At 61.0% G+C, this 48,714-nt stretch carries 50 protein-coding genes and 1 pseudogene; 25 read left to right on the top strand and 26 right to left on the bottom strand.

The window, feature by feature from the left end; all coding sequences use genetic code 11:
- Nucleotides 1-60: 60 nt before the first annotated feature.
- Nucleotides 61-882: pseudogene (locus tag WH299_RS29770) on the top strand (cache domain-containing protein); the annotation flags it as partial.
- Nucleotides 883-918: 36 nt separating this feature from the next.
- Entirely contained in the window at nt 919-1,740 is an 822-nt protein-coding gene (locus WH299_RS29765) for a methyl-accepting chemotaxis protein (RefSeq protein WP_371923955.1), read from the top strand.
- 120 nt (nt 1,741-1,860) lie between these two features.
- Here WH299_RS29765 and trhP read toward each other — a convergent pair whose 3' ends face one another.
- Complete coding sequence (gene trhP / locus WH299_RS24860; RefSeq protein ID WP_339551571.1) at nt 1,861-3,174, bottom strand: prephenate-dependent tRNA uridine(34) hydroxylase TrhP; 1,314 nt, start codon at nt 3,172-3,174, stop codon at nt 1,861-1,863.
- 224 nt (nt 3,175-3,398) lie between these two features.
- Here trhP and WH299_RS24855 point away from each other — a divergent pair, with 224 nt between their 5' ends.
- The 4 genes from WH299_RS24855 (at nt 3,399) to WH299_RS24840 (ending at nt 6,328) form a co-directional block, all read left to right on the top strand.
- A complete protein-coding gene (locus WH299_RS24855) occupies nt 3,399-3,662 on the top strand; it encodes a DUF2790 domain-containing protein (RefSeq protein ID WP_028619575.1) in 264 nt (87 codons plus the stop codon).
- 42 nt (nt 3,663-3,704) lie between these two features.
- Nucleotides 3,705-3,917 (top strand): hypothetical protein, encoded by a 213-nt coding sequence (locus WH299_RS24850; RefSeq protein ID WP_122724194.1) that lies wholly within the window; start codon nt 3,705-3,707, stop codon nt 3,915-3,917.
- A 31-nt stretch (nt 3,918-3,948) separates the two neighbouring features.
- Nucleotides 3,949-5,157 carry a cytochrome c biogenesis protein DipZ gene (locus tag WH299_RS24845; RefSeq protein ID WP_339551569.1) on the top strand — a complete coding sequence of 403 codons (1,209 nt, stop codon included), beginning with the start codon at nt 3,949-3,951 and terminating at the stop codon, nt 5,155-5,157.
- A 103-nt stretch (nt 5,158-5,260) separates the two neighbouring features.
- Nucleotides 5,261-6,328, top strand: coding sequence for an AI-2E family transporter (locus WH299_RS24840; RefSeq protein WP_010211353.1), 1,068 nt, complete (start codon nt 5,261-5,263; stop codon nt 6,326-6,328).
- Here the strand turns inward: WH299_RS24840 and WH299_RS24835 are convergent.
- From WH299_RS24835 to WH299_RS24825, 3 genes are all read right to left on the bottom strand, one after another.
- Nucleotides 6,325-6,495, bottom strand: coding sequence for a hypothetical protein (locus tag WH299_RS24835; protein ID WP_164393616.1), 171 nt, complete (start codon nt 6,493-6,495; stop codon nt 6,325-6,327). The genes WH299_RS24840 and WH299_RS24835 overlap by 4 nt on opposite strands.
- 91 nt (nt 6,496-6,586) lie before the next feature.
- Nucleotides 6,587-6,781: a hypothetical protein gene (locus WH299_RS24830; RefSeq protein ID WP_010211349.1), complete on the bottom strand. Its 195-nt coding sequence runs from the start codon at nt 6,779-6,781 to the stop codon at nt 6,587-6,589.
- 225 nt (nt 6,782-7,006) lie between these two features.
- The gene (locus WH299_RS24825) at nt 7,007-7,381 is read right to left on the bottom strand and encodes a hypothetical protein (protein WP_016980060.1); all 375 of its coding nucleotides are present in this window, start codon (nt 7,379-7,381) and stop codon (nt 7,007-7,009) included.
- Nucleotides 7,382-7,537: 156 nt separating this feature from the next.
- Between WH299_RS24825 and WH299_RS24820 the strand changes: the two genes are divergently transcribed.
- Nucleotides 7,538-8,356, top strand: a complete 819-nt coding sequence (locus WH299_RS24820) for a shikimate 5-dehydrogenase (protein ID WP_122724225.1) — start codon at nt 7,538-7,540, stop codon at nt 8,354-8,356.
- Nucleotides 8,357-8,472: 116 nt separating this feature from the next.
- On the opposite strand, the gene WH299_RS24815 is transcribed toward WH299_RS24820, so the two are convergent.
- Nucleotides 8,473-9,117, bottom strand: a complete 645-nt coding sequence (locus WH299_RS24815; RefSeq protein ID WP_122724228.1) for a YceH family protein — start codon at nt 9,115-9,117, stop codon at nt 8,473-8,475.
- A 116-nt stretch (nt 9,118-9,233) separates the two neighbouring features.
- Between WH299_RS24815 and WH299_RS24810 the strand changes: the two genes are divergently transcribed.
- The gene (locus WH299_RS24810) at nt 9,234-9,743 is read left to right on the top strand and encodes a DUF1993 domain-containing protein (RefSeq protein ID WP_028619583.1); all 510 of its coding nucleotides are present in this window, start codon (nt 9,234-9,236) and stop codon (nt 9,741-9,743) included.
- Nucleotides 9,744-9,812: 69 nt separating this feature from the next.
- On the opposite strand, the gene sstT is transcribed toward WH299_RS24810, so the two are convergent.
- Entirely contained in the window at nt 9,813-11,033 is a 1,221-nt protein-coding gene (sstT, locus tag WH299_RS24805; protein ID WP_033902034.1) for a serine/threonine transporter SstT, read from the bottom strand.
- A gap of 228 nt (nt 11,034-11,261) precedes the next feature.
- Here sstT and WH299_RS24800 point away from each other — a divergent pair, with 228 nt between their 5' ends.
- Nucleotides 11,262-12,419, top strand: coding sequence for an MFS transporter (locus tag WH299_RS24800; protein WP_122724233.1), 1,158 nt, complete (start codon nt 11,262-11,264; stop codon nt 12,417-12,419).
- 4 nt (nt 12,420-12,423) lie between these two features.
- Here the strand turns inward: WH299_RS24800 and nhaR are convergent, their stop codons facing one another.
- Complete coding sequence (gene nhaR, locus WH299_RS24795) at nt 12,424-13,326, bottom strand: transcriptional activator NhaR (RefSeq protein WP_122724235.1); 903 nt, start codon at nt 13,324-13,326, stop codon at nt 12,424-12,426.
- 134 nt (nt 13,327-13,460) lie between these two features.
- Between nhaR and WH299_RS24790 the strand changes: the two genes are divergently transcribed.
- The 4 genes from WH299_RS24790 to mnmH all read left to right on the top strand — a co-directional run bounded on the left by WH299_RS24790 (nt 13,461) and on the right by mnmH (nt 16,739).
- A complete protein-coding gene (locus WH299_RS24790; protein ID WP_123474227.1) occupies nt 13,461-13,712 on the top strand; it encodes a hypothetical protein in 252 nt (83 codons plus the stop codon).
- 42 nt (nt 13,713-13,754) lie between these two features.
- Entirely contained in the window at nt 13,755-14,507 is a 753-nt protein-coding gene (locus WH299_RS24785) for a TerC family protein (protein ID WP_010211333.1), read from the top strand.
- A 94-nt stretch (nt 14,508-14,601) separates the two neighbouring features.
- Nucleotides 14,602-15,636 (top strand): selenide, water dikinase SelD, encoded by a 1,035-nt coding sequence (gene selD, locus WH299_RS24780; protein ID WP_339551566.1) that lies wholly within the window; start codon nt 14,602-14,604, stop codon nt 15,634-15,636.
- Nucleotides 15,636-16,739, top strand: coding sequence for a tRNA 2-selenouridine(34) synthase MnmH (mnmH, locus tag WH299_RS24775; RefSeq protein ID WP_339551564.1), 1,104 nt, complete (start codon nt 15,636-15,638; stop codon nt 16,737-16,739). Before selD ends, mnmH begins: the two co-directional genes overlap by 1 nt.
- Here mnmH and WH299_RS24770 read toward each other — a convergent pair.
- The gene (locus tag WH299_RS24770; RefSeq protein ID WP_122724245.1) at nt 16,729-17,784 is read right to left on the bottom strand and encodes a permease; all 1,056 of its coding nucleotides are present in this window, start codon (nt 17,782-17,784) and stop codon (nt 16,729-16,731) included. The genes mnmH and WH299_RS24770 overlap by 11 nt on opposite strands.
- A 44-nt stretch (nt 17,785-17,828) precedes the next feature.
- Nucleotides 17,829-18,530, bottom strand: coding sequence for a histidine phosphatase family protein (locus WH299_RS24765; RefSeq protein WP_122724247.1), 702 nt, complete (start codon nt 18,528-18,530; stop codon nt 17,829-17,831).
- Nucleotides 18,531-18,779: 249 nt separating this feature from the next.
- On the opposite strand from WH299_RS24765, the gene WH299_RS24760 reads away from it, so the two are divergent.
- From WH299_RS24760 to hemB, 3 genes are all read left to right on the top strand, one after another.
- Nucleotides 18,780-19,478, top strand: coding sequence for a glutathione S-transferase N-terminal domain-containing protein (locus WH299_RS24760; protein ID WP_028619592.1), 699 nt, complete (start codon nt 18,780-18,782; stop codon nt 19,476-19,478).
- A gap of 3 nt (nt 19,479-19,481) precedes the next feature.
- Entirely contained in the window at nt 19,482-20,324 is an 843-nt protein-coding gene (locus tag WH299_RS24755; RefSeq protein WP_339551562.1) for a PhzF family phenazine biosynthesis protein, read from the top strand.
- A gap of 138 nt (nt 20,325-20,462) precedes the next feature.
- Nucleotides 20,463-21,437: a porphobilinogen synthase gene (gene hemB / locus WH299_RS24750; protein ID WP_016977356.1), complete on the top strand. Its 975-nt coding sequence runs from the start codon at nt 20,463-20,465 to the stop codon at nt 21,435-21,437.
- Between the two features lie 53 nt (nt 21,438-21,490).
- On the opposite strand, the gene WH299_RS24745 is transcribed toward hemB, so the two are convergent.
- Complete coding sequence (locus tag WH299_RS24745) at nt 21,491-22,105, bottom strand: LysE family translocator (RefSeq protein WP_126571250.1); 615 nt, start codon at nt 22,103-22,105, stop codon at nt 21,491-21,493.
- Nucleotides 22,106-22,253: 148 nt separating this feature from the next.
- Here WH299_RS24745 and WH299_RS24740 point away from each other — a divergent pair, with 148 nt between their 5' ends.
- On the top strand, nt 22,254-23,339 hold the full coding sequence (locus WH299_RS24740) for a DUF1615 domain-containing protein (RefSeq protein WP_126571249.1): 1,086 nt from the start codon (nt 22,254-22,256) through the stop codon (nt 23,337-23,339).
- On the opposite strand, the gene WH299_RS24735 is transcribed toward WH299_RS24740, so the two are convergent.
- Nucleotides 23,340-24,134: a DUF4349 domain-containing protein gene (locus WH299_RS24735; protein WP_126571248.1), complete on the bottom strand. Its 795-nt coding sequence runs from the start codon at nt 24,132-24,134 to the stop codon at nt 23,340-23,342.
- A 149-nt stretch (nt 24,135-24,283) separates the two neighbouring features.
- Here WH299_RS24735 and WH299_RS24730 point away from each other — a divergent pair, with 149 nt between their 5' ends.
- Entirely contained in the window at nt 24,284-24,706 is a 423-nt protein-coding gene (locus WH299_RS24730) for a PaaI family thioesterase (RefSeq protein ID WP_126571247.1), read from the top strand.
- A gap of 181 nt (nt 24,707-24,887) precedes the next feature.
- On the opposite strand, the gene WH299_RS24725 is transcribed toward WH299_RS24730, so the two are convergent.
- The 3 genes from WH299_RS24725 to WH299_RS24715 are packed head-to-tail and all read right to left on the bottom strand — an operon-like array spanning nt 24,888 to nt 27,474.
- The gene (locus WH299_RS24725; RefSeq protein WP_122724261.1) at nt 24,888-26,069 is read right to left on the bottom strand and encodes an acetyl-CoA C-acetyltransferase; all 1,182 of its coding nucleotides are present in this window, start codon (nt 26,067-26,069) and stop codon (nt 24,888-24,890) included.
- Between the two features lie 11 nt (nt 26,070-26,080).
- Nucleotides 26,081-26,740: a CoA transferase subunit B gene (locus WH299_RS24720; RefSeq protein WP_003211625.1), complete on the bottom strand. Its 660-nt coding sequence runs from the start codon at nt 26,738-26,740 to the stop codon at nt 26,081-26,083.
- Nucleotides 26,741-26,775: 35 nt separating this feature from the next.
- A complete protein-coding gene (locus WH299_RS24715; RefSeq protein ID WP_010211319.1) occupies nt 26,776-27,474 on the bottom strand; it encodes a CoA transferase subunit A in 699 nt (232 codons plus the stop codon).
- Nucleotides 27,475-27,607: 133 nt separating this feature from the next.
- On the opposite strand from WH299_RS24715, the gene WH299_RS24710 reads away from it, so the two are divergent.
- Nucleotides 27,608-28,513 (top strand): LysR family transcriptional regulator, encoded by a 906-nt coding sequence (locus WH299_RS24710; protein ID WP_078047820.1) that lies wholly within the window; start codon nt 27,608-27,610, stop codon nt 28,511-28,513.
- A gap of 61 nt (nt 28,514-28,574) precedes the next feature.
- On the opposite strand, the gene WH299_RS24705 is transcribed toward WH299_RS24710, so the two are convergent.
- The 6 genes from WH299_RS24705 to WH299_RS24680 form a co-directional block, all read right to left on the bottom strand.
- The gene (locus WH299_RS24705) at nt 28,575-28,904 is read right to left on the bottom strand and encodes a hypothetical protein (RefSeq protein ID WP_339551555.1); all 330 of its coding nucleotides are present in this window, start codon (nt 28,902-28,904) and stop codon (nt 28,575-28,577) included.
- Between the two features lie 546 nt (nt 28,905-29,450).
- Nucleotides 29,451-30,296, bottom strand: a complete 846-nt coding sequence (locus WH299_RS24700) for an NAD-dependent protein deacetylase (protein ID WP_122724272.1) — start codon at nt 30,294-30,296, stop codon at nt 29,451-29,453.
- Nucleotides 30,297-30,304: 8 nt separating this feature from the next.
- On the bottom strand, nt 30,305-30,745 hold the full coding sequence (locus WH299_RS24695) for a CBS domain-containing protein (RefSeq protein ID WP_028619602.1): 441 nt from the start codon (nt 30,743-30,745) through the stop codon (nt 30,305-30,307).
- A gap of 129 nt (nt 30,746-30,874) precedes the next feature.
- Complete coding sequence (locus tag WH299_RS24690; RefSeq protein ID WP_339551554.1) at nt 30,875-32,824, bottom strand: DNA topoisomerase III; 1,950 nt, start codon at nt 32,822-32,824, stop codon at nt 30,875-30,877.
- 133 nt (nt 32,825-32,957) lie between these two features.
- Complete coding sequence (locus WH299_RS24685; RefSeq protein WP_028619603.1) at nt 32,958-34,583, bottom strand: MFS transporter; 1,626 nt, start codon at nt 34,581-34,583, stop codon at nt 32,958-32,960.
- A gap of 65 nt (nt 34,584-34,648) precedes the next feature.
- Nucleotides 34,649-36,295, bottom strand: coding sequence for a GMC family oxidoreductase (locus WH299_RS24680; RefSeq protein ID WP_339551553.1), 1,647 nt, complete (start codon nt 36,293-36,295; stop codon nt 34,649-34,651).
- Nucleotides 36,296-36,609: 314 nt separating this feature from the next.
- On the opposite strand from WH299_RS24680, the gene WH299_RS24675 reads away from it, so the two are divergent.
- Entirely contained in the window at nt 36,610-37,500 is an 891-nt protein-coding gene (locus WH299_RS24675; protein WP_123474216.1) for a LysR family transcriptional regulator, read from the top strand.
- Between the two features lie 24 nt (nt 37,501-37,524).
- Here WH299_RS24675 and WH299_RS24670 read toward each other — a convergent pair whose 3' ends face one another.
- From WH299_RS24670 to WH299_RS24655, 4 genes are all read right to left on the bottom strand, one after another.
- Nucleotides 37,525-39,384, bottom strand: coding sequence for a DUF3857 domain-containing transglutaminase family protein (locus WH299_RS24670; RefSeq protein ID WP_339551552.1), 1,860 nt, complete (start codon nt 39,382-39,384; stop codon nt 37,525-37,527).
- A 147-nt stretch (nt 39,385-39,531) separates the two neighbouring features.
- On the bottom strand, nt 39,532-40,632 hold the full coding sequence (locus WH299_RS24665) for a DNA alkylation repair protein (protein ID WP_339551550.1): 1,101 nt from the start codon (nt 40,630-40,632) through the stop codon (nt 39,532-39,534).
- A 34-nt stretch (nt 40,633-40,666) separates the two neighbouring features.
- Nucleotides 40,667-42,013, bottom strand: a complete 1,347-nt coding sequence (locus tag WH299_RS24660; protein ID WP_323625217.1) for a glutamine synthetase family protein — start codon at nt 42,011-42,013, stop codon at nt 40,667-40,669.
- 11 nt (nt 42,014-42,024) lie between these two features.
- Nucleotides 42,025-42,582, bottom strand: coding sequence for a helix-turn-helix domain-containing protein (locus WH299_RS24655; protein WP_339551547.1), 558 nt, complete (start codon nt 42,580-42,582; stop codon nt 42,025-42,027).
- Here WH299_RS24655 and WH299_RS24650 point away from each other — a divergent pair.
- The 3 genes from WH299_RS24650 (at nt 42,581) to WH299_RS24640 (ending at nt 44,716) form a co-directional block, all read left to right on the top strand.
- On the top strand, nt 42,581-42,997 hold the full coding sequence (locus WH299_RS24650; RefSeq protein WP_323625216.1) for a nuclear transport factor 2 family protein: 417 nt from the start codon (nt 42,581-42,583) through the stop codon (nt 42,995-42,997). The two genes, WH299_RS24655 and WH299_RS24650, sit on opposite strands and share 2 nt — an antisense overlap.
- Before the next feature lie 140 nt (nt 42,998-43,137).
- Nucleotides 43,138-43,446 carry an RcnB family protein gene (locus WH299_RS24645; protein ID WP_323625215.1) on the top strand — a complete coding sequence of 103 codons (309 nt, stop codon included), beginning with the start codon at nt 43,138-43,140 and terminating at the stop codon, nt 43,444-43,446.
- A gap of 76 nt (nt 43,447-43,522) precedes the next feature.
- Nucleotides 43,523-44,716 (top strand): MFS transporter, encoded by a 1,194-nt coding sequence (locus tag WH299_RS24640; protein ID WP_339551545.1) that lies wholly within the window; start codon nt 43,523-43,525, stop codon nt 44,714-44,716.
- On the opposite strand, the gene WH299_RS24635 is transcribed toward WH299_RS24640, so the two are convergent.
- Together WH299_RS24635 and WH299_RS24630 are read right to left on the bottom strand one after the other, a co-directional pair.
- Nucleotides 44,679-44,951, bottom strand: coding sequence for a DUF1652 domain-containing protein (locus WH299_RS24635; protein ID WP_028619612.1), 273 nt, complete (start codon nt 44,949-44,951; stop codon nt 44,679-44,681). The two genes, WH299_RS24640 and WH299_RS24635, sit on opposite strands and share 38 nt — an antisense overlap.
- Nucleotides 44,952-45,051: 100 nt before the next feature.
- A complete protein-coding gene (locus WH299_RS24630; RefSeq protein WP_339551543.1) occupies nt 45,052-46,548 on the bottom strand; it encodes a helix-turn-helix transcriptional regulator in 1,497 nt (498 codons plus the stop codon).
- A gap of 173 nt (nt 46,549-46,721) precedes the next feature.
- Here WH299_RS24630 and WH299_RS24625 point away from each other — a divergent pair, with 173 nt between their 5' ends.
- Nucleotides 46,722-47,690: a hypothetical protein gene (locus WH299_RS24625; RefSeq protein ID WP_126571238.1), complete on the top strand. Its 969-nt coding sequence runs from the start codon at nt 46,722-46,724 to the stop codon at nt 47,688-47,690.
- Between the two features lie 85 nt (nt 47,691-47,775).
- Nucleotides 47,776-48,579 carry an AraC family transcriptional regulator gene (locus WH299_RS24620; RefSeq protein WP_122724295.1) on the top strand — a complete coding sequence of 268 codons (804 nt, stop codon included), beginning with the start codon at nt 47,776-47,778 and terminating at the stop codon, nt 48,577-48,579.
- Nucleotides 48,580-48,714: the final 135 nt, after the last annotated feature.

Raw genomic sequence — 48,714 nt, 5'->3', positions numbered from 1 at the left:
AGGTATTTCGCAACTGGTCGATAACCTCTCAAGTTGCCACTAATAAGAGAGAGAAACGCCATGCGTCTGAGCCTCAAGGCCAAAGTCCTGTCCCTCGCCGTAGTGCCGGTGTTGCTGTTTGCCGTGGTCATCAGCCTGACCACCGTGTGGATCCTGCAGGGGCAGGCGCGCAACGAGGTGGATGAAACCCGCCAGCGCCTGCTCAACGACGCCAAGGCCACGCTGCAAAGTTATGTAGAAGTGGCCATGACCACCATCAAACCGCTCTACGACGCGGCGGCCCCCGGCGATACCGCCGCCCGTGCCCAAGTGGTCAAGCTCCTGTCGAACACCAGCTACGGCAAGGACGGTTACTTCTTCGGCTACGACTCCGAGACCATCCGCCTGTTCAAGGGCAACAGCCCCGACGGCGTGGGCAAGAGCTTCAAGGACAACCGCGACCCCAATGGCGTGTACGTCAACCGTGACCTGGTCAAGGTTGGCAAGGACGGCACCCACTACCTGCAATACAGCTCGACCCAGCCGGGCCAGACCGAACTGGTGCCCAAGCTCGGCTACACCGAATACCTGCCGAAATGGGACATGGTCATCGGTACGTCGGTGAACCTGGACGGCATTGAGGCCCAGGTCGCGGTGGTCGAAGCCAAGGTGCACAAGCGCATGGAGGGCGTGCTGCTGAGCATTCTCGGCGTGGCTGTGGTGGTGTTGTTGGTGATCGCTGCCGTGGGCATGCTGCTGGCCAATACCATCCTGCGCCCGCTGAACCTGATGAAAGCCAACCTCGACGACATCGCGGCCGGCGAAGGCGACTTGACCCGCCGCCTGGCCATCACCAGCCAGGACGAACTGGGCGACCTGGCGGGCGCGTTCAACCGGTTTGTCGACAAGATCCACGGCCTGGTGCGCCAGATCACTGAGATGACCAGCCAACTCACTGGCCTGGTCAGCCAAGTCTCTGATCAGGCCCAGCGCTCCGAACAGGCCATGGAACGCCAGCGCCACGAGACCGATCAGGTCGCCACTGCGATCAACCAGATGTCTTCGGCTGCGCAAGAAGTGGCGCGCAGTGCCCAGGGCGCCTCGGTCGCGGCCCAGCAGACCGATGCCGAAGGCCAGGCCGCCAAGCGTGTGGTGGACGGCAGCATTGCGCAGATCCACGCGTTGGTGAGCGATATACGCACCAGCGGCGTGTCCCTCGACAGCCTGCAGCAGGACGTGTCCTCCATCGTCAGCGTGCTCAGCGTGATCCGCTCCATCGCCGAACAAACCAACCTGCTGGCGCTCAACGCCGCCATCGAAGCGGCGCGGGCAGGGGAGGCCGGACGTGGTTTTGCGGTAGTCGCCGACGAAGTACGCGCCCTGGCCAGCCGCACCCAGACCAGCACCCAGGAAATCCAGGGCATGATCGACCGCCTGCAAAAAGGCACCGAGGCCGCGGTGGAGGCCATGCGCCGCTCCAGCGATGCCGGCGACGGCACCTCGGCACAGGCCAACGAGGCCGGGGCGTCTTTGGACACCATGGCCCAGTTGATCGGCACCATCAATTCGATGAACGCCCAGATTGCCAGCGCCGCCGAAGAGCAGACCGCCGTGGCCGAAGAGATCAACCGCAGCGTGCATCAGATTGCCGTGGCGGTGGACAGCGTCGCCGATGAGACCCAACTGGGCGCCCAGACGTCCCGCAGCCTGGCGGAGCTGGGTCAGCGGTTGGGGCAGTTGGTCGGTCAGTTCAGGATCTGAGGCCTGTGGCGAGGGCGCTTGTCGAACCGTCCCGTTCGACAGCGCAGATGGCGCCGGCTTTTAGGGCCGCTTCGCGCCCCAGCGGGAGCGAGCGCCCTCGCCACAAAGGTTGGGCAACATTTAAACATCACGCATCAGCAAGCCGAAGCGCACATCCATCTCCGCCGGGACCGGCACATACACCGTGTGCCCATCCCCCGGCGCGACCTCGACAGCCTCGCCCTGGCTGTTGTGCATCCTCTCCAGGTCAAAGTGGAAGTTGCCGGCGGGGGTCATCAATTCCAGGTGATTGCCCACAGCGAAGTGGTTCTTCACCTTGACCTCGGCCAGCTCGCCCCGGCGTTCGCCGGTCAGCTCGCCGACGAACTGCTGGCGTTCCGACACGGAGCTACCGTTCTGGTAATTCTGGTATTCATCGTGCACATGGCGACGCAGGAAACCTTCGGTGTAGCCGCGCTGTGCCAGGGATTCGAGGTCGGTCATCAGGGTGCGGTCGAAGGCGCGACCGGCCACCGCATCATCGATGGCCTGGCGATACACCTGAGTGGTGCGCGCGCAGTAGAAGTGCGACTTGGTGCGGCCTTCGATCTTCAGTGAGTGCACGCCCATCCGGGTCAGGCGCTCCACGTGCTGCACGGCGCGCAGGTCCTTGGCGTTCATGATGTAGGTGCCGTGCTCGTCTTCGAAGGCGGGCATCTGTTCATCGGGGCGATTGGCTTCCTGGAGCAGGAACACCTGGTCGGTGGGCGCGCCGATGCCCAGGGTGGGCTGATATTGCTGGACGATATCCCCCGTGGCGTTTTCCACCGCGGGGGTGGCCTGGTATTTCCAGCGACAAGCATTGGTGCAGGTGCCCTGGTTGGCGTCGCGCTTGTTCATGTAACCCGAGAGCAGGCAGCGCCCGGAATAGGCCATGCACAAGGCACCGTGCACAAACACTTCCAGCTCCATGGCCGGTACCTGCTGGCGGATCTCATCGATCTCTTCCAGCGACAATTCCCGCGACAGGATGACCCGGCCGATTCCTTGCTGCTGCCAGAACTCCACGCTGGCCCAGTTCACCGTGTTGGCTTGCACCGACAAGTGGATCGGAATCTGTGGAAAGTGCCGGCGCACCAGCATGATCAGCCCAGGGTCGGACATGATCAGCGCGTCCGGGCCCATGGCGATCACCGGGGCCAGGTCCTTGAGGAAGGTCTTCAACTTGGCGTTGTGCGGCGCGATGTTCACCACCACGTAGAAACGCTTGCCCAGGGTGTGCGCTTCCTGGATGCCGAGGGCCAGGTTGGCGTGGTCGAACTCGTTGTTGCGCACCCGCAGGCTGTAGCGCGGCTGGCCGGCGTAGACCGCATCGGCGCCGTAGGCAAAGGCGTAGCGCATGTTTTTCAGGGTGCCGGCGGGGGCGAGCAGTTCGGGAGCGAGGATGGGAGGCATGGGCACGGGTCGCAAAAGGTCGCGAAGGTAGCCGAGCGGCGAGGGCGGTTTATTGATCCAGGTCGTCCTTTGGGCTTTTTGTATCGCTGTGTATCGGCAGGGGCTGTGGATACGTATCGATTTATCCGCGCGGTTTTCCGACACAGGCGCGATACCTCAGGGGCTTTTAATTGATTCCAACGAGGCACACCGCCTCCAACCCTGAGAACCTGGAGTCAACCACCATGAACACCAAAGCCATCTACGCCGCCTGCCTGTTTGCCGCCCTGAACATCTGCACCTTGTCGGCCCGCGCCGAAGCCGCCGTTACCGCTCAGACCTACAACTACGGCACGCACCTGGACATCAAGCAAGTGGTATCGATGAGCCAGGACTCCAAGCCCACCTGCGGCGTGGTGAATGCGCGCATGACCTACCTGGACTCCCACGACAAGACCCAGGTGCTGGATTACCTCAAGTTCGGCGACGGTTGCGTCGGCGATAACTGAGTCCCGCTGTCCTCTCCCATTGTTTGCCACAGGAAGACCGCCATGAACCCGCTGACCCGCTTTTTGACCGCCACCGCCTTTGCCCTTGCCGGCACTGCCGTGCACGCCAACGCCGCCGTGGAGAAAAGCAGCTGCGCCGCCAGCACCTGCTTCCAACTGACCCCGGTGCAACACGCCGCCGGCCATAACCTGCTGGTAGAGGACGGCAGCCGCCGCACACCGCTCGGCCAGGCGCTGGACCACCAGACAGCGTGACGCCGTCTCCCCACTCGATAAGGTGAACACCATGCTACTCATCGCATTCCTGGGCGGCATCCTGACCGTCCTCAGCCCCTGTATCCTGCCGGTGGTGCCGTTTCTGTTCGCCGGCGTCGACCGCACCCGCCGTTCAATCCTGTTGACCCTCGGCGGCATGGTCCTGACCTTCGCGCTGGTGTCCAGCCTGGCGGTGGTCAGCACGGAGTGGGTGATACAGGCCAATAACACCGGCCGCCATGTGGCACTGATCGTGATGGGGCTGTTTGCGCTGTCGCTGATCTCGGCGCGGGTCGGTGGCTGGCTGGCGCGCCCCTTCGTGTTGTTGGGCAACCGTATCGATCCTGACAGCCGCACGCTGTCCGGTCCGCTGAAGTCGGTGATGATCGGCGTCGCCACAGGCCTGCTGTGGGCGCCCTGCGCCGGGCCGATCCTGGGTGTGATCCTGACCAGCGCAATGCTGCAAGGCGCCAATGCGCAGACCAGCCTGTTGCTGGTGGCCTACGGCCTGGGCAGCGCGTTGTCCCTGGGTGCGCTGATTTTTGCCGGGCGTGGCCTGGTCAATCGACTCAAGGCGTCCATTCCGGTGACCGGTTGGCTGCGCCGTGGGGCAGGGGTGGCGGTACTGGCGGCGGCGGTGGTGATTTCCACCGGAGCGGACAAGACCCTGCTCGCCGGCACATCGTCCGAAGGGGTCAGCAGCCTGGAAAAAGGCGTGCTGGAAAACGTGCCCAAAGTGGTGGATTACGTGGTGAGCAAGGTCAAGGCCGACCCGGCCCAGGACAATACCAAGGGCGCCATGCCATCGCTGGCCGGTGCGGTCGAGTGGCTCAACTCACCCGAACTCACCCGCGAATCCTTGAAAGGTAAAGTGGTGCTGGTGGATTTTTGGACCTACGACTGCATCAACTGTCAGCACACCCTGCCGTATGTGAAGCAATGGGCGAAGAAATACGAGAAGGAAGGTTTGGTGGTGATCGGCGTCCACACCCCGGAATACGGTTATGAGCGCATCATCGGCAACGTCAAGGACCAGGTGCGCAAGCTGGGTATCACCTACCCGGTGGCCATCGACAACAACTATGCGATCTGGCGCAATTTCGACAACCAGTACTGGCCCGCCCATTACCTGATCGACGCCAAGGGGCAGGTGCGTTACACCCATTTTGGCGAGGGTCGTTATGACGCGCAGGAGCAGATGATCCAGACGCTGTTGAAGGAGGCGAAGGGGATTCAGTGAGGCGGTCTATGCTTGTTCAATAACCGAGGGCACTCCCAGGTTTCGCTGCGGACTAAGCAACAGGGCCTACATGGGCCCGTTGCTTTTCTGACATGGACCGGACATGAATCAAACCAACCTGCAATTCAAGACCCTGCTGTTATTGCTCGGCCTGGTGACCATCGCGTTTATCTGGATACTGCTGCCGTTCTACGGCGCGGTGTTCTGGGCGGTGATCCTCGGCATCATCTTTGCCCCGATGCAGCGGCGCTTGCAACAGCGTTTTGGCTGGAACCGCAACCTCACTTCCCTGGCCACCTTGAGTGCTTGCCTGATCATCGCGATCCTGCCGGTGATCATTACCAGTGCCCTGTTGGTGCAGGAAGGCGCGACGCTTTACAAGAACATCGAAAGCGGCAAGCTGGACGTGGCGGGGTATATCGAGCAGTTCAAGAATGTGTTGCCGCCTTACTTCCAGCACCTGCTGGACCGTTTCGGCATGGGTAACCTGGAAGGCTTGCGCGAGAAAATCGTCAAGAGCGCGATGCAGGGCAGCCAGTTCTTTGCCACCCAGGCGTTCAGCTTCGGCCAGGGCACGTTTGATTTTCTGGTGAGCTTTTTCATCATGCTGTACCTGCTGTATTTCCTGCTGCGTGACGGCCCGGAACTGGTGCGCAAGGTGCGCACGGCGGTGCCGTTGGCCGAGCCGCAGAAACGCCGGTTGCAGCTCAAGTTCAATCGTGTGGTGCGGGCCACGGTCAAGGGCAATGTGCTGGTGGCTGTGACACAGGGTGCGCTCGGCGGGCTTATCTTCTGGTTCCTGGATATTCCCAGTGCATTGCTCTGGGCGGTACTGATGGCGTTTCTGTCGCTGTTGCCGGCGGTGGGGGCGGGGATTGTGTGGGGGCCGGTGGCTGCCTACTTCCTGTTGAGCGGCGCCATCTGGCAAGGCGTGGTGCTGGCGCTGTTTGGCGTATTCGTGATCGGCCTGGTAGACAACGTGCTGCGTCCGATCCTGGTGGGCAAAGATACCAAGATGCCGGATTACCTGATCCTGATCTCGACCCTGGGCGGTTTGTCGGTGTTTGGCTTGAACGGCTTTGTGATCGGGCCGCTGGTGGCGGCGTTGTTCATGTCCAGCTGGGCGTTGTTTGTGGAAAGCAAGCCGCGAGTCAAGCTGCCGTTGCCCTAAAAAGCAGCTTCAAGCTTCAAGCTTGCAGCTGCTTCAAGGCTGCTTTTAAAAGGACCGCTGATGGCTTCGCCGTCGCGTACCAGGTACCAGCAGGCGAGCAAACCCAGCTTGCGAAGCGGGGCAGGGACGGCGCTGCCGATGACGGACATGATCTGAATAGTGGGCATAAGGACCTCCAATCGCTATGGGGGTCACTTTACGGGGCAGGCTGGCGTAGCAAAAATCACCCGTCTCGATAGTCGACATCGACGTGAGGCGTCAGTCCACCACTTGATCAAGCATGTTCACCACTTCCTGCTCGCTGAGCAAACCCTTGCGCACCAGGTTTTCTGCCAGCAGCGCGAGGAATTTGGCGCTGCGGTGGCCTTCCAGGTGCTTGAGTTCGGTGAGGGCGCTGTAGACCTTGCTGGACGTACACAGGCCAGCGGTGCGGTGCGGGTTTTGCGTGGGCATGGTCAGTCGTCCTTGTTGTTATTGGGTGGACAGGATCGATAGTGGAAGTAAGTTGTGACATAAACATGACAGTGCGAGGCCCGATTGGGCAAGTAGACATTGGCTTCGATGATGTGCGATTTCGCGCCGGGCATTGTCCTCAGAGCGACCTTGACGCCCTGAATCCGGACTTTTCAGACAAAAAAAGGCCCCGCAATCCTGCGAGGCCTGTTTCAGACGATTCGGTTACCAGCCGCGGCCGTAGTAGCCGTGAGGAGGGCCGTAGTAGCCGCGCGGTGGACCGTAATAGCCACGCGGTGGGCCGTAGTAGACCGGTGCCGGGCGGTAATACACCTGTTGCTGCACATACACCGGTGGTGGCGGTGCGTAGTAGACCGGTGGCGGCGCGGCATATACCGGCTGCGGTTGCACATACACCGGCTGCTGCACGTAGACCTCACGCGGCTGGCTGGCAACCACGGAGCCCACGACGGCTGCACCGACTAAAGCACCCAATACGGCCGGGCCACCCCAACCACCACCGTGGGCGGAGGCTTGGCCTGCCATCGCGAGTGCGCCAACCAGCAAGGCGATCTTGGGGATTGTACGAATCATGGTCATTCCTCGGTTAGCCCCAGCGCTTGTGGTCTGCAATCAATAGACTCAAGTAATGTCGCGGGGATACTTTTAAGACAACGTATTTCTGAAAAACAGCACAGCCGCTAGGTAAAGGTTGTGTAAGGTCTGTACCCAATTGCTTACTCAAAGGAGTTACCCATGCAGATGCACCCCAACAAGGACACCCAACTGTGCATGTCTCTGTCGGCGCGCCCCGGGAATTTCGGCCTGCGGTTTCATAATCACCTGTACGAACAGCTGGGGCTGAACTTCTACTATAAAGCCTTCAGCAGCCAGGACTTGCCCGGTGCGATCGGTGGTATCCGCGCGCTGGGCGTGCGGGGTTGCGGGGTTTCCATGCCGTTCAAGGAAGCTGCCATTGCCTTAGTGGACGAACTCGACGATTCGGTTCAAGCCATCGACTCCCTCAACACCATCGTCAACACAGATGGGCACCTCAAGGCCTATAACACCGACTACATCGCCATCGAACAGTTGCTGAAAAAGCACGCGGTGCCCAAGGAGTCGACCTTCGCCCTGCGTGGCAGCGGCGGCATGGCCAAGGCGGTGGCCAGTGCCTTGCGTGACGGTGGTTACGCCAATGGCGTGATCGTCGCCCGCAATGAAGTAGCAGGCCGGGCGCTGGCGCAGAACCTGGGGTATGACTGGTTGGCCGAGTTGGGTGACCTGCGCCCGCAGATGCTGATCAACGTGACACCCATCGGCATGACCGGCGGGGCTGAGGCAGACGCGTTGGCGTTTGACGTCGAGGCGGTGGACGCCGCAGACACTGTGTTCGATGTGGTGGCGATCCCCGCCGAAACGCCGTTGATTGTGCGTGGAAGGGCTCAAGGCAAGCGAGTGATTACCGGACTGGAAGTGATCGCGATCCAGGCGTTGGAGCAGTTTGTGCTTTATACCGGGGTGCGACCGACGCACGAACAGTTTGAAAAAGCCGTGGCATTCGCCCGAACCTGACTCAAAAACGCCGCTCCTCCTGTAGGAGCTGGCTTGCCAGCGAAAAACGCCCAGACGCCGCATGCATCCACAATGCCCGCGTCATCGTTAACGACCATCGCCGGCAAGCCGGGCTCCTACAGGTTAGCCAGCCGTTCTTCCAGCGCCGCAATCCGCGCTTCCAACTCCTCGATGCGCTCGACCGATACGCCGCTGACAGCTCCGCGTTCTACCGGGTTTCCCCGCGCGGCCATAATCACTTCGATATCCGCCGGATCACCCAGTGCATGGGTATACCGGTCTTCGCGCTGCCCCGCCTGGCGCGGCACGAGCAACGCCAGACCTCGGGCAATCAGGCGTTCTAGCTGATGGACCACCTGCTCGGCATCTTCGAAATCATGCATACGCCCGCTGCGGGTCAGCAGCTCATTGACGGTCTGCGGCCCGCGCAAAAACAGCAGCCCGATCAGGATCACCTGGGCCGGCACCAACTCCAGCGCCTTGTCCACGCGGTGTTCCCAACGGTCGGCACGGCTGCCCATCACCAGGCGGGTGAAGCCCTGGCCTTCCAGCGTGCGCAGGCTCTGGCCGACCTGGCCCTGGCTGAGGTTCATGACCGGTTCGCGGCTGGTCTTCTGGTTACAGGCGAGTACCAGGGCATTGAGGGTCAGGGGATAGGTTTCCGGGTTGGTCGCCTGTTTTTCGATCAGGCAGCCCAGGAGCCGGATTTCCGTGCTGTTCAGGCGCGGCTCAGGGGTCTCGGTGTCGTGCTCGGCGGTCATCGCGCTTTCCCTATGCAGTGAAGGCCCTTAGCCTAATCCTGAAAAAATAAAAGACAAGCGATAGGCATGGCTATAATCGCCGCTGGTTCAAACCGTGACATTACTCAGAGACTGCCATGACTATTTCCCTGTACGCCGCTTCCATTCCTGTCTTCAAGCAAATGCTCACCGCCCTGAGCGGCGTGTTGACCAAGGCCGAAGCCCACGCCACCGCCAAGAACATCGAGCCGAACGCCTTGCTGCAAGCGCGTCTGTTCCCGGACATGTTCCAACTGGTGCGCCAGGTGCAGATCGCCGTCGACTTCGCCAAGGGCGTTTCCGCACGCCTGGCCGAGATCGAAGTGCCGAAATACGAAGATACCGAAGTCACCTTCGCCGACCTGCAAGCGCTGATCGCCAAGGTGTTGGCCTTTGTCGACACCATCAAGCCCGAGCAGATCGACGGCAAGGAAGGCATCGAGATCGTCACTCGCCCAGGCACGCCGAAAGAGAAGCGCTTCAGCGGCCAATCCTACCTGCTGACCTACGGCCTGCCGCAGTTCTTCTTCCACGTCACTACCGCTTACGCTTTGCTGCGCCACAACGGCGTAGAAGTGGGCAAGCGTGATTACATGGGCGCTTTCTAAGCATCCAGTCACAAAAAAGCCCGGGGTCGTTCACTGAAGAACGACCCCGGGCTTTTTTGTGGCCGGCGGTCAAGCCGGCTGTTCTTCCTTGCCCAGGCAGGCGGCGGCGGTGAACAGTACGTCGGTGGACGAATTCAGCGCGGTTTCCGCCGAATCCTGCAGCACGCCGATGATGAACCCCACAGCAACGACTTGCATGGCAATCTCGCTGGGAATGCCAAACAGGCTGCACGCCAGCGGGATCAGCAGCAGCGAACCGCCCGCCACGCCGGAAGCACCGCAGGCGCAGACGGCCGCGACCACACTGAGCAGCACGGCGGTGGGCAGGTCGACGGCGATGCCCAGGGTGTGCACGGCGGCCAGGGTCAGCACGGTGATGGTGATCGCGGCGCCGGCCATGTTGATGGTGGCACCGAGCGGGATCGACACCGAGTACGTGTCTTCATGCAGGCCCAGGCGTTTGCTCAACGCCAGGTTGACCGGGATGTTCGCCGCCGAACTGCGGGTGAAGAACGCGGTGATCCCGCTTTCCCGCAGGCACATCAGCACCAACGGGTAAGGATTGCGACGCAGTTTCCAGAAGACGATGGCCGGGTTGACCACCAGCGCCACGAACAGCATGCAGCCGATCAGCACCACCAGCAGGTGGGCGTAGCCGAGCAGGGCGCCGAAGCCGGAAGTGGCCAGGGTCGAGGCCACCAGGCCGAAAATGCCCAGCGGCGCAAAGCGGATTACCACCCGCACGATCAGTGTGACGCCATTGGACAGGTCGTCGAGCACGGTGCGGGTGGTCTCGCCGGCATGGCGAATGGCTACGCCCATGCCGATAGCCCAGGCCAGGATGCCGATGAAGTTGGCATTCATCAGTGCGCTGACCGGGTTGTCCACCACGCTCAACAACAGGCTTTGCAGCACTTCACCGATGCCGCCGGGTGCGGTCACCGTTGCGTCGTGGGTTGCCAGCACCAGCGAGGAGGGGAACCACATGCTCGCAATCACCGCGACCACGGCGGCGGCAAAGGTGCCCAGCAGGTACAGGAACAGGATCGGTTTGATATGGGTTTCCTGGCCGTGCTTATGGTTGGCGATCGACGCCATCACCAGCACAAACACCAGGATCGGTGCCACGGCCTTGAGCGCCGCGACGAACACCTTGCCGATAAACCCGGTGGCCTTGGCCGCCTCGGGCAACAGTAAGGCCAGCAGGATGCCGGCGATCAGGCCGATGACGATTTGCGTGACCAGGCTGACGCGGGCCAGTCGTTGCAGGAGGGAAGGGGCAGCAGTCATAAACACTTGTCTCTAGTTTTTGGAGGCACGGCGGCACAGGCAGAAAGGGCTGTAGGACGCGGATCGCGAAGTCTAGCATGCTGTAGGAAATGTCCCCGTCGGTGCGGCATTGCGTCACCCGCCCGCCCCAGCCTTTGCAAAACCCTGTTAAGATTCCGTCCTCTCATCTTTCCTATCCTTCAGCGCGCCCTTCGGGCTGTCGTTGATGTCGTCGTTTCTGGAGTTTTCATGTTGTTTCCCATCCTGCTGCTGTCGGCCGCCGGCTTTACCGTGCTGACCACGGAATTCGTCATCGTCGGCCTGCTGCCCTCCATCGCCCGGGACCTGAATGTGAGTGTGTCCCAGGCCGGGCTGCTGGTGACCTTGTTTGCGTTTACCGTGGCGGCCTTTGGGCCGTTTCTGACGGCCTACTGCGCGCGTTTCCCACGCAAGCGGCTGTTTATCAGCATTTTGATCCTGTTCGGCGTGGCCAATACCGTGGCGGCGCTGGCACCGAATATCTGGGTGATGGCGGTGGCGCGGCTGATCCCGGCACTGGGTTTGCCGGTGTTCTGGGCGTTGGCCAGCGAAACGGCGGTGGACATCGTCGGCCCCGAATTCGCCGGGCGCGCTATTGAGAAGATCGGCTTCGGCATCGTCTGCGCCACGGTGTTCGGCATTCCGGTGGGCACGCTGATTTCCGATATGTTCGGCTGGCGCAGCGCGTTTGCCATCCTTGCGGTGGTGGCATTGGCCAAGGCCTTGTTGCTGTTTATCTACCTGCCGGTGACCCAGCCGAAGAACGATGAAGTGACGCTGCGCTCGCAATTCAAGATCCTGCGTAACCCGCTGATGCAGGGCCATATCCTGCTGTCGATCCTGGTGTTCAGCGGCATGTTCACGGCGTACACCTATTTGGCGGATATTCTCGAGCGACTGGCCGGTTTCGACGGTACGTTGGTGGGCTGGTGCCTGATGGGCTTCGGTGCGGTCGGGCTGATTGGCAATTCGTTGGGCGGGCGTGCGGTGGATCGCCACCCGTTGATCGCGTCGATGGTGTTCTGCGGCTTCATGATTGCGGGCATGGTGGCGTTGGTACCGGCGATCCATTCCACCATTGGTCTGGCGGCGGCGATGGCTGTGTGGGGCGTGACCCAGGCGGCGATGTTTCTGGTCAGCCATGTGCGCTTGATGAAAGCCGCGCCCCATGCGCCGGCATTTGCCGCGTCGCTGAACATCGCCGGGGCCAACCTGGGCATCGGCCTGGGCGCCCTGGTAGGTGGCCATGTGATCGACACCCTCGGCCTGGGCAGCCTGGGCTTTGCTGCTTCCGGGTTTATCCTGGTGTCGATCCTGCTGGCGTTGTGGTTGATGACTGCCAAGCAACCGGTCGCCTCCCAGGCTTGAACCATCAGGGCAGGGTGGTAAACAACTCCCGTCGAGCGCCTTCGGTAATCGCCACGATGCCGGGGTGCTTGACCTTGCGTTCCACCGAGATCGCGTAGAACGACTCGGTCACCGCCACAGTCTGGCCAATCAGCGCCACGCCGTACTGGCGCACCACCTCATCGGCAATCACGCTGGGGGCGATAAAAATCCCGCTGCCGGATTGGCCGAAGGCCTGCATCAAGGCGCTGTCATCAAACTCACCGATGATCTTCGGCTGGATCTGCTGTTCGGCAAACCAGCGCTGCAAACGGCTGCGGACCACGGTTTCCGCCCCTGGGATCAGTAGCGGCGCGCCGTGCAGGCACTGCGGGAAATCCCCGCCGTATGCGTCGGCCAGCGCTTGGGTGGCGAAAAAGCTGATACCGCATTCTCCCAACTTCTGGCTGTAGCCCCTGATGTCCAGGTGCGTGGGCATGGGGCTGTCAGAAATCACCAGGTCCAGGCGCTGGATGGCCAGGTCGGCCAGCAGGCGTTCGAGCTTATCTTCGCGGCACGTGATGCGGATCGGCTCGCTCAACTCCATGGTCGGTGCGATCAGTCGGTAAACGATGGATTTGGGCACCACATCCGCCACGCCGACACGGAACAGAATCTGCTGTTCATCGGGCTGCGCGCGCAGCATGGCCTCCAATTCATTGCCGGTCTGGAACATCTGCTCGGCGAAGGGCAGGGCCTGGCGCCCGGCTTCAGTCAACTCCAACTGACGGCCTACGCGCTGAAACAGCGCTATGCCAAAGGTTTGCTCCAACAGGCTGATCTGCCCGCTGATGGTCTGGGGCGTGAGATTAAGCTGCTCACACGCACGCACGATGCTGCCAGTCTTGGCCACCACCCAGAAGTAGTGCAGTTGTCGGTAATTGAGCATGACGACCATCACTTCGTAAAAACCGAAGTATACTCGAGAAAAATACGAATTTTCCTGAACTGTTCACCTGCATAGAATGCCTCGCTATCGCGGGGCCACTATTTGGACCCAATGGTTCTAACGAGGAAGACATCATGAAACTCAATTCCCTGGGCGCGGCATCGTTGCTTGCGCTTACATTGGTAGTGATCAGCGGCTGCGATCAGGTCGAGAAAAGCGCGCAGCAGGTGCTGGGCAAGGCCACCGAATCGGCCAAGCAAGCCATCGATGACACCCACAAGGCGGCCGAGCAGGCATTGAGTGAAGCGACAAACGGCCTGATCAACCCGCAGAAGAAGGATGATCAGGAAGACAAAGAAAGCGAATCGAACAGCAAAGAAGCCTAATCTCCCGCACTTTATATCTACGAAGAACGTCAGGACTGACCTATGGATTACCTTTTACAACTGGCCGCCAGCCCCACCGCCTGGGTTGCCCTGGCGACCTTGATCGTCATGGAGATCGTGCTGGGCATCGATAACCTGATCTTCATTTCGATCCTCACCAATAAGCTGCCGGAGCAGCATCGGGCCAAGGCACGACGCATCGGTATCAGCATGGCGTTGGTGTTGCGTCTGGGCCTGCTGAGCACCATCGCGTTCATCGTGCAGTTGACCGCACCGGTATTCGAAGTGTTTGGCCAGGCGTTTTCGTGGAAGGACATGATCCTGATCGCCGGTGGTCTGTTCCTGGTGTGGAAGGCAACCACCGAGATCCATCACAGCATGGACCCGGAGCCGGAAGAGAAGGAAACCAGCGCCGGCAACGTCGTGGCCATCGGTTTTGCCGCGGCCATCGGCCAGATCCTGTTGCTTGACCTGGTGTTCTCCATCGACAGCATCATCACCGCTGTGGGCATGACTGAGCACTTGCCGATCATGATCATTGCCGTAGTGACTTCGGTGATCGTGATGCTGGTGGCGGCCGAACCGCTGGCCAAGTTCATCAACGACAACCCGACCGTGGTGATGTTGGCCCTGGGCTTCCTGATCATGATCGGCATGACGTTGATCGCCGAAGGCTTCGGCGCCCATGTGCCTAAAGGCTACGTATATGCGGCCATGGCGTTCTCGGCGGCGATCGAATGTTTGAACATTGCCCGTCGTAACCGTCACAAGCGTTTGCTTGCTGCCCGGCAATAACGGCTGAAACCAAAAGGCCGGCTGTGCTCACAAGAGTCCAGCCGGCCTTTTGCTGTCTGTTAGAATTCGCGCACTTGATAGCGTGAGGTCCTACATGAACGAGCCGATTCGTCTTACCCAGTACAGTCACGGCGCGGGGTGTGGCTGCAAGATATCGCCCCAGGTATTGGAGGTGATCCTTGCCGGAAGCGGCGCACAGCACCTCGACCCCAAGCTGTGGGTGGGCAATGCTTCACGCGATGATGCGGCGGTGTACGCCATTGACGATGAGCGCGGCGTGGTCTCCACCACCGACTTTTTCATGCCGATTGTCGATGACCCCTTCGATTTCGGCCGGATTGCCGCCACCAACGCCATCAGTGACATCTACGCCATGGGCGGCGATCCGTTGATGGCCATCGCCATTCTGGGTTGGCCGGTGAATGTGCTGGCGCCGGAGATTGCCCGCGAGGTGATCCGTGGCGGCCGTTCCGTGTGCGACGAAGCCGGTATTCCCCTGGCGGGCGGCCACTCGATCGATGCACCGGAGCCCATCTTCGGGCTGGCAGTGACCGGCCTCGTGCAAAAGCGCCATATGAAGCGCAACGACACGGCGAGCGCCGGCTGCCGGCTGTACCTGACCAAACCTCTGGGCATCGGCATCCTCACCACCGCCGAGAAGAAGGGCAAATTGCGCGAAGCAGATATCGGCCTGGCCCGGGATTGGATGTGCACTCTGAACAAGCCCGGCAGTCGTTTCGGCAAGTTGGCGGGGGTGACGGCGATGACCGATGTCACCGGTTTCGGGCTGTTGGGCCACTTGGTGGAAATGGCCGATGGCAGCGGCCTGACGGCGCGCATCGAGTACAACAATGTCCCTCGCTTAGCCGGCATCGAAGATTATCTGGATCAGGGCTGCATGCCCGGCGGTACGTTGCGCAACTTCGACAGCTATTCAAGCAAACTCGGACGTCTTCAGGAGCTGCACAAGCGTGTGCTGTGCGACCCGCAGACCAGCGGCGGCCTGTTGATCGCCGTCACGCCCGAGGGCGACGCCGAATTCCACACTGTGGTGGCTGAACTGGGCCTGGTCCTGAAACCTATCGGCGAACTGGTCGAGCGACAGACCCACGCGGTTGAGGTGATTTGATGGCGACTGATATCACTGACTACCGCGACATCTTTCTCAACGACCGGCCGATGATGGATACCCGCGCGCCGGTCGAGTTCGTCAAAGGCGCCTTTCCAGGTGTAGTCAATCTACCGCTGATGACCGATGACGAGCGCCAGCGGGTCGGCACCTGCTACAAACAGCAAGGCCAGCAGGCGGCCATCGTGCTCGGACATGAACTGGTGTCCGGCGCAATCAAGGCCGAGCGCATCGAACACTGGGCGCGTTTCGCCCAGGCCAACCCCGATGGCTACCTCTACTGTTTCCGAGGAGGGCTGCGTTCGCAGATCGTGCAGCAGTGGCTGAAGACCGAGGCGGGTATCGAGTACCCGCGTGTGGGCGGCGGCTATAAGGCCATGCGCAGCTTTTTGCTGGAGACCGTTGAGCAGGCTGCGGTCCAGTGTGATTTTGTGTTGCTGGGCGGCATGACCGGCACCGGCAAGACCGAGGTGCTCGGTCAATTGCGCAATGCCCTGGACCTGGAAGGCCACGCCAACCATCGTGGTTCCAGCTTCGGCAAGCGCGCCACGGCGCAGCCGTCCAACATCGATTTCGAAAACCGCCTGGCGGTGGACCTGCTGAAGAAACGCGCCGCCGGTATCGAGCAGTTTGTGGTCGAGGATGAAAGCCGCATGATCGGCAGTTGCGCGTTGCCACTGCCGTTGCACAAGGGTATGCAGTCGTTCCCGATGGTGTGGTTGGAAGACAGCGTGGCAGGCCGGGTCGAGCGGATCCTGCAAGCTTACGTCGTGGACTTGTGTGCGGAATTCGTCGAGGTGTTTGGCGAGCGCGGCCAGGCGTTGTTCGCCGAGCGCCTGACCCAGAGCCTGGCCAATATCCACAAGCGCCTGGGCGGTGAGCGTTACCAGCGGTTGCAGGCGATCCTGCAGGACGCCCTGGTAGAACAGGCCCGCAGCGGTGCCGTAGACCTGCACCGGGCCTGGATTGAAGGGCTTTTGCGGGAATATTACGACCCGATGTACGCCTTCCAACGTGAAAGCAAAGGCGCACGTATCGAGTTTGCCGGCGAGCAGGGCGCCGTGGTGGCGTATCTGCGCGAGCGCGCCCAGGCTAAAGGATAGCGGCGCCGATCAAGCCGCAGGCCACCCCCACCAGGATTGTCAGCCCGGCCACCGTCACCAGCACCCGCGTATCGAAATCCTTGCGCAGCATCAGCAGTGACGGCAGGCTTACGCTGGGTAAGGTCATCAGCAGCGCCACCGCTGGGCCAGTGCCCATGCCCAGGGCCATCATGGTTTGTACGATAGGGATCTCTGCGGCGGTGGGAATCACGAACAACGTGCCGACAATCGCCAGCGGCACCAGCCACACCAGGCTGTTGGTCATGGCGCCGTCCACATGGGGAAACAGCCAGACCCGCGCCGCACCCAGTATCAATACCGCCAGGATGTAGATCGGAATCGTGCTCCAGAACAGCTGCCACAAAGTGCGCAGCCAACGACTCAAGAACGGCTGCGACTCGCCAACGCTGGCTTCGGCCACCGCATCCAGCGCCGCTTCCGGTACCTGCTCCGGACCGGCAATACGCTGTGCCACCAGCGACACTCCGACGACAAGCACAATGCCCGCCACCAGCCTGAGTGCGGTGAAACCCCAGCCCAGCACAAAGCCCATGAACACCAGGGTCGCCGGATTCAGTACCGGGTTGGCGATCCAGAACGCCAACGCCGCGCCCACCGATACCCGCTGGCGGCGCATGCCCGCCGCGACCGGTGCCGCGCAGCAGCTGCACATCATGCCCGGCAACGCGAACAGCCCGCCGCGCAACGTCGAGGCAAGCCCGGCACGTCCAAACAGGCGCAGCAGCCAATCCCGCGGAATCAGCACTTGCAGGAGCGAGCCGAGGATCACCGCCAGCACGGCGGCTTTCCAGATCGCCAGGAAATACACCTGGGCGTAGGCCAGTGCCGCTGCCAAAGGCGCGCTTTGTTGATCGTTGAGGATAGAGGTGCCGATGCTGTGGTTGTCGGCGGCAACGAAAGCCTTGAGGTAGTAGGGCGACCACTTCACATAGTAAAGGCCGACGCAGGCAACCAGCAGGAACAGCGCAGGTTTCCACCAGAAGGACCAGCCCCGATTGGGTTGGGAGGACGTGAGGTCAGGCATGGTGATGATCCGCAGGTGAGTCGATAGCGGTGCATCATACGCTGTCAGCTATCGGCACTCACCTGCGTCGGTTCGGGGCAGCTTTTGTCGCCGTCGTTCAAGCCTTGCTTGTAGTTGCGGCTCAGCAGCGAGGCCTTGCCGTTATGCCAGGTCAGGGTCAGCACGTAGAGCGTGTCGTAGTCGCTGCCGGACCAGTCATCGGTGATGGTGTGCTTTTCGCCCGACGCTTCGCTCGCCACCCTGTTGATCAGCTCCGGCAGATAGCCGTGGGACCAGGCGGTGTAGATGATGGAGTTGTGGTACTTGTCCTCCACCAACTCGTCAGCGAGGTCGTGGGTATCGTTCGCCGAAAATTTGATGTTCACCGGCAGGCCCAATTTGATGGCGCTGGGGGTGATGGTCATCAATGGGCGAATGTAGCTGTAGGAATTGTCCAGTTCGCCTTCCTCCACATTCCGTGTCGGGTTGGCGGCGAACACGAAGTTGGCCTTGCCGAATTTTTCCGGGAGCAGGGTGGCCAGGTTCATCGCTCGGTTGAGGCCCTGGCAGTTGAGCTGGCCCAAGCCGCCGGCGGGTTTTTCGCCATGGCGCAGGAACACCAGGGTTTGTACGCCGTCCACCGGCTCGGCGCTGCTGATGCGCGACTCCAGGGTCAGGCCGATAGCACCGCCTACGAGCAGCAGCGGCAACATGATGTATGAATATCGTTTCAGGCGTAGCGCAAGGCACAGAGGCTTGATGATCATTAGTGTCGAGTCTTCAGTGCATCGGATTAAGGCGGACAAGCCCGGCCCAGTGACGCATCCAGCGTCCTGCGGTGTTCCCTGTCAATAAAACGTGTTGCCTCCATTCACCGTTTGAGTGCACTTAAGAGTGCCCTCGGGCCTATTGGTTCGCCCATGCGGGATAATAGCCAGCGGTTGTTGCGTATTGATGACCCATGCAGGGCCCCGTAGTGATAGCTATGATGGGGACTTTCTGAACAGGGACTTACGATGAACCCACTCGCCGCTTTCCCGATCAACAGCAAATGGCCCGCGCAGCACCCCGAGCGCTTGCAGCTCTACTCGCTGCCGACGCCCAATGGGGTAAAAGTCTCGATCATGCTCGAAGAGCTGGGGCTGCCCTATGAAGCCCACAAAGTCAGCTTCGAGACACAGGACCAGTTGTCGCCCGAGTTCCTGTCCCTGAATCCCAACAACAAGATCCCCGCGATCATCGACCCCAATGGCCCTGGCGGTTCGCCACTGGCGCTGTTCGAGTCCGGCGCGATCCTGATCTATCTGGCGGAGAAAACCAGCCAGTTGCTCTCCGAAGATCCGGCCACCCGCTATGAAACGATCCAATGGCTGATGTTCCAGATGGGCGGCATCGGGCCGATGTTTGGCCAGTTGGGGTTCTTCAATAAATTCGCCGGCAAGGCCTACGAAGACAAGCGTCCCCGCGACCGTTACGCCGCCGAATCCCGGCGCTTGCTCGACGTGCTGGAGAAACGCCTGCTGGGCCGCACGTGGATCATGGGCGACGAGTACAGCATCGCCGACATCGCGACCTTCCCGTGGATCCGCAACCTGATCGGCTTCTACGAGTCCGGTGACCTGGTGGGCATCGCCGACTTCCCTAATGTGCTGCGCGCGCTGGACGGTTTCGTCGCCCGGCCGGCAGTGATCCGTGGCCTTAATATTCCGAGTTGAAGCATGCCGACTTTTGATTTCAAGCAACTGGACGTCTTCAGCAGCGTGCCGCTTAAAGGCAACCCGCTGGCGGTGGTGTTCGGTGCTGACAGCCTGACGGACCAGCAGATGGCGGACTTCGCCAACTGGACCAACCTCAGCGAAACCACGTTTTTGCTGACGCCGCGTGATCCCAGGGCCGACTACCGGGTGCGAATCTTTACCACCTTGACGGAGCTGCCGTTCGCCGGGCACCCGACGCTGGGCAGTTGCCACGCGTGGCTGCAGGCCGGCGGGATTGCGCAAGGCGAGGAGATCATCCAGGAGTGCGAAATCGGCCTGGTGCGTATCCGTCGCCAGGGCGATGAGCTGGCATTTATCGCGCCGCCGTTATTGCGCTCCGGGCCGGTGGAGGCCTTGTTGATCGAGCGCGTGCGTCTGGCGCTGAGTTTGGCGCCTGAAGCCATTGTGCGCAGCCAATGGGTCGACAACGGCGCGGGCTGGCTGGCGGTGATGCTGTCGGATCGCAATCAAGTGCTGGCTCTACAACCGGACTATTCGCAACTGCTGGGTTTGGCGGTGGGCGTGATCGCCCCTTGCGATCCCACGCAGGATGATGTGGACGCACAGTTTGAAGTCCGCGCCTTCATCGCAGGCGACGGCGCCCAAGAGGACCCGGCCACCGGCAGCCTGAACGCTGGCGTCGCCCAATGGCTGCTGGCCGAAGGCCTGGCGCCTGAGTGCTATGTGGTTAGCCAGGGCACGGCCATCGGACGGGCAGGGCGGATTCGTGTTGAGCGTGAGGGCGATGAAATCTGGGTCGGTGGCGCTGTTGCGGTGTGTATCGAAGGGCGATTGCAGCTCTAGATCAATGCATTGTTACGGGCGGCGCAATACACTATTGGCCCCTCGGCGTTTGTGCTGCCGGGGCCAAGGGGCATAAGCTTTCGCCCCAAAGATTTCTGCCTTCTGCCCCAAAGATTTCTGCCTTCTGATAGGAAAGCCATGACCAGCCAGTTCCCCCAAGCCCGCCCACGCCGCCTGCGCCGCTCCCCGGAGCTGCGTGGTTTGTTCCAGGAAAGCGAATTCACCCTGAACGATCTGGTGCTGCCGATCTTCGTCGAAGAAGAAATCGACGATTTCGTGCCCATCACCAGCATGCCCGGTGTGTTGCGTATCCCTGAGAAGAAACTGGCCGGCGAGATCGAGCGCTATGCCCGCGCCGGCATCAAGTCGGTGATGACTTTTGGCGTGTCCCACCACTTGGACGCCAGCGGCAGCGACACTTGGAAGGAACGTGGCCTGGTCTCGCGCATGTCCTCGATCATCAAGGACGCCGTGCCGGAAATGATCGTGATGTCCGACACCTGCTTCTGCGAATACACCGATCATGGCCACTGTGGCGTAATGCACGGTGCCCATGTCGACAACGACGCGACCCTGGTCAACCTCGGCAAGCAAGCCGTGGCCGCTGCCCGAGCGGGTGCCGATGTCATCGCACCCTCGGCGGCGATGGACGGCCAGGTTCAAGCGATTCGCCGCGCCCTGGATGATGCCGGCTTCACCCATATCCCGATCATGGCGTACTCGACCAAATTCGCCTCGGCCCTCTACGGCCCGTTCCGCGAAGCCGGCGGCAGCGCGCTCAAGGGCGACCGTAAAAGCTACCAGATGAACCCGATGAACCGCCGCGAAGCGGTGCGCGAATCGTTGCTGGACGAACAGGAAGGCGCGGATGCGCTGATGGTCAAGCCTGCCGGTGCCTACCTCGACATCATCCGCGACATCCGCGAAGCCTCGCGCCTGCCGGTGGCGGCGTACCAGGTCAGCGGCGAATACGCGATGATCAAATTCGGTGCCCAGGCGGGTGCGATTGATGAGGACCGTGTGGTGCGCGAGACATTGGGCTCGATCAAGCGCGCGGGGGCGGACTTGATCTTCACCTACTTTGCGATGGATTTGGCGTTGGCCGGGATCTAAACCTATCTCCACTGTAGGCGCTGGCAAGCCAGCTCCTACAGTGTTGTGTGGTGTCAGCGTTGCGCAAACGCCAGGTTCAACCCCAGGCCCGCAAAAGCTGTTGCAAAGCTGCGGCGCAGCCAGTTCTGTACCCGTGGTGATTCGATCACCGCGCGGCGAAATACATTGGCCAGCAGGCCATAGGCCACGAACACCGCAAACGTCATCGCCATGAATACAGCGCTCAGCACCAACATCTGCAGGGCGGGTGCCGTGCTGCCTGGTGAGACGAATTGGGGCAGGAAGGCCAGGAAGAAAATGGTCAGCTTCGGGTTGAGAATGTTCATCAACAAGCCGCGCAACATCAGGCTCCATGCGCTGGAGAGCGTCGGTGTTTCGCTGACCGCAAAGGCCGAACGATCGCGCCAGGTGGCATACGCTACGTACAGCAGGTAGGCGACGCCTGCGTACTTGAGCATGTCGAATGCCAATGCGCTGGTGTGAAGCAGGGCGGACAGGCCGAGAACAGACGCCAGCAAATGCGGGATGATCCCGGCGGTACATCCCAACGCTGCGAATACACTGGCGCGCTTGCCGGCGGTGAGGCCGGTGGACACCGTGAATATCACGCCGGTGCCGGGAATCAATACGACAATCAGGCAGGTAATCAGGAAGTTCAGGCTGAGCATGGCATTCAAACTCCGTGTACGAATGGTCGATGACCGATCCTGTCACATTTTGCGGGTCACTGGCGAGCACGCAAGGTGGGCGAACCCTGGTTAGACTTACCGGTCGATATCTGCAATGCCCCGGCCCGCCGCCACCCAAGGAAGCTCCATGTACCCAAGCCGCCTGATCCTATGCCTTACCACTCTACTGGTACTGGCCGGATGCTCCACCACACGCAACCCGCAACAGCCGGAGCGCAGCGAAGCCGAGGTGAAGGCGCAGATCGTGCGGTTGCTACCGGCCCAGGTGCCTGACCGCAAGGGGTGGGCCCAGGACATCTACACCGCCTTCGATACCCAGAAAATCTACCCCAGCACGGAAAACATCTGCGCGGTGCTGGCGGTGACCGAGCAGGAGTCCACTTACCAAGTGGACCCACCCGTGCCGAACATGGGCAAGATCGCCCAGGATGAAATCCTGCGGCGCGCCGGAAAAGTCCATGTGCCGGCGTTTGTGGTCCGCAGCGCACTGCAACTGCGTTCGCCCACCGGCAAGACTTACGCCGATCGCATGGGCGCTGCACGCACGGAGAAAGACCTGAGTGGCATCTTCGATGACTTCATCAGCATGGTGCCCCTGGGCAAGACCCTGTTTGGTGGCTTCAACCCGGTGCATACCGCAGGGCCGATGCAGGTGAGTATCGACTTTGCGCAGAAACAAGCGCGAGGTTATCCCTACACGGTGGACGGCAGCATTCGCCGCGAAGTGTTCACCCGGCGGGGCGGCATGTACTTCGGCATCGCGCATTTGCTCGGTTATCCGGTTAACTATGACCAGCCGTTGTACCGGTTTGCCGACTTCAATGCCGGCTGGTACGCCAGCCGCAATGCCGCGTTCCAGGCTGCCGTCAGCCGTGCCTCGGGCACCGACCTGGCCTTGGATGGAGATCTGATTCGCTACGGTTCACTGCTGCCGGGCACTACCGAGCTGGCGGTGCGGTCATTGGGCGCGAAGCTGGACATGCGCAACCCCAGCATCCGCAGCCAGTTGGAGCAAGGCGAGCAACTGGACTTTGAAGACACCACGCTCTACAAGCGCGTGTTTGCCCTGGCCGACAAGGCGGCGGGCAAGCCGATGCCGCGGGCGATCCTGCCGGGCATCGTGCTCAAGAGCCCCAAAATCACCCGCAATCTCACTACCGCCTGGTTCGCCAAGCGGGTGGATGAACGTTATCAGCGGTGCATGAAGCGCTGATCAGGTGCGGCGTTTGACGAAGCGGCGCCACAGCCATACCCACAACCACACCACCGGAAACGCCAGGATCACGAACGGCAGTATATAGGCCGACCGCTCCAGGGCGTCGGCAGTGCCGTCCACCAGGTTGTCGCCCAAGCTGCTGAACATGCGGCTGAACCTCGACTGCTGGTTTGCACCATCGGAGGAGCGGAAATTCAGGGTCACACGGTTGGTATCGAGGCGGCGTTGCTGGCCGGCGGCAACCTGTGCCAGTTCCTGCAGCTCGTTTTCAATGCCCGCCTGTTCCTTGCTTAAGGCAATCAGGTCACTGACGGTGATGTCCTTGCGTTTGGCCAGTTCGTCGAGGCGTTGCTGCTGGGCTTGCAGACGGTCTTGGCGACGGCGCACATCGGCAACGGCATCGGCCAGGTCTTCGGCGGTGGTGATGCGCTGGCCGAGTTTGCCACCTTCAGCGGCCATCGTGACCATCGGCTCCACGCCGGTCGGCGCGATGCGCAGGATGATCTGGCCGCCGCTGTCGTTTTCGGTGATGCCGAGGATATTGCAGGCGCCAAAACGCGCGGTTTCGCAGGCTTCGCGAGTGGCCTGCATGCGCGGTGAAAGCAAGGCGCCGGGCAGGGCCAGACTCAGTTCGTGTTCGTAGGCCAATTGCGCGCCGGCACGGCTTTGTTCGCCGTTGATCACCCGCGCGCGCGAGTGGTCACTGGGCGAGCAGCCAACCAGGGCCAAGCCGGCCAGCAGTGTCAAAAGAGGGGCGCGAAGTGCGAGGGATTTGCCGTCCGGATGGCGCATTGCAGTTCCTTGAGGGAGTTGATGCGGCGATTAAAGCGGGTCTGGTGGATTAACGCAAAGCATCGCGGGGGATTTGCGCGGTAGATGGTAATGGCCGCTGCTTGCGGCCAGGCGTACATCTCAACCTTCACTCCAGGGAAGAATCCGCCATGATCACTCACGCCGTACCTGAAGGTTTTGTTTCATTGCCCCGCAGCAGTCCATTGCTGGATCTGCTCGGTCCGGCCTATTGCCGAGGGGAGGGCCTGCAACTGGAGGTCGGCCTGCGTGCCGACAATCGCCACGCCAACGGACGCGGCACCGTGCATGGCGGGGTGCTAGCGACCCTTGCGGATATCGGCATGGGGTATGCCATGGCGTTTTCCAGCGAGCCGCCGCTGCCGTTGATTACTGCGAGCATGACCTTGGATTACCTGGGGGCGGTGCAGGTCGGGGAGTGGATTGTGGTGCGGTTGGAGCATCACAAGCGGGGGCGGCAGATGGCGTTTGCCACAGTGAGCTTGCAGGTGGGGGAGAAGGTGGTGGCGCGGGCGAATGCGGTGTTTGCGGTGCCCCAATCCGACAGGCAATAAAGATCAAATGTGGGAGCGGGCTTGCTCGCGAACGCAGTGTGTCAGTCACCAGATTCATGGTTGACTCACCGCTTTCGCGAGCAAGCCCGCTCCCACATTTGAACTGCGTTTTTCAGATAGAACGCATTAAGAAAAGGCCTGGTTTTCGTGGAACCAGGCCTTTTCCGTGTTGCTCTTTGAATCAGTTGCGTTCGAGCGCCAGCGCGACACCTTGGCCGCCACCGATGCACAGCGTTGCCAAACCTTTCTTGGCATCGCGTTTGATCATTTCATGCAGCAGCGTCACCAGCACGCGGCAGCCTGACGCGCCGATCGGGTGGCCAATGGCGATGGCGCCGCCGTTGACGTTGACCTTCTCTGCATCCCACTCCAGCTCTTTGCCCACCGCCAGGGATTGCGCGGCGAAGGCTTCGTTGGCTTCGATCAGGTCCAGGTCGCCCAGGCTCCAGCCGGCTTTGTCCAGGCAGCGGAGGGTGGCCGAGACCGGGCCGATGCCCATGATGGCTGGGTCGACGCCCGCGTTGGCGTAGCTGGCAATACGCGCCAGTACCGGCAGGCCGAGGGCCTTGGCCTTGTCGGCGCTCATCAGCAGCACGGCGGCGGCACCGTCGTTGAGGCTGGAGGCGTTGCCGGCGGTGACGCTGCCGTCTTTCTTGAACGCCGGTTTCAGTTTGGCCAGGGACTCGGCAGTGGTGCCGGCGCGAGGCTGTTCATCCACGGCGAAGGCCACAGGATCGCCTTTACGCTGGGGAATCAGGATCGGGGTGATCTCATCGACAAAGCGGCCTGCTTCAATAGCAGCAGCGGCTTTTTGCTGAGACGCCGCAGCGAACGCGTCCTGGGCTTCACGGCTGATGCCGTACTTGTCCACCAGGTTCTCGGCGGTGATGCCCATGTGGTAGTCGTTGAACGCATCCCACAAACCGTCGGTGATCATGCTGTCGATCATCTTCGCGTGGCCCATGCGCAAACCGGTGCGTGCGGCGGGCAGTACGTACGGAGCCAGGCTCATGTTTTCCATGCCGCCGGCGATGATCACCTCGGCGTCACCGCAACGGATGGCCTGGGCGCCCAGGTGCAGAGCCTTGAGGCCGGAGCCGCAGACCTTGTTCAAGGTCAGGCTGGGCACCGCGTGGGGCAGGCCGGCGAGGATCGAGGCCTGGCGCGCCGGGTTCTGGCCGCTGCCTGCGGTGAGTACCTGGCCGAGGATCACTTCATCCACTTGGGCCGGGTCGAGGCCAGTCTGTTCCAACAGGCGACGGATTACGGCAGCGCCCAGTTCCGGTGCCGGAATGTTCGCCAGCGAACCCTGGAAGCTGCCCACGGCGGTGCGGGTGGCAGCAACAATCACGACGTCTTGCATGGAATCTGTCCTCACTGGAAGTGCATTTCTGGAACGTGGTCCGGGACGATCAGTTTACCGGCGGTCTTGCTCACAATCTCCTCAACGCTGACGCCAGGTGCGCGTTCCTTGAGGACAAAAGCGCCATTTTCGATTTCCAGGTAGGCCAGGTCGGTCAATACACGCTTGATGCAGTTGGCGCCGGTCAGCGGCAGGCTGCACTGGCTGAGCAACTTGGACTCACCATCCTTGGACGCGTGGGTCATGATCACGATGATGTTTTCCGCACCGGCCACCAGGTCCATGGCGCCGCCCATGCCTTTGACCAGCTTGCCGGGGATCATCCATGAGGCGATGTTGCCTTGTACGTCCACCTCAAACGCGCCAAGCACGGTGAGGTCGACGTGGCCGCCACGGATCATCGCGAAGGACTCGGCGGAGGAGAAGATCGACGCGCCGATGCGCGCGGTGACTGTCTGTTTGCCGGCGTTGATCATGTCGGCATCAATGGTTTCTTCGGTAGGAAAAGGACCCATGCCCAGCAGGCCGTTTTCCGATTGCAGCATCACTTCCATGCCTTCGGGGATGTAGTTGGCCACCAGGGTCGGAATGCCGATGCCGAGGTTGACGTAGAAGCCGTCCTGCATTTCGCGGGCGACGCGTTGAGCCATTTGTTCGCGGGTAAGAGCCATTTTTATGTGTCCTTATTGTTCGGGCTGGGGGCGGATTATTTGCGCACGGTGCGCTGTTCGATGCGCTTCTCGAACGTGCCGCAGATGATCCGGTCGACGTAGATGCCAGGGGTGTGGATCTGCGCCGGGTCCAGCTCGCCCGGTTCGACGATTTCTTCCACTTCGACCACGGTGATCTTGCCGGCGGTGGCGGCCAACGGGTTGAAGTTCTGGGCGGTGTGGCGATAGATGACGTTGCCGAAGTGGTCGGCTTTCCAGCCTTTGACGATGGCGAAGTCGCCGGTGATGGATTCTTCCATCAGGTACGGACGACCGTTGAATTCGCGGGTTTCCTTGCCTTCGGCCACCGGGGTGCCGACGCCGGTCGCGGTGAAGAACGCAGGGATGCCGGCGCCGCCAGCGCGCATTTTTTCGGCCAGGGTGCCTTGAGGGGTCAGCACCACTTCGATTTCGCCGCTAAGCAATTGCTTCTCGAACAGGGCGTTTTCACCGACGTAGGAAGCGATTACCTTGCTGATCTGTTTCTCTTCCAGCAACACGCCCAGGCCGAAACCGTCGACGCCACAGTTGTTGGAAACCACGGTCAGGTCGCGGGTGCCTTTGCGCTTGATCTCGGCGATGAGGTTTTCCGGAATGCCGCACAGGCCAAAACCGCCGGAGAGTACGGTCATGCCGTCTTCCAGGCCTGCCAGTGCTTCCTCGTAGGACGCCACGCGTTTATCGAAACCTGCCATATGCACCTCTTTTATTGTTTGTGGGCCAGCCAATGAGTCGAGTGTTGCTCCGGCTGATTGATTTGTTAAGTTGTTTTTTAAGGTTGATTGATTTAAAAAACAGCATAGTCGCCTGGCCGTTTGGAGTAGCGTCATGACAGTTAAACAAATGCGCGCGTTTCTCGCCGTGGCCCAGAGCCTGAGTTTCGCCGCCGCCTGCGAGCGCCTGCACCTTTCCCAATCGGCGCTGAGCCTGACCATCAAGGGGCTGGAAGAAGGCCTGGGCGGGCGCCTGTTCAGCCGCAATACACGCAACGTTGCCCTGACGCCTGAGGGCGAGTCCCTGCTGCCCCTGGCGCGCCGGCTGATTGCCGACTGGGACAACGCCGAAGACGAACTGCGCCAACGGTTCACCCTGCAACGCGGCCGAGTCACGGTCGCGGCGATGCCATCGTTTGCGGGCAATTTGCTGCCACCGATCCTGAAGATATTCCGCGCGCGTTACCCGCAGGTGAATGTGACCGTGCATGACTTGATCAATGAGCAAGTGCTGGAGATGGTGCGCGACCGGCAGGTGGAGCTGGGCGTGGCGTTTGAGCCTGCTGAAGGCTCATCACTGGCGTTTACGCCGTTGTACCTCGATCGCTTCATCGCCGTGGTGCCGGGTGATTCGCCCTTGGCTGCCTGCGCCGAAATCGATTGGATAACCTTGCTGGAGCAGCCGTTTATCACGTTGCAACGACCGTCGACAGTACGGGTGATGCTGGAAGAACACTTGGGCGCTTTACAGATGAAGTTGCCGGTCGCCCTGGAAAGCCATCAACTGGCGACAGTGGGCAAGATGGTCGCGAGTGGTTTGGGCGTCAGCGCGGTGCCGGCGTTGTGCGCACGGCAAATGGAGGAGGCGGGCGCCCATTGCATTACCTTGAGCGATCCGGTGATCGAACGGCCCATTGGTGTGCTGACCAAGCCAGGGCATGAACTCTCGGCAGCGGCGCAAGTATTGTTTGATATTTTCCGGGATGAAGCGGCAAAAGGGCGGTTTCCGGCATTGTTATAACTCAGGCATTAAAAAGCCCGCTTGAATGAATAAGCGGGCTTAAATATTTAATGCTGTGTTATCAGCAGTATTTATCAATCACTTTAACGTGCGATTGGCCTTTGAGGTTCTGCCATTCGGTATTAAGTGTGTGGAAGACCTGCTCGATAAAGTTGCGATCGGCCGCCGCTTTCTTGCCGACATAACCCTGGCCGCGACGGTACATCTTCAGGCGCGCCGCCAATTCACGGTTATTGCGGTCGAACTCGGCTTCTTCGGTGTGGGGCGCCAGGCAGTCGATTTGGACTTCGCCCGATTTGCCAATCCACAGGATATGGTCGTCGAGTGTGTCTTTCTGCGCTGCGAACATCTCAGCCAATTCATCGATAGTTGGTTGGTTGTTCAGATTCATGTGTAAGCCCCTTGACCAGTTGGCGATCTATCAGTTGGTTCGTTAAAACATCTTTAGTTGTCTCCGGTTGCGAAAACCGGGCGTCAGCGACTGTCTGCCGAATACGGGCAGGGTCTTGAACCTGATGCATGTAGTCTTGCTGATGAACTGCTACGCAATGCTTTCATAACGAAGACAAGCCGCATTTGAGCGCCTTGTACCGAGCCCCATGGGCCGGTCAGCTTCATCAATCCGCCTTGTGGGCAGTGCACATCCGGAAAAAACAGCTCGGCGGTCAGACGAGCTTGTTCAAAACGCTTGTTGCCAACGCTCCCGATCCGGGAGACGTCTCGATAATGCAAGGACAAAAAGGTTACGTCAACGGTTATGTAGTGATTATTTTTGATCACTACATAAATCGCCGTGGGGACGGGAGAATGCGGGAAAACGTGACTTGGGCGTCATTTTATGGAGGGGGGAGTCGTAGAACCGAGCGGGTGAATTCAACACAAAACACTGTAGGAGCCGGCTTGCCGGCGATAACGGTTTTAATCCGTGGTGAATGGGTTATTGCAAACGATCGGTCAACAGCGGCAACAGTCGCTCGCACGACGCCTCGATCTTCACTTGCAAAAGCTCATCCCCGCGGGTCTTGCCTAGGTTAATGGCAATCACGGGCTTGCCCTGTTCGACCATGGCTTTGCACAGACGAAACGCCGAATAAGCCATCAGCGATGAGCCCACCACCAGCAATCCCTCGGCATGCTCTACCGCATTCATTGCCCTGGCGGCTGTCGCCGGCGCTACGTTCTCGCCAAAAAACACTACGTCGGGCTTCAAGCGCTCGCCATTGCAATGGGGGCAGCGGGGAACCTGAAAATGTTCTTCAAACGCGGGATCGAGCAAGGTATCGCCATCCGGTGCCTGCACCGCATGCACCTGCGCCAGGTAGGGGTTGTCGATCTCCATCTGCCGCTGGATCACACCGCGCTCGCTGCGCAGCTGGCAGTCCAGGCACAGCACCCGGTGCAGGCTGCCGTGCAGTTCGATCACATCATGGCTGCCGGCCTGGTCATGCAGGGTGTCGACGTTTTGCGTGATCAGCCCGCTGATACGGCCACGTTGCTGCAACGTCGCCAGCGCCAGGTGCGCCTGGTTCGGTTGCGCGATGCGTACCCTCGGCCACCCCAGCATCGCCCGCGCCCAATAACGGCGCCGCGCTTGCGGGGTGGCGAGGAACTCCTGGTACATCATTGGCGCCTTGCCCCGACGCACGCCTTCGCTGTCGCGGTAATCGGGAATGCCCGACGACGTGCTGATCCCGGCACCGGTCAACACCAGAAAACGCCGGTCTGCCATGGCCCGGTACAGGGTGTCGAGGTGGTCCTCTTGATGTTCCAGCGTGTCGAGCATGGGTTCCCCTATTCGCCGCGGATGTACTGCTCCAGCTGTTTGATCAGGTCAGCCTGGTCGGCAATGGCTTCTTTTACCAAGTCACCGATGGAGAGCAGGCCCAACAGTTTGCCGTCTTCGACCACCGGCAGGTGGCGCAGGTGACTGTCGGTCATGATGTTCATGCACTCATCGACCTTTTTATGGGTGTCGACGGTGATCACCGGCGAGCTCATCACCTCATGCACCTTTGTGGTGACCGACGACAGCCCCTTGAGCATGATTTTGCGGGCGTAATCACGTTCGCTGATGATGCCTACCACCACGTCATCCTGGACGACCGGCAAGGCCCCGACGTTTTTCTCGGACATCCTGACCAGTGCTTCAAACACGGTGTGGTCGTGTTTGATGACATGGACTTCCTGGTTTTTCTTGTCCTTGGCTTTGAGCACTTCTGCAACGGTTTTCATGGCGGCCACTCCGGTTTTTGTTAATTAGTCAGGCTCCCCTTACAGAATCCTAGACGGCCCGCGCGGCGGCAAGGTCCAAAGCGGCGTTAAACCCGTCGAAAAACGTCATTCGCCGGTTTTTTTCGCGATTTACCCCGCAGTAGTCGGCTTTTTCGTCCGTTTAGGGCTGGCTGCAGTCTTGCGTGGCGCGCTCTTGCGTTTCTTTTTCCACGGCGCGGCGCCTCGGCCCGCCGGGCTGGCGGGGCCGGTGATGGTCATGCGCATGCCATTGCAGCGTGCCACTTGCTTGCTCATCCAGGCCGCCTGTTTGGCCACGAATTCCTCCAGGCTCATTTCACCGCTTTGCACCATATCCAGCGCCTGCTCCCAGATCGCCGTGGTGCCGGGGTCTGCGATAGCGCGGGGCACGGCGTCGATCAGGCTGAACGCTGCCGGGGTGGCCGACAGCGCCTTACCGTTCTTCACCAGGTAGCCACGGTCCAACAGGCCCTGGATGATGCCGGCGCGGGTGGCTTCGGTGCCGATGCCGGTGGTGTCCTTGAGCTTTTGCTTGAGCAGCGGGTCTTCCACCAGCTTGGCGACGTTTTTCATCGCCTTGATCAGGTCGCCTTCGGTAAAGGGCTTGGGTGGTTGGGTCCACAGGTCCTTGAGGTTGACCTTGGCCACGGCATAGTCCTGGCCCTGTACCAATGCCGGCAACGCTTGTGGGGCTGGCGCTTCACGCCCTTTGGCTGGCGCCAAGGCTTCGGGCAGGGCGCGTTTCCAGCCCGGGTCGATCACCACTTTGCCCACCGCGCGCAACGCTTGCCCCGCGCAGTCGAAATCCGCCTGGGTGCGGTCGTATTCATGGTTGGGCAGGAACTGCGCCAGGTAGCGTGCACGAATCAAGGTGTAGACCGCACGGTGCTTGCCGGTGAGTTGCCCCACATCCTTGCCGGCGCCGGTCGGGATGATGCCGTGGTGGGCACTGACCTTGGCGTCATTCCACGCCCGCGAGCGACGCTGCGGGTCGATATGCGGCATCAATTCGTTCACCGCAGTATCGGCGCGCGCGATGGCAGCAAGAATCTTCGGCGCGTCGCTGTGCTGGCTCAGAGGCAGGTAGCCGCAATCACTGCGAGGGTAGGTGATGACTTTATGGGTTTCATACAGCGACTGGGCGATATCCAGGGTTTCTTGGGCACCAAGGCCGAGCTTCTTGGAACAGATTTCTTGCAGGGTGCCGAGATCGAATGGCAGGGGCGCGACTTCACGCATGCGTTCGGTGCGCAGTTTTACCAGCCTTGCGGTGGCGGCGTTGCCCATGGCGTCGGCAGCGTCTCGTGCCAGTTGCGGGTTGAGGCACCGGCCCTGGTCATCACAGGCATCCTCGGCCGCACGCCACTGGGCGGTGAACGTCATGCGTTCGTGGCGCAGGTCGACATCGATGGCCCAGTACGCCACCGGCACAAAATCGGCAATGCTGCGGTCGCGGTCCACCACCAGGCGCAAGGTCGGCGTTTGCACCCGTCCCACGGGCAACACGCCTTGGTAACCGGATTGGCGCCCCAACAAGGTAAACAGGCGACTCATGTTCATGCCGATAAGCCAGTCGGCGCGGGAACGGCCCAGGGCCGAGTGGTACAGGCTGAAGGTCTCGGCGCCGGGCTTGAGGGTTGCCAGGGCCTTTCGGATGGAGGCGTCGTCCAGCGCCGACAGCCACAGTCGCTGGATCGGCCCGCGATAGCGGCAATGTTCCACCAGCTCGCGGGCGATCATCTCGCCTTCGCGATCGGCGTCGGTGGCGATCACCAGTTCTTGAGCCTCTCCCAGCAAACGCTTGACCGCCTTGAACTGGCTGGCGGTCTTGGGCTTGACGCGCATCTTCCATTTTTCCGGGACGATGGGCAGGTCGGCCAGCACCCAGCGTTTGTACTTTTCGTCGTAAGCGTCGGGCGGCGCGGTTTCCAGCAGGTGGCCGATGCACCAGGTAACCGTGACGCCATTGCCCAGCCAGCAGCCATCGCCTCTGCGACTGGCGCCGAGTACGGCCGCAATATCCTTGGCCTGGGAAGGTTTTTCACAGAGGTACAGCCGCATGCTCAGCCCGTTCGTTACGCCATTGAATGAAGAGCAGAATGGGCAAAAGAAGGGATTTGATCAACTATTATCTGTATGGATATACAGCAATTTGTGTGCGCCCCCGTCCGGCAAGGGAAAGGGGCGCCTTCAGTCAGTTGTTATCAATATCCACATGCCGCGTTTCTTTGAGGCAGAACAGCCCCACGATCAGGCTCACCCCGGTCACCACCACCGGATACCACAGGCCGTAGAAGATATCGCCGGTGTACACCACCAGCGCGAACGACACGGTCGGCAGGAACCCGCCAAACCATCCGTTACCGATGTGGTAGGGCAGGGACATCGAGGTGTAGCGGATGCGGGTCGGAAACAACTCCACCATCAACGCAGCCAGGGGGCCGTAGCACATGGCGGCAATCAGGATCAGCGCCACGATCAGCACCACCACCATGGTCTTGTTGACCTGGGCCACATCTGCCGATGACGGATAACCGGCCAGGGTCACGGCGCCACGCAGGGCTTTTTCGTCAAACCCGTCGATGCGTACGTCACCTACGCTCACCTGCACCGGGCTGCCGGCCGGTGCGGCGGCGCTGCTGTAGGGCAGGCCCTGCTTGACCAGGAAGGTCTTGACCTTGTCGCACGGGCTGTCGAATTTGGCCTTGCCCACCGGATCGAACTGGAAGGTGCAGGTCGCCGGGTCGGCCAACACGGTGATCGGGGCCTGGTGACTGGCCTGGTCCATCGCCGGGTTGGTGTAGTGCGCCAGGCTCTTGAAGATCGGGAAGTACAGCGCGGTCGCCAGCAGCAGGCCGAGCATCAGCACCGGCTTGCGGCCCACCTTGTCTGACAGCCAGCCGAAGAAGATAAAGAACGGCGCGCCGATCACCACGCTGATGATCAGCAGCATGTTGGCCAGGGCCGGGTCCATTTTCAGGAACTGGGTGAGGAAGAACAGCACATAGAACTGCGCCGCGTAGAAGGTCACCGCCTGGCCGCCGTTGATGCTGAACAGGGCGATCAGCACGATCTTGAGGTTTTCCCATTTACCAAACGAGTCGCGGATCGGCGACTTGCTGGACTTGCCTTCCTCTTTCATTTTCAGGAACGCCGGCGACTCATGCAGGCTCATGCGAATCCAGGTGGAAATACCCAGCAGCACGATGGAGAACAGGAACGGAATGCGCCAGCCCCACACTTCGAACTGGTCACCGGTGAAGTAACGGCAGGCCAGCACCACCAGCAGTGACAGCAGCAGGCCGAGGGTCGCGGTGGATTGAATCCAACTGGTGTGGAAGCCGCGTTTGCCGGCTGGCGCATGTTCCGCCACGTAGGTCGCTGCGCCGCCGTATTCACCGCCCAGCGCCAGGCCTTGCAGCATGCGCAGCACGATCAGGATGATCGGTGCCGCAATGCCGATGCTGGCGTAGGTCGGCAACAGCCCGACACAGAAAGTCGCCACGCCCATCAAGATGATAGTGACGAGGAAGGTGTATTTGCGCCCGATCATGTCGCCCAAGCGGCCAAACACCAGCGCGCCGAACGGTCGCACCACAAAGCCGGCGGCAAAGGCCATCAAGGCAAAGATGAACGCCGTGGTGTCGTTGACCCCAGCAAAGAACTGCTTGCTGATCACCGCCGCGAGGGCGCCGTAGAGGAAGAAGTCATACCATTCGAACACCGTCCCCAGGGACGAGGCGAAGATGACCTTCTTTGAGTCGTTGCGGGTGATGACGGTGTTGACCGCCGAACCCAGGGGTTGAGCATGTTCTGACATCGGGTAGCCCTCACAGTGATTATTTATTGTTGTTCCACTGTCGGCGCCAGGTCTGGCGCCGCTATTCAGATTGCATGAACCAGTTCTTTCTCCGGGGCGAGACTCCTTGTATTCGGCGAAAGGATCAGCTGCACGGCCTTCTCCGCGATCATCAGCGTAGGTGAACAGGTGTTGCCGGACGTGATGCGCGGCATGACCGACGCATCGGCAATGCGCAAGCCAGGCACGCCATGCACCCGCAGTTGCGCATCCACCACCGCGTCTTTATCGCTGCCCATGCGGCATGTGCCAACCGGATGAAAGATAGTAGTACCGATACGCGCGGCGGCTTCATGCAATTCGTCTTCGGTTTGCAGCGAATCGCCTGGCAGGTATTCCACTGGCTTGAACTGGCTCAGCGCCGGGGCGGCGACGATACGGCGTGTCAGGCGGATCGCATCAGCGGCCACCCGCAAATCTTCCGGATGGCTGAGGTAATTGGGGCGGATCAGCGGTGCATCCGCCGGGTTGGCCGAGCGAATGTCGATGCGTCCGCGACTTTGCGGGCGCAAGTCGCAGACCGATGCGGTAAACGCCGGGAATGCGTGCAGCGGTTCGCCGAAACGCTCAAGTGACAGCGGCTGCACGTGGTATTCGAGGTTGGCCGAGGTCTGTTCCGGACCCGAGCGGGCAAATGCGCCGAGCTGGCTGGGCGCCATCGACAATGGGCCGCTGCGGTCATACAGGTAGCGCAGGCCCATGCCCATCTTGCCCCATAGCGTGCCGGCGATCTGGTTGAGGGTGCGGGCGTTTTCCAGTTTGTAGATCAGCCGCAGTTGCAGGTGGTCCTGCAAGTTGCCACCAACGCCCGGCAGTTCGTGCAGTACGTCGATGCCCAAGGGGTTGAGCACACTGGATGGACCGATTCCCGAACGCTGCAAGATGCCTGGCGACCCCACGGAGCCGGCGCACAGGACGATCTCCTTGCGTGCCTTCCAACTCAGTTGCTGGCCCTGCTGGCGTCCGATTACCTGGGAGGCGCGGCCGTTTTCCAGCAGTACGCGGTCGACCTCCACTTCGGTCAATACTGTCAGGTTGGGGCGTTGACGGACCGGCTTGAGGAACGCCTTGGCCGCATTCCAGCGCACGCCGGCCTTCTGGTTGACCTGGAAGTAGCCGCAGCCTTCATTGTCGCCCTGGTTGAAGTCATTGATGTTGGCAATACCACTTTGCGCGGCCGCATCACGGAAGGCATCGAGGATCGGCCAGTGCAGGCGTTGCTGTTCGACGCGCCATTCACCGCCATCGCTATGGAACTCCGAGCCACCGGCAAAGTGGTTTTCACTCTGCTTGAACAGCGGCAGCACGTCTTTCCAGGCCCAGCCCGCGTTGCCTTCTGCGGCCCAGCCGTCGTAATCCTGAGCCTGGCCGCGCATGTAGATCATGCCGTTGATGGAGGAGCAACCGCCCAGCACCTTGCCCCGTGGGTAACTCAGCGCACGGCCTTGCAGGCCTTCCTGGGCTTCGGTCTTGAAACACCAGTCGGTGCGTGGGTTGCCGATGCAGAACAGGTAGCCGACGGGAATGTGGATCCAGGGGTAGTTGTCACGGCCGCCGGCTTCAAGCAGCAGCACGCGGTGGGCAGGGTTGGCGGACAGTCGATTGGCCAGTAGGCAGCCCGCGGGGCCGGCGCCTACGACGATGTAATCGTATTCAGCAGTTGCAATGGGCATCTGAGGCCTCGCTTGTTTTTCTTATTGGCTCCATCCTAGTTGTTAGTTTTCGTCTTAAAAATGTTAGTTTTTACCCAGCTGCTGTGCGTTTTTAAACAACGCCACGCAAAAACCGATTGCACATAATTTCCTGTAGTGAGCGAGCTTGCTCGCGTTGGGCTGCGAAGCGGCCCCACCCAGGCAAACGCGGTCGTCAGATACAGCGTAGTCGTGGCGACAAGGGGCTGCTGCGCACCCCAGCGCGAGCAAGCTCGCTCACGACAGGTAATGAGCAAGGCTTTAGTCAGTAATCATGCCCAAGGGAGTAAGGCGTCATGTTCGACTGGAACGACCTGCGGTATTTTCTGGAGCTGCAGCGCAGCGGCCGCTTGCTCACCGCCGCGCAACGTCTGAAAACCACGCATGCCACCGTGGCCCGGCATATCGAGGCGATCGAGAAAAGCCTCGGCACCGCGCTGTTCGTGCAGCATGCCCAGGGCTACGAACTGACGCCGGCCGGCGAAGCGCTGCTCAAGCACGCCGAAGCCATGGAAAACGTCGCGCTGTTGGCCGAAGACGAACTGACCCACTCCGCCGCGCCCTTGGGCAAGATCCGCCTCGGCGTGGCCGAAGGCTTGGGCGTGATGTTCCTGGCCAGTCGCATGGGTGGGCTATTTGATCGCTACCCCGGACTGGAAGTAGAATTGGTGGCGGTGCCACGCTTTGTCAGCATTCTCAACCGCGAAGCGGAGATCAGCATCCACCTCGAACGCCCCAGCGTCGATCAACTGGTCACCCGCAAACTCACCGACTACCGCCTGGCCCTCTACGCCAGCCGTGCCTATCTGGACCGCAACCCACCGATCGAAAAGCGCGAAGACCTCGCCGCGCACGCGTGGATCGATTACGTGGACGACTTGCTGTTCAGCCAGGAACTCAAATTCCTCAGCAGCTTCTGCCGCAACCCCAAGGTGGTGTTCCACAGCACTAGCGTGATTGCCCAGCACCAAGCCGCGCGCTCCGGGTTGGGGATTGCGGTGCTGCCGTGCTTCATGGCGTCGGGCGATCCGGACTTGGTGCCATTGCTGCCGGGTGAGGGAATCCAGCGCAGCTACTGGATCAGTTCGCGCCGGGAGTTGCACAAGTCGGTGCGGCTGCGGGTGTTGTGGGATTACGTGGTGGAGTTGTGCGCGCGGGAGCAGGGGTTGTTGTTGGGCGAGGCCTGATGCCAGGCCTGCCCAACAGAGGGGTTAGAGTTTCACCACCTGATGCACCTGCTCCGCGCAAGCCCGTGCATCCTCAATCATTTTCCCGAACGCCTTGCTGACAATCTCATCACGGCTCAACCAACGCACCTTCTGGCTCAGGCGATAGTGATAACGCAGCCCGCCATTCTCCTGCGAACCCTGCAGGTCCAAGTCATACCACGGCGAACGCACCTGGCAACCCGGGATGGTTTTTTCCATCCGCCCGCCGCTCAGGGTGATGCTGTAGTCATGGGTTTGCGGGTTGCCCAGATCAAGCTCGGCCTGCTGCCCTTGGCGGCGGTAGTTGATAAAACCATCCCAACGACTCTTGAGCGATTCATCGCTATATACGTAGTCATTCGCCAGCTTTTCCAGTGCACGCTGATCATTCATTTTGGCCGTGACGGTATAGCCGTCATGCACCACAAAGCCGGTGGCCGGGCGGGTGATCTGGCAGTCGCTGATCTCGTTGCCGAAGTTGGCGCAGATGTCCTGGTCGGTGGCGGTGCTGCCTTGCTGGCGGTCGGCGACGCTCAGTTGCATCAGCGGCAGGCGACTGAAGGTGATCGTGGCCTGGGTCGCGCCGTTGCCTTGTTTGTCGTAGTGCACCTGTTTGTCCAGGCGCAGGGTGGTTTCGGGGCGTTCCAGCGGGATATGTTCCTCGCGCACCTGACCCTGGGCGTCGTTGACCAGCACCCAGCGGTCCTGGATATCGGGCATGACCTGGCCGGGGGCGAACACCGGGTTGGTCGGGTCGAGCCACCACACCTGGCCGTCCACTTCGGCGCGCACGATGGCGTGGTTCGGCGCCTGGGTGCCGGGGATCAGTAGCGACTCGACCACATCGCCCCGGCTGACCCAGGCGGTCTCGGCCTTGATGCCACTGGCCTTGAGCAAGGCGGTCAGCAGGATTGCCAGGTCCTTGCAGTCGCCATAACCGTGTTGTTCGATTTCAGCGAGGTTGAAGGGCACGTAGCCGCGCTCTGTCGCCCGCCAATCACCCAGGTAGCGATAGTGATCGTTGATGTGCTGCATCAATGCCGCGATCTGTTCGGCCGGCGCCAAACCGCGCACGGCAACCACGGCGGCAGCAGCTTGTGGCGGCAGGTTGGCACCGAGGATCTGGTTGTAGCGCTGCGCGAACGCCCCGAAGTACGCCTGGCGCTCCAGGGCGCTGCCCATCTCGATCCGTGGGATGCGCAGCAACGCGGCGTTGGAGGCTTCGTTGATGTAGTTGAGGTAGGTCGGAGCCTTTTGCACCACGTCCAGGGTCTTGCCATTCTGCGACGGCGTTACGCTGAAACCCTCGAACAGTTCGCTGCGCCACTGGATGGGGCGCTCGGCAGTAAAACGCGCCTTGAACCGGTCGCGCCGCGCCGGGCTGGCGCCGAATTTGAGTACGTAGTGAAACTGGGTCATCAAGGGTTTGGCGGCGTGGTGCTCGCGCACGGTGTAGCGAATCTGCGTGCCGACGCGCAGGTTGGGGAAGGCCAGCGAGGTCTGTTTGTTGCGGCTGAAGCCCTGGTCCGGATTGGGCGCGGTGCGGGTGTCGATCTGCGTCGCATCCAGCGCCACTGGCTTGGCGCCTGGCTGGGTGGACTGCGCGCTGATCACTTCAAAGGTGTCGCCTTCGGAATAATCAAAGTCGATGCGCGAGAGCATTTCGCGGCCGCTCGGCTTGAGGATCGTATAGCGGTAGGTGGTGGTGCAGTCGGTACTGGCGTCGCGGTTGAAGTGGCAGTGCAGCTCGGTGTCGCTGGCCAGTGGTGCTTCGGCCAGGGGTTGCAGCGCGGCAAACACGCCAGGAGCAACAAGCCCCAGGCTGATGGCAATCAGGGGGCGGTGAAACGAAAAACGGTACATGGGCGCCTCGGGTGACACATTGAAACAGCTACCCGGTGGGTAGCGAGAAGGCGCTGGATGATAATGGATCGCAACTGAGAAAGCCAGGATTGTTCGACAATTTATGTGGCTGAAAGGCCCGTTCTAGAGCCTTTTCTTTGATTTGTGTCAGTCGTTTCGCAGTTCGAAGTCGGCGCTGGCAAGCCTCTCGCCGTTGATCAGCACATGGACGACATGCTTGCCGGGGTAATGCTTACGCGTGGTCAACTCGCGGATATGTTGCTCACGTCGGATGCTGTGAAGTTCGCCAGCGCCGAGGGTAAACGCCTTGAGCTTGAACACCTTTGCGGCACTGTGGCCGGCGCTTTTTACGTAGTCGATGGCGTAGTCCACCACCAGTTTCTGTGGGGTAGTGGCGGTGGACTCCAGGCTGAACGACAGGTTGATGCGGTCGCCCAGGTTGATCACCGCCGGCGTGACCTGTAGGTGGTGGATCTTCACCTCGGCCTTGGCACCCGCACCCATGATCGTCAGCGCGCGGGTGTTGCCTTGCTTGATCAGGCTGCGCAGGGCGTGGCGGGCGATCCACGCGGTGTGCGGGTTATCCAGGTTCCAGCCTTCGATCAGACTGAGCACCCAGTCCGGGTGGTCCTTGGTGATGTCGTTGAGGTGGTTGGCCACGGACTTGCGTACGTAGAGGCTGTTATCGGCCTTGAGGTTGTCGAGGATCGATGCGCACAGCTCGGGGTTGGCCTGCACTTCGGCCAGCCGGAATGACCAAGGCAGGCGTGGACGTGAACCTTCGCTGGCCAGGCGGCGCACGTGTTCGTTGTCATCCAGCGACCAGGCTTGCATCACCGCCAGCGTGCGCGGGAAGTCGTGCAGCAGAAAGTGGCGGATGGCGAATTCGGCGGAACCAAAGGTGGTGAAGTATTTAAGAGCAGCCATGGAGCGCTTGAAGTCGTGCAACCCGTAACTTGCCACGAAATGCGGCAGGAACAGGCTGACAAACGCGTTGTTCAGGCGCGGTGCCAGGGCCTGCAGCAGCTTGAGGGTCTGCGGATAATCCAGCGGGATCACCGTGTGCAGGCTTTCGCTGACCCGCGCCATGCGCTGCATCACCGACAACTCGGCCAACCCGGCCTTGGCGTGCTTGAGGAAGCCCTTGGCGTCGAACGCCGGGTACACCGCTGTCATTTCATCGGCGATGTGTTGCAGGCGTTCGACGTTGAAGATTTCCTTGAGGGCCGGGGCGCTTTGGTCGGTCATCGGTGATTCCGGTGGCGGTTAGAGAAAGTGGCGGTTAGAGAAACCAGCGGTATTCCCGCGCGTTGATCTCTTGTTGGAAGGCCAAGTGATCCTGGCGTTTGTTTTCGCAGTACACGTCGACAAATTCGGCGCCCAGCTTATCGCGCAATACCGGTTGGTGCTGCATGGCACGTACCGCGTCGAGCATTTCCAGTGGGAAGTCGGTGCCACTGCTGCGATCTTCGTTCAGCGGGGCGATAGGTTCGCGCTTGGCTTCCAGGCCGTGCTCCAGGCCGACGAGGATCGCCGCCAGCACCAGGTACGGGTTGGCATCGGCACTGGCCAGCCGGTGCTCGATGCGCAGGTTGCGTGGGTCGGACTCGGGAATGCGAACGCACGCGTCACGGTCTTCAAAGCCCCAGCTGGCACGGGTGGCGGCGTTGACCGTACCGCCCAGGCGGCGAAAGGCGTTGTGGTTGGGCGAGAAGATCGGCATGCAATGGGGCAACAATTCCAGGCAGCCGGCCACAGCGTGCCGCAGCGGTTGCTGCTGGTGCGCCGCCAGCAGGTTATTGCCAGCGCCGTCATACAGGCTGACATGCACATGCATGCCGCTGCCGGGGTATTGCAGGTACGGCTTGGCCATGAAGCTGGCGCGGTAACCGTGCTTGAGCGCCACGCCACGGGTGCTGCGGCAGAACAGGGCGGCCCAGTCGGCGGCGCGCATGCCATCGTCGAGGTGGCCGAAGTTGATCTCGAACTGGCCGGGGCCGATCTCGGCAGTGATCACCGTGATGTCGATGCCCTGGTCCTTGGCAGTTTGCGCCATGTCGTCTAGCACATCGCCGAAGCGCGACAGCCGTTCGATATGCAAGTTGGGCTGGTCGTCGGGGTCATCGCTCAGTGGGTCACGGGCGAATTGCGGCAGGCCGTTGTCGAGCTTTTTGTCGAACAGGTAGAACTCCAGTTCAAACGCCACCACCGGGTGGATGCCCTTGTGCTGGAGGCGCTCGAGCACCTTGGCCAGCACTTCTCGGGGTTCGAATTCGATGGGCGCTTCGGTGCCGTCCGAGGTGATCAGCATCTGGCCGAGGGGCTGCGACTCCCAGCTCACTGGCTTGAGCGTGCCTGGCACCAGGCGGCGGTTGGCATCCGGGTCGCCGTCGTTGAAGCAGTAATCACCAATCTTGAACAGACCGCCCTGAACCCCCAGCAGCACGGCGTTCTGCGGTAGCTTCAGCGGGCTGCCGGCGGCGACTTTTTCCAGCATCTCGATGGGGTAGCGCTTGCCGTAGAAGTGCCCGGGAATGTCCAGGGCGATCAGGTCGACGTAGCGCACATCGGGATGGTTCTGGCGAAAGGTCCGTACTTCGGCCAGTAACGTGGAGGCATGGCTTTTCACGGGTGCAACTCCTAGTTGTAAACCCACAACACGCGGGCGGGCAGGTCGGTCAGGTTGGCGTAGCGGCAATGGGCGAAGCTGGCCAGGTGAAAGCTGTCGCCTGGGCCGAGGGTGACCGAGTCGGCCTCACCCTCGACCCACAGGGTCAACTCGCCTTCCAGCACAAAACCGGCTTGTTCGGCGCGGTCACTCATGGTTTGTTCGCCGCTGTTGGCACCGGGGGCCAACAGGCTGTCGAGCATCGAAAAGGCGCCATTCATGCTCGGTGAGACGAGGATGTCGGTGATGCCATTGGCGTAATACACCGTGCGCCGCTCGTTGGGGCGGGTGATCCAGTCCACGGCCTTGGCTTTGGGCTGGCTGTAGAAATAGGTGGTGGGTACGTCGAGGGCGTGGCTGATGGCGGTCAAATCCGCCACGGTTGGGCGTGACAAACCGCGCTCGACCTGGGACAGGAAACCCACCGAACGCTCGATTTTTTTCGCCAACTGCGCGAGGGTGAGCTTCTTGTGCTTGCGCAGGTCGTGAATGAGTGCGGCGAGGGTGGCGAGTTCTTCTTGTGGGGTCATGAAATTTATTTCGATAAATTTCATGAAAAATTACATGATTTGTTTCATGGGGGCAATGAGCATGGATTTACACGCGCACTTGTTCGGGCTGGAACAGGCACTACAGCAAAGCACGACCCGTTCGGATACAAGGCAATTGGAACGATTGCTGGCCGATGATTTTGTTGAGTTCGGCGCCAGCGGCCATGTGTGGGGCAGCAAGGCCGAGGTCATCGACGGGCTGCAGGATGAGGTGTTTTCTGCGCGCAGCATGACCGAGTTCGTGGTGAAAATGCTGAGCGAGCATGTAGCGTTGGTAACCTATCGCTGCCACCGGAGCGGAGTCGGGACCTCGTTGCGCAGCTCGGTATGGCGGGCAGAAGAAGGGCAGTGGCAGATGGTGTTCCATCAAGGCACACCCTTGGCAGTTGATTAGCCATTGCTGTGGCGAGGGGGCTTGTTCCCGCTGGGCCATGAAGCGGCCCCAACCCATTGGGGCAGTGAGAGGCCCGATGGAATGATCACGCATCGCAGCGGTCCGAACCTGGGTACGCATCATTCATTGAAGGAGCACCCATGAAAGCCAAATCCCTGATTGCCAGCCTGCTGGTCGCCACAAGCTTGTCCACCGCCAGCTTTATCGTGCAGGCCGGTGACACCCCCCAGGAAACCGTGCAACCTTCGAGCATCAACACCCGCGACCTGAAAGAGGGTGATCGTGCGCCGGACATGCTGATGCGCAAGGAATCGGCCGTCAGCGACTGGAAAAATCGCGGCCTCAAGCAGCCTGAGGAAGACAGCCAATGGACGCGGGTAGGCGATAAATTCGTGCTGCTCAAGACCACCAACGGCACCATTCTCGAGATCACCCCCGTCAAGAAATGACCGTGTCTGCAGTGCCTGCCCTGGGTTAAGGTAACCGGCCATAGATGCCGCGTTACCTTCAACGATCGAGAGCAGGATGCTTGCCACAATAAGAAACTACCCCCGCACCGTAAACCTGCTGCTCTCGGCCACGCTCATGCTGACGCTGGCCAAGGCCATCACCTTTCCCTACCTGGTGATTTACCTTACCCACCGCTTTGCCTTCGACATCACCCAGGTTGGCCTGGTCATCGGCAGCTCGCTGATCGTCGGCTCATTGCTCAGCGTGTATGGCGGTTTCCTTGTCGACCGCATCAACAGCTACCGGCTGTTACTGGGGCTGAGTGCGCTGTTTGTACTGGGCTTTATCGGCACGGTGCTGGTGCAGCATTTCTGGGTGTTCTATGCCTGCCTGATCCTGATCAACCTCGCGTACGCGGTGATCGATATCGCCGTCAAAGCCGGCTTTGCCAGCCTGTTGCCCGAAGAGGCGCGCAGCGAAGTGTTTTCCATCAAGTACACCCTGACCAATGTCGGTTATGCCGTGGGGCCTTTTTTCGGGGCGATGATTGCCCAGTTGGATATCAGCTTGCCGTTCATCCTCTCGGCGCTGTTGGGGTTGGTTTTTTTCCTGCTGTATTGGCGCTGGGGCGACCGTACCCTGACCACCGTGGATGCCACGCAAAAGCCGGTGCCATTCCTCGCCGTCGGCCGGGTGCTCTTACGGGATCACCGTTTGGTCTGCTTCACCCTCGGCGGCGTGCTCAGTGCGGTGGTCTTCGGCCAGTTCACCGCGTGGCTGTCGCAATACCTGGTGACCACCACCACGGCCGAATACACCTACACCGTGGTCAGCGCCGTGCTGAGCACCAACGCGGTGCTGGTGATTGCCCTGCAGTACGTGATCGGGCGGCGTATTTCGCACCGCTACCTGGGCCAATGGCTGATCGCGGGGCTGGGCATGTTTCTGCTGGGAGTCGTCGGGTTCGCGCTGTCCACCAGCGTGTTGTGGTGGGTGCTGGCGATGGCGGTGTTCACGGTGGGGGAGATCATCGTGTTTCCGGCCGAGTACATGTTTATCGACCGCATCGCCCCGGACCACCTGCGCGGCATGTACTACGGGGCGCAGAACCTGTCCAACCTGGGTGCCGCGTTGGGGCCGGTGTTGTGTGGGCTGGTACTGGCCAGCCTGCCGGCCTACTACATGTTCTACATGCTGGGGGCGTTCATCGTCGCGGGCGGGATATTTTATTTCATTGGTGCGTCGTTGAAGGCAAGTCATCCAGCGTGAGCTTGCCCATGGTGTTGCTCTGCAGTTCGTAGCGCAATTCTTCCACCATCTTTTCGACTTCTTGCGGGGTCTGCAGTCGATTGGTGCTGATCCCGGTCACCACCAGGTCCACACGGCCGGTCTCGGCGTCGTAGACCTTGAGGGTCAGGGACGCGTCCCGGCACAGGGTGAATTCACACGTCAGCGGCGACAGGCCTTCTTCGATGCAATTTCGCAGTTGAGAGAGGGTAAACATGCGGGTTCCTTCAGGCATAAGTTCGATGCTTGAAGGTTATGGCGTGCTGCCCGCTGCAATAAGGCGAATTCGCACTAAGTGCACTAGTGCATTTGTACTTTCACGGCCTATTCTTGAGGCGCAATTCACCGGCAAACAGCCCGCGTTCACGGGCCCAGACGATCGCTGCGCTGCGGCTGTGCACACCCAGTTTGGAATACACCGTTGCCACATGGTTACGCACCGTGTTGGGCGCCAGTTTCAAGCGCGAAGCGATCTCCTTGTCAGCCAGGCCTTCGCAGATCAGCCCCAGCACATCTCGCTCTCGGGCGGTGAGGTCGGTGAAGGCGATATTGGGTTGGCTGGGACTGTTGACGCTCTTGGCGTTGGCCAGTTTTTCGATGAGGGTCTGGCTGAACCAGGAGGCGTCCTGCATCACTTCCTCGATGGCCGCCACCAGTTCCAGCTCCGAGCGTTTGCGTTCGGTGATGTTCATCATCACCAGCAGATAGCAGGGCACGTCCTGGATGATCACCGTGTCGGCGGAGACCACGCAGTCGATCACCTCGTTGCCTTTCTTGCGCACCTTGAGGTCCTGGCCGTCGAGGTTGCCGGCTTTTTCCAGGTTGGCGAACAACTGCGCGGCCGCCTGCGGGCTGTCGATAAAGTCGATGTCTTCGATGGATTTGCCGATCAGTTCCTCGCTGATATAGCCGGTGATGCTCATGAAGGCTTCGTTGATGTCCACCACCTGGCGGTTGGCGGCGCTGCACACCAGGGTCGGCACCGGCGTCAGGCGGAACGATTTGGCGAAGCGCTCCTCACTCTGGCGCAGGGCGATTTCCGCCTTTCGGCGCGGCTCCAGGTCCATGAAGGAGAACAGCATGCAGTCCTCTTCGTTCATGTCCAGCGGTTGCCCCGCGACGATCACCAGTTTGCTGCCGCCCTCAGGCAGGCGCAGCTCGGCCTGCATCTGCGGGATGGTCGCACCTTCGCCCAGGCGCTGGATGGCCAGGTCCTTGCGCTCGGCCTGTTCCAGCACGTCCAGCTCATAGACGGATTTACCGATGACCTGGTCGCGGTTGTAGCCGGTCATCTCCAGAAAGCCCTGGTTCACCTTGATGTAACGCAAGTCACTCAGGCGACAGATCACCGCCGGCGCCGGGTTGGCGTTGAAGGTTTTTTCGAAGCGCTGTTCGGCGCTGGCCCATTCGGTGGCGTCGCTGAGGATCAGCACCAGCAATTCCGGCTCACCGTGGGAGTCACTGATCACCAGGCTGCGCAGGCGATGGACCCAGGTTCTGTCGGCGTCCTCGGTCGGGGAAACTTCCACCACCACGTCACTGAACTCTTCGCCAGCGGCGACGCGGGCGAGGGGGTAGTTCTCCAACAGCACCGGGTGGTTGTTGCGATAGCGCAGGGCAAATCGTTCGGCGTAGGCCTGGGTATTGGCACCCAGTGCAGCGACGTCATCGATGCCGTGCATGTTCAGCGCAGCTTCGTTGGCCCAGAGGATGGTTTGGTCGACTTCCGCGAGGATGATGCCGTCGGATACCCCGGAGACAATCTGCTGCAGTTGGCGGCGGTTGGTTTCTTTGGCGAGGACATCCTGGGTCATGGTTTCTCCGGGTTTTAGACGCGTGGAATTACGACACCGGGGCTTCAGGATAGTGCAGACCAATTGCCTGGGGTGGGGTGCAAATGCACTATTCATCCCGGTGCATTTGCGCGGGGACGAGCGGTACTTGGCTCGCCAGACTGAGGCGGTCAATAACGCAAAAAGGATCAATCATGACCCCTGTCTATGAAACCAACCGTTCGCCGTTTCGCGTGTCCTGGAGTGCGGTACTGGCCGGGAGTGCAGTTGCCCTGGTGAGTTACCTGGTGCTGAGTGTGTTGGGCACCGCCATCGGCGCCAGCGCCGTCGACCCCATGCAAGCCGGCAACCCTTTGAGTGGGTTCGGCACGGGCGCCGGGATCTGGCTGTTTGTCTCGACCCTGGTCGCTGTTGGCCTCGGCGCCTTTGTGGCCGGCCGCACGGCCCCTGATCGCGGCGGCCTGCACGGCGTGCTGACCTGGACCCTCACCACGCTGCTCACCACCTGGCTGCTGGCGGGCTTGGCCGCCAGTGTCGTCGGCACCGCCGGCAATGTGGTAGGTAAAGGTCTGTCGGCTGCCGGCAGCGGCATTGCTGCGGTAGCACCGGGCATTGGCGACAGCGTCAAGCAGCAGTTGAACGAGCAGGGCATCCAACTGGACTGGAACAGCCTGCAAGGCGAGCTGGACACCTTGCTCAAGCAAAGTGGCAAGCCTGAACTGGACCCGGCCAACGTCGAACAGAAAACCGACCAGGCCGCTGCCGATGGCAAGCAGTCGGCGACCGCCGCAGCCAGCAACCCTGCCCAGGCTGGCGATGCGCTGAAGCAATGGTTCGAACGCGTCAAGGCTTCCGGTGAGCCCGCGCTGAATGCAGCGGATAAAGACGCATTGGTCAATATCGTTGCGGCCCGCACCGGCAAGAGCAAGGAAGAAGCTACCCAGATCGTCGACAACTACGCCCAGGCCTATCAGCAGGCCATGCAAAAGGTTGATGAACTGAAGCAACAGGCCGAGCAGAAAGCCCGTGAAGCCGGCGAAGTCGCGGCCAAACAGCTCTCCCGTGCGGCCTGGAGCACCTTGGCCATGCTGTTGTTGGGCGCGGCCTTGAGCTTCCTGGTAGGGCGGATGGCCCTGACCACGCGCCGAGTGCCGTTGGCTTAACAATGCTTGCAGCAGGGACGCTGCTTTTCACTGGCACCAAACATGCTAGTGTCGGCATTCCAATACCCACCGGCAGTGCCTGGCGATGCGTGATATCTACAGCGTCTTCAATTCCAATGGCGCCTATGAAACCGGGGCCCATGCCCATGACGAGTTCATGCTCATGGTGCCCGAGCACGGCTTGCTGCGCTTCAAGGACGAAGACAGCGGGCGCAGCACCTCGGTGATCGACCGCCAATTCGTGCTGGTACCGCCGCAATGCAGCCATTCGTCCTCATCACTCACGGCCAGCCAGGGCCACTTGGCGTTCTACGTCGACCCTGACTACATGCGCTACGCCCTGCGTGACCTGTCCGGTGACGCCAATCGCCTGCTGCGCGTGCCCACCCTGGGCATCTGGCAAACCTCCGCGCCGCTGCACCATTTGCTGCTGGCGAAAAAAGCCTTCAGCCAACCCGACCCCTACGTAGATCGCCACCGCCAACTGGCCCAGGCCGATCACCTGTTGTTGCTCGAATGCCTGGCGATCTCCCTTAGCCAGCCGAGCTTGCAACGCTCTTCCACCGAGCGCCATGGCGCCATGTTGGTGCGCGATGTGAAAGCCTACGTGGAAGGCAATCTCGAGCATGCGCCAGGGCTGGATGACATTGCGGCGGTGTTCCATCTGTCCCGCCGACACCTGACCCGCCTGTTTGCGCAGCACACCGGTGAGACGGTGTTGGCCTATGTGCAACGGCTGCGCCTGGAACGGGCGCAAACCCTGCTGCGGCATACACGCCTGTCGGTGCTGGAGATCGCCAACAACGTCGGCTACGAATCGCCATCGCACCTGGCCCATGTGTTCCGCCGGGTGTTGGGCATCTCCCCGGATGAATGGCGCCGTAGCTGACACCAGCACAAACCACAATGCGAAGCGAGCCGTTCTTGATCGTGATCTTGATCTGGCTTTTGATCGGGCTTTTGATCTTAGGCGCCCCGTCAAACACGCTGGCCGGAATTCGACAGGGATTTGGGGGGTAAACCG

This window comes from Pseudomonas sp. MYb541, assembly GCF_037479595.1.
Lineage (GTDB): Bacteria > Pseudomonadota > Gammaproteobacteria > Pseudomonadales > Pseudomonadaceae > Aquipseudomonas > Aquipseudomonas canadensis.
The sequence above is the reverse complement of the archived record's forward strand: the minus strand, read 5'-3'. Positions and strand labels throughout refer to the sequence as shown.

Coding starts and splice junctions, on each gene's coding strand:
- WH299_RS29765 (WP_371923955.1), top strand. CDS start 919: ATGACCAGCCAACTCACTGGCCTGGTCAGCCAAGTCTCTGATCAGGCC.
- trhP (WP_339551571.1), bottom strand. CDS start 3,174: ATGCCTCCCATCCTCGCTCCCGAACTGCTCGCCCCCGCCGGCACCCTG.
- WH299_RS24855 (WP_028619575.1), top strand. CDS start 3,399: ATGAACACCAAAGCCATCTACGCCGCCTGCCTGTTTGCCGCCCTGAAC.
- WH299_RS24850 (WP_122724194.1), top strand. CDS start 3,705: ATGAACCCGCTGACCCGCTTTTTGACCGCCACCGCCTTTGCCCTTGCC.
- WH299_RS24845 (WP_339551569.1), top strand. CDS start 3,949: ATGCTACTCATCGCATTCCTGGGCGGCATCCTGACCGTCCTCAGCCCC.
- WH299_RS24840 (WP_010211353.1), top strand. CDS start 5,261: ATGAATCAAACCAACCTGCAATTCAAGACCCTGCTGTTATTGCTCGGC.
- WH299_RS24835 (WP_164393616.1), bottom strand. CDS start 6,495: ATGCCCACTATTCAGATCATGTCCGTCATCGGCAGCGCCGTCCCTGCC.
- WH299_RS24830 (WP_010211349.1), bottom strand. CDS start 6,781: ATGCCCACGCAAAACCCGCACCGCACCGCTGGCCTGTGTACGTCCAGC.
- WH299_RS24825 (WP_016980060.1), bottom strand. CDS start 7,381: ATGACCATGATTCGTACAATCCCCAAGATCGCCTTGCTGGTTGGCGCA.
- WH299_RS24820 (WP_122724225.1), top strand. CDS start 7,538: ATGCAGATGCACCCCAACAAGGACACCCAACTGTGCATGTCTCTGTCG.
- WH299_RS24815 (WP_122724228.1), bottom strand. CDS start 9,117: ATGACCGCCGAGCACGACACCGAGACCCCTGAGCCGCGCCTGAACAGC.
- WH299_RS24810 (WP_028619583.1), top strand. CDS start 9,234: ATGACTATTTCCCTGTACGCCGCTTCCATTCCTGTCTTCAAGCAAATG.
- sstT (WP_033902034.1), bottom strand. CDS start 11,033: ATGACTGCTGCCCCTTCCCTCCTGCAACGACTGGCCCGCGTCAGCCTG.
- WH299_RS24800 (WP_122724233.1), top strand. CDS start 11,262: ATGTTGTTTCCCATCCTGCTGCTGTCGGCCGCCGGCTTTACCGTGCTG.
- nhaR (WP_122724235.1), bottom strand. CDS start 13,326: ATGCTCAATTACCGACAACTGCACTACTTCTGGGTGGTGGCCAAGACT.
- WH299_RS24790 (WP_123474227.1), top strand. CDS start 13,461: ATGAAACTCAATTCCCTGGGCGCGGCATCGTTGCTTGCGCTTACATTG.
- WH299_RS24785 (WP_010211333.1), top strand. CDS start 13,755: ATGGATTACCTTTTACAACTGGCCGCCAGCCCCACCGCCTGGGTTGCC.
- selD (WP_339551566.1), top strand. CDS start 14,602: ATGAACGAGCCGATTCGTCTTACCCAGTACAGTCACGGCGCGGGGTGT.
- mnmH (WP_339551564.1), top strand. CDS start 15,636: ATGGCGACTGATATCACTGACTACCGCGACATCTTTCTCAACGACCGG.
- WH299_RS24770 (WP_122724245.1), bottom strand. CDS start 17,784: ATGCCTGACCTCACGTCCTCCCAACCCAATCGGGGCTGGTCCTTCTGG.
- WH299_RS24765 (WP_122724247.1), bottom strand. CDS start 18,530: ATGATCATCAAGCCTCTGTGCCTTGCGCTACGCCTGAAACGATATTCA.
- WH299_RS24760 (WP_028619592.1), top strand. CDS start 18,780: ATGAACCCACTCGCCGCTTTCCCGATCAACAGCAAATGGCCCGCGCAG.
- WH299_RS24755 (WP_339551562.1), top strand. CDS start 19,482: ATGCCGACTTTTGATTTCAAGCAACTGGACGTCTTCAGCAGCGTGCCG.
- hemB (WP_016977356.1), top strand. CDS start 20,463: ATGACCAGCCAGTTCCCCCAAGCCCGCCCACGCCGCCTGCGCCGCTCC.
- WH299_RS24745 (WP_126571250.1), bottom strand. CDS start 22,105: ATGCTCAGCCTGAACTTCCTGATTACCTGCCTGATTGTCGTATTGATT.
- WH299_RS24740 (WP_126571249.1), top strand. CDS start 22,254: ATGTACCCAAGCCGCCTGATCCTATGCCTTACCACTCTACTGGTACTG.
- WH299_RS24735 (WP_126571248.1), bottom strand. CDS start 24,134: ATGCGCCATCCGGACGGCAAATCCCTCGCACTTCGCGCCCCTCTTTTG.
- WH299_RS24730 (WP_126571247.1), top strand. CDS start 24,284: ATGATCACTCACGCCGTACCTGAAGGTTTTGTTTCATTGCCCCGCAGC.
- WH299_RS24725 (WP_122724261.1), bottom strand. CDS start 26,069: ATGCAAGACGTCGTGATTGTTGCTGCCACCCGCACCGCCGTGGGCAGC.
- WH299_RS24720 (WP_003211625.1), bottom strand. CDS start 26,740: ATGGCTCTTACCCGCGAACAAATGGCTCAACGCGTCGCCCGCGAAATG.
- WH299_RS24715 (WP_010211319.1), bottom strand. CDS start 27,474: ATGGCAGGTTTCGATAAACGCGTGGCGTCCTACGAGGAAGCACTGGCA.
- WH299_RS24710 (WP_078047820.1), top strand. CDS start 27,608: ATGACAGTTAAACAAATGCGCGCGTTTCTCGCCGTGGCCCAGAGCCTG.
- WH299_RS24705 (WP_339551555.1), bottom strand. CDS start 28,904: ATGAATCTGAACAACCAACCAACTATCGATGAATTGGCTGAGATGTTC.
- WH299_RS24700 (WP_122724272.1), bottom strand. CDS start 30,296: ATGCTCGACACGCTGGAACATCAAGAGGACCACCTCGACACCCTGTAC.
- WH299_RS24695 (WP_028619602.1), bottom strand. CDS start 30,745: ATGAAAACCGTTGCAGAAGTGCTCAAAGCCAAGGACAAGAAAAACCAG.
- WH299_RS24690 (WP_339551554.1), bottom strand. CDS start 32,824: ATGCGGCTGTACCTCTGTGAAAAACCTTCCCAGGCCAAGGATATTGCG.
- WH299_RS24685 (WP_028619603.1), bottom strand. CDS start 34,583: ATGTCAGAACATGCTCAACCCCTGGGTTCGGCGGTCAACACCGTCATC.
- WH299_RS24680 (WP_339551553.1), bottom strand. CDS start 36,295: ATGCCCATTGCAACTGCTGAATACGATTACATCGTCGTAGGCGCCGGC.
- WH299_RS24675 (WP_123474216.1), top strand. CDS start 36,610: ATGTTCGACTGGAACGACCTGCGGTATTTTCTGGAGCTGCAGCGCAGC.
- WH299_RS24670 (WP_339551552.1), bottom strand. CDS start 39,384: ATGTACCGTTTTTCGTTTCACCGCCCCCTGATTGCCATCAGCCTGGGG.
- WH299_RS24665 (WP_339551550.1), bottom strand. CDS start 40,632: ATGACCGACCAAAGCGCCCCGGCCCTCAAGGAAATCTTCAACGTCGAA.
- WH299_RS24650 (WP_323625216.1), top strand. CDS start 42,581: ATGAAATTTATTTCGATAAATTTCATGAAAAATTACATGATTTGTTTC.
- WH299_RS24655 (WP_339551547.1), bottom strand. CDS start 42,582: ATGACCCCACAAGAAGAACTCGCCACCCTCGCCGCACTCATTCACGAC.
- WH299_RS24645 (WP_323625215.1), top strand. CDS start 43,138: ATGAAAGCCAAATCCCTGATTGCCAGCCTGCTGGTCGCCACAAGCTTG.
- WH299_RS24640 (WP_339551545.1), top strand. CDS start 43,523: ATGCTTGCCACAATAAGAAACTACCCCCGCACCGTAAACCTGCTGCTC.
- WH299_RS24635 (WP_028619612.1), bottom strand. CDS start 44,951: ATGTTTACCCTCTCTCAACTGCGAAATTGCATCGAAGAAGGCCTGTCG.
- WH299_RS24630 (WP_339551543.1), bottom strand. CDS start 46,548: ATGACCCAGGATGTCCTCGCCAAAGAAACCAACCGCCGCCAACTGCAG.
- WH299_RS24625 (WP_126571238.1), top strand. CDS start 46,722: ATGACCCCTGTCTATGAAACCAACCGTTCGCCGTTTCGCGTGTCCTGG.
- WH299_RS24620 (WP_122724295.1), top strand. CDS start 47,776: ATGCGTGATATCTACAGCGTCTTCAATTCCAATGGCGCCTATGAAACC.